A 53494-nucleotide genomic window follows, 5' to 3' on the forward strand; every position below is an offset into this window, starting at 1 on the left:
ACCGAGGTCTCCCGGTACGACGTCACGCCGGTTATCGACCGGATCACCACTCCGCTGCTGATCACGGACCCCGAGGGCGAGCACTTCTGGCCCGGGGGGGGGGGGGGGGGGGGGGGGGGGGGGGCGGGGGCGGGGGGGGGGGGGGGGGGGGTGGGGTGGGCGGGGGGGGGGGGGGGGGGGGGGGGGGGGGGGGGGGGGGGGGGGGGTCCCCCCCCCCCCCCCCCCCCCCCCCCCACCGCCCGCCCACCGCCGGTGCCGGGCGCCGGTGCCCCGGAGGCTAGATCCCCTGCCAGTCCGGCTTGTCGGCGTACGTGTGGCGGAAGTAGTCCGCCAGCTTGAGCTTGGACGCCGCCGCCTCGTCGGCGACCACCGTGGCATGCGGGTGGAGCTGGAGCGCGGAGGCCGGGCAGACCGCCGCGACCGGGCCCTCGACGGTCGCGGCGACCGCGTCCGCCTTGCCCTCGCCGGTGGCCAGCAGCACCAGGTGCCGGGCCTCCAGGATCGTGCCGATGCCCTGGGTGATGACGTGGTGGGGGACCTGCTCGATGTCGCCGTCGAAGAAACGGGCGTTGTCGATCCGCGTCTGCTCCGTCAGGGTCTTGATCCGGGTGCGCGAGGCGAGCGAGGAACACGGCTCGTTGAACCCGATGTGCCCGTCGGTCCCGATGCCGAGCAGCTGCAGGTCGACCCCGCCGGCCTCCGCGAGCGCGCGGTCGTACGCCTCGCACGCCGCCGGCACGTCCTCGGCCGTGCCGTCCGGTCCCATGAACGCGTCCATGCCTATGCCGAGCGGCTCGAGCACCTCCCGGCGCAGCACCGAGCGGTAGGACTCGGGGTGGTCGGCCGGCAGCCCCACGTATTCGTCGAGCTGTGCGATCCGCGCCCGCGCGGCGTCCACGGCACCGGCGCGCACCTTGGCGGTCAGCGCCTGGTAGACGGGCAGCGGGGTGGAGCCGGTGGCCACGCCGAGCAGGGCGTCGGGCTTGCGCCGGAGCAGCTGGGCCATGGCCTCCGCGATCAGCTCGCCGCCCGCCGCGGCATCCGGAACGATGACAACTTCCACGCTGGGCCTGCCGTTCTGAAGAGGGCCGGGATCTGGGGGAGGTCGGGGAGAAAACGCTATGTGGTTTAGACCAATCTAACAGAATCCGGCCCCGCCGGCGCACCCCTGAAGCCCCTTCCCGGCCCGCCCTTCCCGGCCTGCCCTTCCTAGGCGAGCGAGCCCCCCGTCGCGTCCAGCCAGTGCCCGGTCACCCATCGCCCGTCGGCCGAGACGAGGAAGGCCACCGCGTCGGCGACATCGGCCGGAGTGCCCACCCGGCCCAGCGCCGAGTACCCGGCCGCGCCCTGCCATGCCTCGTCGCTCGCGCGCAGCCAGTCGGCGTTGACGTCGGTGTCCACGATGCCGGGGGCGACGGAGTTCACCGTGATCCCGCGGGAGCCCAGCACCTTGGACAGGTCACGGGTGAGGACGTCCAGTGCCCCCTTCGTCATCGCGTAGGCCATGAGCTGGGGCATCAACGCGGTCCGGGCGAGCCCGGACGATATGTTGACCACCCGCCCGCCGTCCCGCAGCCGCCGCGCCCCGAGCTGGGTGATGAAGAACGGCGCCTTCGCGTTCACCGCGAACAACCGGTCGTACTCCTGCTCGTCCAGCTCCTCGAAGGCGCGGCTCGTGCCGATCCCCGCGTTGTTCACCAGGATGTCCAGCCCGTCCGCGTGCCGGTCGAACTCCTCCCACAGCCGCTGGGCGTCCCCGGGCACGCCCAGCTCCACCCCGAGGGCGAAGGCCGAGCCGCCGGCCGCCTCGATCGCCGCGACCGTCTCCTTGGCGGCCGCCTCGTTGGTCGCGTAGTGCACCGCGACCCGTGCCCCGTCGCGCCCCAGCCGCTCGGCGATGCCCCGCCCGATCCCCCTGCTGGCCCCCGTGACCAGCGCCGTCCTGCCGCTGAGCGTGCCCATGCCGGTACCCCTTCGCAATTGTCTAGCGGTCGATACAAAAAGACCGTACCCCACGCCGGGGCGCTTTTTCTAGGGCCCGCTATAAAATGCCCTCCATGGTGCGAACCGAGGACACGACATCGCAGGTCAGGTCGACGGCCGAGCCCGCGGCCAAGCCGTCCAGGACCCGTGGCCGCCCCCGCTCCTTCGACCGCGAGACGGCCCTGGAGAAGGCCGTCCGCGCCTTCTGGGAGCACGGCTACGAGGCGACCTCGGTCTCCGACCTCACCCGGATCATGGGCATCGGCGCCCCGAGCCTGTACGCGGCCTTCGGCGACAAGCGCTCCCTCTTCGACGAGGTCGTCCGCGTCTACGGCGGCAGCCACGGCGCCTTCGCCGCGCGCGCCCTCGAGCAGGAGCCGACCGCCCGCGCCGCCGTCGGCCGGCTGCTGCGCGAGGCCGCCGCCGAGTTCACCGACCCCGACCATCCCTACGGGTGCCTGGTGATCCACGCGGCCACCAACTGCACGACCCCCGAGGTGGAGGCCGCGCTCCGCGAGCAGCGCAACACCAACATCGCCGCCATCGAGAGCCGCATCGCCGCGGACATCGCCACCGGTGAGCTGCCCCCCGGCACCGACGCCGCGGCGCTCGCCCGGCACGCGGGCGCCGTCTTCCAGGGAATGTCCCAGCAGGCGCGGGACGGCGCGAGCCGGGAGGAACTGGAAGCAGTCGCGGAAATTGCCATGGCCATCTGGCCCCACGACTGACCGGGGCGGGCTAGGCTGCGTGGCATCGCGTGCCATTCCTCGGTGCGTGCTGTCGCACCATGGACACGCCTTCGTGGTCTAGTCCACAATCCAAGTGAACAAGCCTCCGTCTTCCCCGCACAGGAAGGCGGATCGAGGAACCGGTGCTGATCTGCCCTGACTGCCCCGGCTCCTCGACCTTCGGCCGACCGGGACCGCACACCCCGCGGCCGATGATGCTCCGGGCTGCGGTGCCGGGAGGGTTGAGGGTCCCTTCCAGGCGCCGCGGCCCGCGGGTGTTTTCCGGCCACCCGCAAGGCCCCGGTACGCTCGCACACGTGCCCTCCATGAACGAACTCGTACGCCAGCACACGGCCCTCGACGACTCCGACCTCGAGTGGCTCCACCTGCTGGTCTCGGAGTGGCAGCTGCTCTCCGACCTCTCCTTCGCCGACCTGGTCCTGTGGGTCCCCACCCGCGACGGCACCCGGTACGTCTCGGTCGCCCAGATGCGCCCCAACACCGGCCCGACCTCCTACCAGGACGACATGGTCGGCCACCTCGTCCCGCGCGGCCGCCGGCCCATGCTGGACGCGGCGCTGGACGAGGGCCGGATCGTGCGCGAGGGCGACCCGGAGTGGCGCGAAGAGGTCCCCGTGCGGGTCGAGTCCATCCCCGTACGGCGTGAGGGCCGCGTCCTCGGTGTGATCGCCCGCAACACCAACCTGCTCACCGTCCGCACCCCGAGCCGACTGGAGCTGACGTACCTCCAGAGCGCCTCGGACCTGGCGCAGATGATCGCGGCCGGTTCCTTCCCGTTCCCCGACCAGCAGGTCGACATGGACGCCTCACCTCGCGTCGGCGACGGCCTGATCCGGCTGGACGCGGACGGCATGGTCCAGTACGCCTCACCGAACGCCCTGTCCGCCTTCCACCGCCTCGGCCTCGCCGCCGACCTGGTCGGCCAGCACCTGGGGCAGACCACCGCCGAACTCGCACCGACCCGGGGCCCGGTGGACGAGGCGCTCGCCAAGGTGGCCAGCGGCTGGGCGCCGCGCGAGTTCGAGATCGAGGCCAACGACGGGGTGATCCAGTTCCGGGCCATCCCGCTCAAGCCCAAGGGCACCCGCATCGGTTCCCTGGTGCTGTGCCGGGACGTCACCGAACTCCGGCGCCGTGAACGCGAGTTGATAACCAAGGACGCGACCATCCGGGAGATCCACCACCGGGTGAAGAACAACCTCCAGACGGTCGCCGCCCTGCTCCGCCTCCAGGCCCGGCGCATCGACTCCGAGCGCGGCCGGGAGGCCCTGGAGGAGGCCGTACGGCGCGTCGGCTCCATCGCCATCGTGCATGAGACGCTGTCTCAGAACCTGGATGAGCGGGTGGAGTTCGACGACATCGCCGACCGGGTGCTGGCGATGGTCGCCGAGATCTCGCCGGGCAAGGTGACCGGCAGGCGCAGCGGACGGTTCGGGATACTCGACGCCGAGGTCGCCACCCCGCTCTCGATGGTTCTCACCGAGGTCCTGCAGAACGCCCTGGAACACGGCTTCCGTCAGGGCGACACCGGCACGGTCGAGGTCTCCGCCGTCCGCGGCGGCACGACGAAGGAGGCTCGCCTCCTGGTCACCGTCCAGGACGACGGCGTCGGCCTGCCCGAGGGCTTCGACCCGCACCGCTCGGGCAACCTCGGCCTGCAGATCGTACGGACGCTGGTGGAGGGCGAGTTGGGTGGCACCTTCGACATGGTCCCGGCTCCGGAACGGGGCACGCGGGTCATCCTGGACATTCCGGTGCGGGCGCAGAAGTAGTCGGGGGAGATGCGGGGGCGCGCCCCGCACACCCCGGAGCCCGGACCGTATGGAGCCCGGACAGCATTGAGCCCCGGACCACGTGGTGATCCGGGGCTTAAGCTCGAAGCTATGCGCATCGGGGGTACTGCGCGCTGCGGCTCGGGGGCGGGAGATGCGTACTCGCTGTACGCGCCGCCAAGCTCAGGCTGTCAGCAGGGGTGGGAGTGTCAGGCGGAGGCCTGACGAGCCCGGTTGCGGGCGGCACGGCGCTTCATCGCGCGACGCTCGTCCTCGCTGAGACCACCCCAGACGCCGGAGTCCTGACCGGACTCGAGCGCCCACTGCAGACACTGCTCGATCACCGGGCAGCGACGGCAGACGGCCTTGGCTTCCTCGATCTGCAGCAGCGCAGGACCGGTGTTGCCGATGGGGAAGAAGAGCTCGGGGTCTTCCTCGCGGCAAACGGCGTTGTGACGCCAGTCCATGGCTGCTACCTCTCCTTGGTATTACGTGCAAGTTGCTTGTGAATGTGAACGCTTTCACGAATCCCTCAACAAGTGAAGGGCCGACCGCCGAGTCTTCCCCGGCGTGGTCCTGTGGTTTGAAGAGGGGTTCCGGTGATCAGTGGAGGCTGGTGTTGCGGGCCGTCCCGATCGCCACGTAGAGACTCGCAAACCTCAGCGGCGGATACAACCCCTTCCGGAAAGTTTTTTTTGATTCCTCGGTGTCGACTAGGTCACAGCCGTACTTCCATGGGGTGGATCCTGGCCTAAACGTTCGAGTGAAAGGACTTTCGCCCGTTCCGCTCACACAATCACACGCAGTGCACGGCGTACGCCTGTGAACGTCACGCTCGTACGCAGCCCCAGGTGGTCACCGTCCATCTGCAGGGGCAGAGGCACCTTCGAATGCAAGGTGAACCGGTCCAGATCGTGCAGCGAGACGGCGTGCTTGCCATGAGGTCCCCGCTCGGGGGACGAAGTGAGCAACTGGGTGCCATACCGGGCAACCGCGGCCGTCGACAGACGGCTGAGACCGAGTACGTCGATGCCGGTATCGAACGAGGCCTTAGGCGACGTGTACATGGGGCGATTGCCGAGATACGTCCACGGGGACGTGTTCGAGACTATGGCGACGACCAGATCCTCGACCGGGTCCTCGCCGGACCGCTCGAGGGTGATCGTGCCGTGCCGGCGGTTCGGCTCGCCGAGGAACTGCCGGATCACCTGACGTACATACAAGGCGTGCGTCGACTTCTTGCCGCGCTCGCGCTGCTGCTCCACCCGGCCGACCACCCCCCCGTCGAAGCCGAGGCCGGCATTGAAGGTGAACCAGCGGTCCGGGACCGCCTCGTCCTCGGTGCCGGGGGTGCCGGAGGTCAGCCCGAGGCCGACGACCCGCTCCCGGCCCTCGCGCAGGGCGTCCAGCAGGGCGCCGGTGGCCTCGACGGGGTCGTTGGGCAGACCCAGGGCCCGGGCGAAGACGTTCGTGGAGCCGCCGGGGACGACGGCCAGGCCGGGCAGCCGCTCCGGGGCGGGGCCGTCGTGCAGGAGGCCGTTGACCACCTCGTTGACGGTGCCGTCGCCGCCGAGGGCCACCACCATGTCGATGTCGTCGCTCTCCGCCGCCTGCCGGCCGAGGTCGCGCGCGTGGCCGCGGTACTCGGTGGTGACCGCCTCCAGCTTCATCTCGCTCGCCAGCGCGTGGATCAGGACATCACGCCTGCGTGCGCTTGTGGTGGTTGCCGCCGGATTGACCACGAGAAGTGCACGCATGCATGGCAGCGTACCTACTGGGTGGTACCCGGCCCAGACCGAGGGTAGGGATCGGGTAAGAGAGACGCGCGTGAGCCTGGACACTCGCGGGGCGCGGGGCACGGGAGGGCGCCGCGGAGGGCGGGCTACCCTGCTGGGGTGAGCAGTGAGCAGAAGCACGCCCCGGACACCGCCGAAGCCGTCACCGACGAGCCGCGCCCGCGGCGGCTGACGTACGCGGCCGTGCTGGCCGCCCTCGAGGGGATCGCCCTGGTGGCCGGCGGCCTGTGGGTGCTCGTCCTCGGGCTCACCGGCGACCCGGACGACCGGCAGCAGGCCGTGACCCTGGGAGTCACGCTGGTCGTGCTCGCACTGCTGCCGCTGCTCGCCGCGCGCGGGCTGCTGCTCCGCCGCGGCTGGAGCCGTGGTCCCGCGGTGATCACACAGGTCATGGCCCTTCCGGTGGCCTACAACATGCTTCAGGCCGACAGCATGGCCATCCCGGCCGGAATCGCCCTGGCGGCGGTCGCCGTGGCGGCGCTGGTGCTCCTGGTCAACGGCGAGACGACCCGGGCCCTCGGCATCAAGGGACCGGGCCGCGCCGAGTAGGCAGGCGTTCTACTCCTCCACCAGCAGCTTCTCCCGCAGCTGGGCCAGCGTGCGGGCCAGCAGCCGGGAGACGTGCATCTGGGAGATGCCGACCTCCTGCGCGATCTGCGACTGGGTCATGTTCCCGAAGAAGCGCAGCAGCAGGATCCGCTTCTCGCGCGGCGGCAGGTCCTCCAGCAGCGGCTTGAGGGACTCGCGGTACTCCACACCCTCCAGCGCCTCGTCCTCCGCGCCGAGGGTGTCGGCGACCGCCGGGGACTCGTCGTCGGTGTCGGGGACGTCCAGGGACAGGGTGGAGTACGCGTTCGCGGACTCCAGGCCCTCCAGGACCTCCTCCTCGGAGATGGCCAGCTTCTCGGCCAGCTCGTGGACCGTGGGGGAGCGGCCGTGCAGCTGGGACAGCTCGGCCGTCGCCGTGGTCAGCGCCAGCCGCAGCTCCTGCAGCCGGCGCGGCACGCGGACCGCCCAGCCCTTGTCCCGGAAGTGCCGCTTGATCTCGCCGACGACGGTCGGGGTGGCGTACGTGGAGAACTCCACGCCGCGCTCCGGGTCGAACCGGTCGACGGACTTGATCAGGCCGATCGTGGCGACCTGGGTGAGGTCGTCCAGCGGCTCGCCGCGGTTGCGGAACCGGCGCGCCAGGTGCTCCACGAGCGGCAGGTGCATACGGACCAGCTGATTGCGCAGCTCCGCGTACTCCGCGCTGCCCGCGTTCAGCTTGCGCAGCTCGACGAACCGCGCCCGCGCCCCGCTGCGGTCGTGCGGGTCGTGCGCCGTGACCTGCGCGGCCTCCGTGCCCGGCGCGTCGTCCTCGGCGTACCGTTCGTGCTCGCTCATCGTCCCGCCCGTAGCCCTTCCCCGAGCCCCCGCCTTCGCGCGGCCGGCGGGTGTGACCCCGCCGTGTCCCTGCGAAGGGGCACCCTGCACGGCACCGTCGCCGCCGCCTTGCGCGGAGTCGTCCTCCGGGTGCGGTCTGGCCTGCTCGGGGATGCCGTCGATGCCGTCCGCCATGCGCCGGGAACCGTCCACGGGGCCCTCCCCGGACGTCTCGGCTCCGGCCGTCCAGGGGGCTCCCCCGTCCCCGGTCGGCAGCTCGCGTGTGCCGCGCTCTTCGTCCCGCACCGGACCGTCCCCGTTCCTCACGCCGGCCCGGGGCCCGCGCCGCGCTGTTTGTAGAGGCTGATCGACACGGTCTTGTCCTCGTCGACGGCGGACGAGACCTTGCCCGCCAGGGCCGAAAGCACGGTCCAGGCGAAGGTGTCCCGCGAGGGGGCGTGGCCGTCCGTGGTCGGCGCCGAGACCGTGACTTCCAGCGAGTCGTCGACGAGCCGGAAGACGCAGCTGAGCACGGAGCCGGGCACGGCCTGCTGGAGCAGGATCGCGCAGGCCTCGTCCACGGCGATGCGCAGGTCCTCGATCTCGTCCAGGGTGAAGTCCAAGCGGGCCGCCAGACCGGCCGTGGCCGTCCGCAGCACCGACAGGTAGGCACCCGCAGCCGGAAGCCGGACTTCCACGAAGTCCTGGTTCGCCGCGGGCTCGCCTGCGATCTGGGACACCCTCACCTCCATGGTGGTACAAGCTCTACGGGGCCGAGGGTCGCCCCTCGGGCTAACGCGTACGTGGTTCCGCGGTGACGCTATCGCGCTCCGAACGTTCCTGTCCCTGGGACCCCGACCCCTTGGCGTCACTCACAGTAAAGCTGTGGATACGCTCCGTGTCTAGAGGGTCTGCGGGCCCAAATGGGAAGAGCGCGCGCCGGGTTGACGTACCCAGACGTCAGACGCTCGAACCGTCGTGCGGCCGCGGTCGCAAGCAGTGTCACACGAAAACCCGGCCGGGCGGGAACGCGGGGCGCCGACGTGCTCGAACGCGGGACGCGAGGGCGCTCAGACGAGGACGTGGTCGACGAAGCACCACCGCCAGTCCTCGCCCGGCTCGAAGGTCCGCATCACCGGATGACCGGACGTCTCATGGTGCTCCGTCGCGTGCCGCCCCGGCGAGGAGTCGCAGCAGCCGACGTGGCCACAGGTCAGACAGAGCCGCAGCTGCACCGGATGCGTGCCGTCGCGCAGACACTCCGGGCACGTCTCGTTCAACGCCTCCGGTTCCGGGTGCGGCAGCGCGTCGGCGTGCGTGCACTGTTTCATGATTGCCAGATTACGACGGGTGTGCGGGTGACCGCGCGGAAAGAGGGTGGGGCGAGACCATGGACGTGATGCCGCTGCTGTTGCTGGTGGCGGGAAGTGCGGCGGTGGCGGGAGCCGCGCGGCGCACGCCGGTGCCCGCGCCCCTGTTGCTGGTGGCCGTCGGCCTGGCGGTCTCGTACCTTCCCGGAGTCCCCCACTACGAGCTGGACCCCGAGATCGTGCTGCCCCTGGTGCTGCCCCCGCTGCTGTACAAGGAGGGCACCGAGAGTTCGTACCTCGACCTGCGGGCGCAGAAGCGGCCCGTGGGGCTGCTGTCGATCGGGTACGTGCTCTTCGCGACCTTCGTCGTCGGCTGGGTCGCCTATCTCGTCGTCCCGGGGCTGCCGCTGCCCGCGGCTCTGGTGCTCGGCGCGGTGGTGGCGCCGACGGACGCGGTCGCCGCCGCCGCGATCGCGCGCCGGGTGGGGCTGCCGTCCCGGATCACCACCATCCTCCAGGGCGAGTCCCTGCTCAACGACGCCACCGCGATCACCGCCTACAAGGTGGCCCTCGCCGCCGCCGTCGGGGAGGGCGCCACCTGGGCCGGCGGGATCGGCGAGTTCCTGCGGGCCGCGATCGGCGGTGTCGTCGTCGGACTGGTGCTCATGGTGCCGATCCACTGGCTGCGCACGCATCTCAAGGAGGCGCTGCTGCAGAACACCCTCTCCTTGCTGATCCCGTTCTTCGCCTATGCCGTGGCCGAGCAGTTCCACGGCTCCGGCGTCCTCGCGGTCGTGGTGGTCGCGGTCTACCTCGGGCACCGCGCGTGGGAGGTCGACTTCGCCACCCGGCTCCAGGAGGAGGCGGTGTGGCGCATGGTGGCCTTCCTGCTGGAGTCGGCGGTCTTCGCGCTGATCGGCCTGCAACTGCCGGTGGTGCTGCGGGGCATCCGGGAGTACCAGGGCATCGACGCCCTCTGGTACGCGTTCGCGGTCTTCGCCGTGGTCGTCGTGTCCCGGTTCGTCTGGGTGTATCCGGCGACCTTCCTCCCGCGCCTGCTGTCCCGCCGCGTCCGGGAGCGCGAGGACAATCCCACCTGGCGGGCACCGATCGTGACCTCGTGGGCCGCGATGCGGGGTGTGGTGTCGCTGGCCATCGCCTTCTCCATCCCGCTCACGCTGGACGACGGCAGCCCCTTCCCGCAGCGGAACCTGATCCTCTTCCTGACCTTCGCCACCGTCATCGGCACGCTGGTCGTGCAGGGCCTGACGCTCACGCCGCTGATCCGCCTGCTGAAGTTCCCCGGCCGTGACCGGCAGGCCGAGACGCTCGCCGAGGCCAACGCGCAGGCACAGGCCTCCCGGGCCGCCGAAACCCGCCTGGACGACCTCCTCGCCGACGAGCGCAACGCCCTGCCCCCACCGCTCGCCGACCGGCTGCGCCAGGTCCTGGAGCGCCGCCGCAACTCCGTCTGGGAGCGCCTCGGCCAGACCAACCCGGTCACCGGCGAGTCCGTGGACGACACCTACCGCCGGCTGTCCCGCGAGATGATCAGCGCCGAACGCGAGGTCTTCGTCAAGCTCCGCGACCTGCGCTACATCGACGACGAGATGCTGCGGGCGCTGCTGCGCCGGCTGGACCTGGAGGAGGCGGCGGCGTTCCGGGAGGCGGCGTGAGGCGGCCAGGAAGAGCCGAAGTGTCGCTCAAGCGGTCATCACGGCCGCCACCGTCGTCCCGTCGGCGAAGGCCCCTTCCCCCACAAGGCTGACGAGCGCATAGAGCAACTTGGCGACATACAGCCGTTCCACCACCAGCCCGTGCCGTTCCCCGAAGTCCGCGGCGAAAGCCTCGAGTTCGGGGGACGTGCGCGCGTACCCGCCGAAGTGGAACCGCTCATCGAGCGACCACTCACCCCGCCGGCCGCCGAAGGCGTCCTCCTGCAGCCCCCGTATCCCGGCCTCCAGGAAACCCCCCTTGAGTACGGGCACCCCCAGCGCCCGCTGCCCGGCCCCCAGGCCCGCCGCCAGCCCGGCCAGCGTGCCTCCCGTGCCGCAGGCGACCGCCACCACGTCGGCCCGGTCCCGCAGCTCCTCGCCGAGGGCACGGCAGCCTCGTACGGCCGCCGTGTTGCTGCCGCCCTCCGGCACGACGTACGCGTCCCCGGCGTCGGCCGCCCGCAGGATGCCGGCCAGCGTCCGAGGCTCGGTCTTGCGCCGGTACGTCGCCCGGTCCACGAAGTGCAACCGCATGCCGTCGGCCACGCACCGGGTCAGGGAGGCGTTGAGGGGGCGGTCGGCCAGTTCCTCGCCGCGGACCACGCCGACCGTGGGGAAGCCGAGGAGGCGGCCGGCGGCGGCGGAGGCCCGCAGGTGGTTGGAGTACGCCCCGCCGAAGGTGAGCAGCGCCCGGCCCCCGGCCGCCTCGAGGTTCGGCACCAGCTTGCGCCACTTGTTGCCGATCAGTTCCGGGTGGATCAGGTCGTCCCGTTTGAGGAGCAGGCGCAGACCGCGCCGCTCGAAGCGGTCGTCACGCACCTCCTGGAGGGGCGAGGGGATGCGGGGGTGAAGCGGGGCGGTGCTGGTCACCCCGCCATTGTCGCCCGGAGGCGCCCCCGGGTGAGCGGGGGACGGCGCGGCCGGCCGCGCCGTGAACGCCGCAGGCCCGCGCCCGGCGGCGGCCCGCATCCCCCGTGGCACTACCCCTTCAGGCGCTCGGCGATCCGCTCCCGCATCGACGCCATCGTGAACCCCCGCGGGTCCACCTTCCCCGGCTGCCACTCCCGGTGACCGATGACCGACCGTTCCGTCCAGCCGTGCCGCCGGCACACCGCGGCCGCCGCCCGCTCGATCGCCTCCAGCTGTGCCTCGGGCCAGGGGTCCTCGCCGTCGCCCAGGTTCTCGCACTCGAAGCCGTAGAAGTGCCGGTTGCCGTCGGTGTTCGCCTCGTTGTCCGGCGGCAGCCTCTTCTCGGCGATGACCGCGCGCAGGACCTCGTCGTCGCCGAGGCCGGCGTGGTTGGCGCGGCCGTAGCCGACCAGGTGGACCGTGCCGTCCTTGGTGATCACGCCGTGGCAGAGCGGCCCGGGCAGTGACGGGTGGCCGTCCCGGCAGATCTCCACCGTGCGCGCGCTGCCGCGGGTCACCGTGTGGTGGATCATCACGCCGTGGACGGGGCCCCAGGGGCCCTTGTGGTTGCGGTTGTGGTGCCGCCAGTCGCCGACCTCGACGATCGTGACGCCCTCCGTCTGGAGCGCGTCGAGGAATTCGCTCGCGGACATGGGTGGGGCCATGGCCGACTCCTTCGTGCCGTGCCCGACGGCCGCCGGTCGCGGCCCTCTCGTACCGCTGCTTGTACCGAAACCGGATCTGCCGGACCACCTCGTTCGCACACTGTGCGAGCCGATCCGGACAGGTCGGGCATCGAGGGCAAGGTCCCTCTTTCTGCCCAGTAGTGCGATGATCCATTCCCGCTCTTTCGGGTAATGGTGCGTGCACGTTCCGTGATGAAAGCCTGTGCTGTGAGACCGGTGTGCGATTCGGCACCGGGCATACATGAGAGGGCATTTCCTTATGTCGGTAGGCGAAGAGGTCCGCACGGATCAGGGCAAGCCGCAGCAGTCCCTCGGGACGGCGGCCGCGCGGAACCTGGCCACCACCACCAAGTCCGTCCCGCAGATGCAGGAGATCAGCTCCCGCTGGCTGCTGCGCACGCTCCCCTGGGTGGACGTCCAGGGCGGCACGTACCGGGTGAACCGGCGCCTGACCTACGCCGTCGGCGACGGCCGCATCACCTTCGTGAAGACCGGGGACCAGGTGGAGGTCATCCCGGCCGAACTCTGCGAGCTGCCGGCCCTGCGGTCGTACGAGGACGAGGAGGTGCTGGCGGAGCTGGCCCGGCGCTGCCGCCAGCGCGACTTCGCGCCCGGCGAAGTGATCGCGGACTTCGGCAACCAGACCAACGAGGTGTACCTGCTCGCCCACGGAAGGGTGGAGAAGGTCGGCACGGGTCCGTACGGCGACGACGCCGTCCTCGGAGTCCTCGCCGACGGCGCCTACTTCGGCGACCAGTCGCTGCTCGACCCGGACGCCATCTGGGAGTACACCGTCCGGGCGGACACCGCCACCACGGTGCTGATCCTCAGCCGCCAGGACTTCGAGCAGGTGGCGGAGCGCTCCGACTCGCTGCGGGAGCACCTCGAGCAGGTGCGCGCGATCCCCGCGCAGCGGACCAACAAGTACGGCGAGAAGGAGGTCGAGCTGGCGGCCGGCCACTCCGGCGAGCCCGACATCCCGCACACCTTCGTGGACTACGAGTCCCGGCCCCGCGAGTACGAGCTGAGCATCGCCCAGACCGTGCTGCGCATCCACTCGCGCGTGGCCGACCTCTACAACCAGCCGATGAACCAGACCGAGCAGCAGCTGCGGCTCACGGTCGAGGCGCTCAAGGAGCGCCAGGAGCACGAGCTGGTCAACAACCGGGAGTTCGGTCTCCTCAACAACTGCGAGTACGACCAGCGGATCCAGCCCCACGACGGCGCGCCCGGCCCGGACGACCTGGACGAGCTGCTCAGCCGCCGCCGGGGCACCAAGCTGCTCCTGGCCCACCCGCGCGCCATCGCCGCGATCGGGCGCGAGCTGAACAAGCGGGGTCTGGTCCCGGAGACGGTCGACATCTCCGGCAACCGCATCCCCACCTGGCGCGGTGTGCCGATCTACCCGTGCAACAAGATCCCGATCAGTGAGGCCCGTACGACCTCCATCATCGCCATGCGTACCGGCGAGTCGGAGCAGGGTGTCGTCGGCCTCAGGCAGTCCGGCATCCCGGACGAGATCGAGCCGAGCCTGTCCGTCCGGTTCATGGGCATCAACGAGCAGGCCATCATCAAGTACCTGGTGACGGCGTACTACTCGGCCGCCGTCCTGGTGCCCGACGCGCTCGGTGTGCTGGAGAACGTCGAGATCGGCCGGTGGAGGTGACGTTTCCGCACGTCGCGGCAGTGTCCCCGCCCGCCGCGGTGGGTACACCCTCGGGGTACGCGTCCGGCCGGGCCGGTGGCGCCGGCCCCCGCGGACCTGGCGAGGGGGAGGCATGGCCGAGTCCATGACGGAGACAGAACAGCGCGCCCCCGGCGTACCGCGCCCCGGCACGACGGGAGCGCGGCGGGGGACGGCCGGCGACGGGGCCGCCGGTCCGCTCGCCGGGCACGAGGCGGTGGTGCTGCTGGAGCGCACCCGTGCCCTGGTCGACCCGGAGCTGCGTGCGGCCGTCGAGTCGCTGCCCGGCTCGATGCGCCGGATCGGGCTCTACCACTTCGGCTGGCAGCACGCGGACGGCACCCCGGCGGCGGGCAACGCCGGCAAGGCGATACGGCCCGCGCTCGTCCTCGCCGCGGCCGCCGCGCTCGGCGGCTCCGCGGCCCGGGCGGCGGCCGTCCGGGCCGCAGCGGCGGTCGAACTCGTCCACAACTTCACGCTGTTGCACGACGACGTGATGGACCGGGACACCTCCCGGCGGCACCGGCCCACGGCCTGGACCGTGTTCGGCGACGCCGACGCGATCCTCGCCGGGGACGCCATGCAGGCGCTCGCCCTCCGGCTGCTCGCCGAGGACCCGCACCCGGCCTCCGTCCCGGCCGCGTCCCGGCTCGCGGCGTGTGTCGTGGAGCTGTGCGCCGGCCAGCACACCGACACCCATCTGGAGCGCCGCGACCCGGACGAGGTCACCCTCGACGAAGTACTCGTCATGGCCGAGGCCAAGACCGGCGCGCTGCTGGGCTGCGCCTGCGCCCTCGGCGCGCTGTACGCGGGCGCCGGTCAGGAGGTGGCGGACGCGCTGGACGGCTTCGGCCGGCAGGCGGGGCTCGCCTTCCAGCTGATCGATGACGTCATCGGCATATGGGGGGACTCCCGGCACACCGGCAAGCCGGTCGGCGCGGATCTCGCCGCCCGCAAGAAGTCCCTGCCGGTGGTGGCGGCGCTCACCTCCGGCACCCCGGCGGCCGCCGAACTCGCCGCGCTGTACCGGAAGCCGTACGTCAGGGAGGAGTCGGAGGCGGCCGGGGAGATCGCCCGCACGGCACAGTGCGTGGAGCGGGCCGGTGGCCGGGACTGGGTGCAGGCCGAGGCCGCCGACCGGATGGCCCGCGCCGTGCAGGAGCTGGCCCGCGCGGTCCCCGAGCCCGAGGCGGCGGGCAGCCTGCTCGCGCTCGCGGAGTTCGTGACCCGGCGCAGTGGTTGAGCGCTGCCGGTACCGGCAGCCCGGAAGAACCCCGGAGTCCCCGGGCCCGTGCGGCTCCTGACCCCGCACGGCCACCGGGGACTCCGGCCAGGAGGGCCCCGCGCATCCCCACGGTGCGCGGGGCCCTTTGCCGTGTGCCTCGAAAACCCCTTGCGCTCACCGCCGTTGAAGCACTACAAATGAAGCACTACAGGCGGAGTGGTCAACCGGCCGCTCCGCACCTCTACACCTAGGGATCAGCTTGCGAAAGCTCACGTACTTCATCGCCTGCTCGCTCGACGGCTTCATCGGCGACGAGCACGGCGACGCCTCGGCGATGTTCCGCTTCCTGGACGCGGAGTACCTCGACTTCCTCAAGACGGAGTACCCCGAGACCCTGCCCACCCCCGGCCGCGCACAGTTCGGCATCGACGGTGCGGAGAACAAGCGGTTCGACACGATCATCCAGGGCCGGGCCAGCTACGACCTGGCCCTCAAGGACGGCGTCACCAGCCCCTTCGGCCACCTGCGTGAATACGTCGCCTCCCGCACGCTGGGCGCGTCCCCCGACCCGAACGTCGAGATCATCGCCGACGACCTGGCCGGCCGGGTCCGGGCGCTGAAGGCCGAGGAGGGCGGGCTGGGCATCTACCTGTGCGGCGGTGCACGCGTCGCCGGAGAACTGCTCGACGAGATCGACGAACTCGTCATCAAGTCCTACCCGATCGTCTACGGCACGGGCATGCCGATGTTCGCCGCGGGACTCGACATCAAGGAGTTCACCCTCGACGGGGTGCGCACCTTCACGAACGGCGTCACCGTGCGGACGTACGCGAGGAAGCGCTGAGCGTGCCGGCGGGCGCCGGGAAGCACGGAGTCCCCGGCCGCTCTACCCTGGGGGCATGGCCAGGGACGAATCCGTCTGTCCCGTCTGCGGACAGCCCGTAGAAACCATTGTCGGGCGGCACAAGACGCTGGGCGCCTGGGTGCCGGTCTGGGGCCCCGGCCCGTGCCGCAACCCCGACTGCTCCGCGCACGCCGCCCCCGCCGTCCCCGCCGCGCCGCCCGTCCCGCCCGCCGAAAGCGCCGCCCCTGCCGGACCGCGGCAGCCCGAGGAGCCCTCCGGGCGGTGAGGCCGGCCGTGTCGAGAAAGCGCCGCCCGCGGACGCGCCTCGTCCGGCCGACGCCTTAGCGTGGGCGCATGCCGAAACTGCCCCGCATCTTCCATGTCACCGAGCGCTCCTTGTGGGAGGCGGCGCGCGACCACGGCGCCTACGAGGTGTCGACGCGTGGCCGCACCCTTCAGGAGGAGGGCTTCATCCACTTCTCCACCCGCGAGCAGCTCCCGCGCATCGCGGACCTCCTCTACGGCGACTACGACGGCCCGGACGAGCTGGTCGTGCTGGTCGTCGACCCGGCCCGGGTCGGGGTCCCGGTGAAGTACGAGGCCGTGCGGCCGGGCGGGGAGGAGTTCCCGCACGTGTACGGGCCGGTGCCGGCCGACGCCGTGGTGGACGTGGAGCCCTGGGGGTGAGCCGGCCGGGGGGCACGCGCCGCCGGTGGTGGCGGTGGGTGGTGACGGCGTGGGCGGTGGCCGTGGCCGGCGGCGGAGCACTCACGCTCGAACTCCAGGAGGAGACCCCGCCGAAGGGCCCGTACGGCTGGGAGAGCGGGGACGGCTCGTCGCCCGCGCCGCACGGGAGCGGCGGGTGGCAGCCGCTGGACGACGGCGGCTGCTCGCCGGAGACCTCGGCCGGCCCTCGGGGCGCAGCCGACGCCCCGGTCCCGTGCGTCTATGTGTCGGCGCTGCCCTGACCGGCGCCCGGCAGCCCGCCCGTCCACGGGTCCCGGCCGGTCAGGCAGTACGTGCCGCCGGCCGGATCCCGCAGCACCGTCCAGTGGGCGCCCTGGCGTACGAGGGCGGCCCCCAGCTCCTCGTGCCGCGCGCGGACCGCGGCGACGTCCGCGCAGGCCAGGTCGAGATGGGCGGAGGCCGGCCGCTCCGCGTCGAGCCGCTGGAGCAGCAGCCGCACGGGAAGGCCGGCCGGCGGCCTCAGCACCGTGAACTCCGGCCGCGAGCCCGCCTGGCGCTCCCAGCCGGTGAGCCCGGCCCAGAAGGCGGTCTCGGTGTCGTACGCGGACGGCGGGATGTCGAGGCACACCTGGTCCAGGCGGCTGCCCGCCACCACCGGCGGCCGTACCGTCTCCCCGTGCCAGGGCACGGCGCAGAACAACTGGCCCGCGGGAGAGCGCAGTACGGCCCAGTCGTCATGGTCCGCCACAAGGTCCGCGCCGAGTTCGCGGGCGGCCCCGATCAACTCCCGGACGTCCTCGGCGCAGAGATCGACATGGGCGCCGCCGTCTCCCTCGGCGACACCCTGGAGCTTCACGCACGCGTCCGCCCCGTCCGCCCCCTCGGCCTCGGCGGGCAGCAGCGTCAGGAACTCGCCCCGGTCGCCCCGGGGTTCGGACAGCCGGGTGCCGGTGACGGCCGTCCAGAAGGCACGCGCCTGATCCAGGCGGGCGGCGGGCCGGTCGACGAAGGCGCACGTCCAGCGAATGATCATGCGGGGGAGTGTAGGCGCGAAGTCCCCTGGCCCCGGAGTGAATTCACCGCGCGGGCCGCTGGAGGAAGCGCAGCTGGTTCCCGGCGGGGTCCCGGAAGGCGCAGTCGCGCACTCCGTACGGCTGGTCCGTCGGCTCCTGCAGCACGTCCGCCCCGGACTCCCGCACCCGCTCGAACAGCGCGTCGCAGTCCTCGGTGGTGAAGATGACCCCGCGCAGCATGCCCTTGGCGAGCAGTTCGGCCATCGCCTGCCGGTCGGCGGGGGAGGCGTCCGGGTTCGCACCGGGCGGTTCCAGCACGATCTCCACGTCCGGCTGCAGCGGCGAGCCCAGGGTCACCCACCGCATGTTCTCGAAGCCCACGTCGTTGCGGACCTCCAGTCCGAGCACATCACGGTAGAAGGCCAGTGCCTTGTCGTGGTCGTCCACCGCGATGAAGCACTGCTTGAGTTTCACGTCCATGGGGTCACGCTAGGCCTCTTCGGGCCGAGGCGCGCGGGACCTCAGAAGGGCCGGCGGCGGGGGCGGGTGAACGTACGGGCCACGCAGGACGGGATCACCGCGCTCGCCTCGTGGTCGCGGGCCCGGTAGGCGCTCGGCGTCTCGCCGACCAGCTCGGTGAAGCGGGAGCTGAAGGAGCCGAGCGAGGAACAGCCGACGGCGAGGCACACCTCGGTCACGGTGAGATCGCCCCGGCGCAGCAGTGCCTTGGCCCGCTCGATCCGGCGGGTCATCAGGTAGTTGTACGGCGTCTCACCGAAGGCCTTGCGGAAAGTGCGCTGGAAGTGACCGGGGGACATCAGCGCGTCACGGGCCAGCTCCGTCATGTCGAGCGGCTCGGCGTACTCGCGGTCCATGCGATCACGCACGCGGCGCAGCCGTCTGAGGTCCTCCAGGGCGGTCACCCCCTCAGCTTCGCACAGGAGCACATGACGGAGTCCCGGCGGCGATCGGGAGCGGGTGTCCTGCGGACTGTGTGCGGACCGCCGTCCCGCGCGGGGGCGGAGGCGGCATGTTCACGGGGTGCACCGACCGCCGGTGATCTCCAGAGCCTGCCGCGCTGGCGATCGGGACGAAGCGGGATGATCGAGGCGCGAGAGACTAGCCTCGGGTCATGGTGACGCGCACCCGGCTGTATCACGACGGCACTCTCGCCCTGGAGGACTTTCCCGTCAGTGACGTCGCCGCGCATCTCGCCGATCCGGCGTCGGTCCTGTGGCTGGACCTGTACCGACCCGGGACCGCCGAGTTCACCATGCTCGGCCAGGAGTTCGGCATCCACGAACTGGCTCTGGAGGATGCCGCACAGCGTGGGCAGCGGCCGAAACTCGACCGCTATCGCACCCACGAGTTCCTCAGTGCCTATGCCGTGACCGTCAGCCCGGACGGTGCGGAACTGACGTACAGCGAGATCGCCGTATTCCTCACCGGCCAGGCCATGATCACCGTCCGCAAGGACGACGGTCTCGACATCGAGGACGTCGTCGCCCGCTGGGACGAGAGCCCGGACCTGACCGGCCATGGCGTCGGATTCCTGCTGCACGGCCTGCTCGACCATCTCGTGGACGGTCACTTCGCCGCGGTCCAGCAGCTCGACGACGGCATCGAGGAGCTGGAGGGTCTGCTCTTCGCGGCCGGGCGCCGTGAGATCGAAGCCGTGCAACGCCGGGCTTTCGCGCTGCGTAAATCGCTCGTCCAGTTGCGCCGCGTCGTGCTCCCGATGCGGGAGGTGGTCAACACCCTCATGCGCCCCGGCCTGCACGTGATCACCGACCCTCTCGTCCCGTATTACCAGGACGTCTACGACCACGTGCTGCGTGCTACCGAATGGACGGAATCACTGCGGGACCTGGTGGCCTCGGTCATGGAGACCAACCTCTCGGTCCAGGCCAACAGCATGAACCTGATCATGAAGAAGGTGACGAGCTGGGCCGCGATCATCGCCGTACCCACCGCGATCACCGGCTACTACGGCCAGAATCTCCCCTACCCCGGTTTCGGCCGTCAGTCCGGATTCATCACCTCGGCAGCCGTCATCGTGTTCCTGTCCGCACTGCTGTATGCGACGTTCAAGCGCAAGGACTGGCTCTGACCGGCCCGGTGCCGGGCACCGGCGACCTGGTTCCGAAGGCGGGAAAATACCTGGTCACGCCCGGCTTCTCGGGCCGGTGAGCGGAGTAGTGTGAAGACACCGGGAGTTCTTCGCGTACCGGCTCCGCTGCGGGTGCCGTTTCCGGTGATCGACAACGCCGGGCCGTACCCACGAGCCCGGGGACAGGTCCGCGCCATGCCCGTGACCATCGCCCGTACGACATCGAGCAGGCGCGCGCCGCCGCCGTTGGCCAGGCTGTCCCTGACGCCCGCGCCGGGCGGGCTGGACGGCATGTGGTGGCCGCGCTCCCGCGCCCTCACCCGTGAGCTGCCCACCCTGACGGCCGCACTGGTCGGACACTGGGGCCGCATCACAGGTGTCACCGTGCACCCGGCCTACTGGCCCGTCATCCCGCAGTGGGTGTCCGTCGCCGGGCGCACGGTGCATGTGGGCTGGTCCACCGAGGAGCAGGATCCGCACAGACTGACCCTTTTCTCCACCGATGGCCGCCGGGACGTGCTGGTGATTCCGCCGGAAACCGGTGCGGATGCCGCCGCGCAGCTGATGGCGGGCGACGGCGTCGATGCCCCGGCCCGGAAGGAAGCAGCAGACAGGATCGATGCCCGGACCAGGGAAGAAGCGGGGGAGACCGACGGCGGAGCGGGCCGGCCGTCGTCCCTGCCCCGGCCCATCGGCCCGAACAGGGCCTTTGCCCGCCGGACGGCGGAGGTGAGAGAACCATGACCGTCATCGCCGTGGCCGTGCTGCTCCTTCTGATCGCTGTCGGAGTCGTTCTGATCCACCAGCTCAACGCTCAGCACGACGAACGGATCGCTGCCTTCCACTACAGCGATGTTCTGCCGGGGATCGGGCGTCGGCCCCGGAGGCACCGTCGGTCGGCGGTGGGCGCGACGGTTCCGACGCGCCCCACCGCGACGGCGACCGCGGATGACATCGACTTCGCCCCGACCGTGGGCAGTAGGGAAAGGCGTGTCATGGCGATATTGCGAGACCGGAAGGCGTACCGCGAGAGGATCATGCAGGCTCTGTACCAAGCCGCCGAAGGCAATCGCCTCTTGGGCGTCGAGGGGGCGAAGCTCCGCACCGACCTCGGTATCCCCGAGCAGGACATGGCCGCTGCCTGTATGTACCTGGCAGGTGAAGGCTGGGTCGTCGTGGACTGGGGGAGGGGCAACACGCCCGCGATGATCACACTGACGCACCAGGGGATCCGGCAGATGGAGACAGCAGAGGAAGGGCGTGGCTGAGCCGCCGCGTCGGGTTCTCGGACCGAAGTAAACCTTCGCAAGGATTGGTAATGCCGGATTGATCCCGTCGGCGTAATGTGGAAAGCGGGTCGGCGCACGCTCACGTGCAATGACCCGGAAGGGCGGCTCCGGCGGGTATACGCCGGAGCCGTTGCCGCACCACGCTCTGCGGTCGCACTGCTCTCTGCGGACGGGCGGACACCATGGCCGACTCAGACACCCCCGACCTCCCCAGGCTTCTGCCGGACGCCGTCCACCGGTCGGTGAAACCCGGGACGGCCCTGCTGAGGCTGGAGACCACACACGCACGCGAGGGAATCCTGGACGGCGCGTGGTGGCCGCGGTCCCGGGACATCGGAGTCGAGCTGCCCTCGCTGATCTACGCGTTGACCGAGCACCTCGGACCTGTCACCCGGGTCGGTCTGGACGGCAGTGCCTGGGGCGAACTGCCGACCCGGGTGTTGGTCGACGGCCGAGTCGTCCACATCGATTCCTTCCCGGTCGGTGACGACACCGTCCTCATCACCCGGGGCGACCGGGACCATTTCTCCCTGATGCTGGTCCCTCCGGACACGTCGCCCGACGCGGCACGCGCCGCGATGGCCAGGGCCGTACGGGCCGACAACGTCACCGAGGCCAAACAGATCCTCATCGATACGGGCAGCGGCACGCCGCCTGCGCCGGCCTGAAACCTCCGTCGCGGATCCACTCCCGTCGGCCTGGACGCTAGATGCGGGCGAACTTCTCCGTCTGCTGGGCGAATTCCCGGGCTATGGCGGCGCTGACCGTGGGCTTGGTGTCGCTGATCGTGTCCAGATAGTCGTCCGTGGTGGGGGCGGCCCGGTTTCCGGTGTCGAAGGTGCGCTCGAACTGGGCCTGGGAGACGGCGCGCGCCGCGTGGGCGATGTCGGCGGGGGTGAACCCCTCGCTGGCGGACGCGAGTGCCGCGCTGTCGGCCCGCGCGCCCGCTCGGGCCAGGTAGCTCTCCCACAGCGCGGTCCTGGCGGTGTGGTCGGGAGGGCCGATCGGCAGCACGTAGTCGAAGCGGCCGTGTCGCAGGAACGCGGAGTCGAGCGTGGTCACGTTGTTCGTGGCGCAGACGAGCAGCCGTCCGTCCTGGCTTCGGAACCGGACGATCGCCTTGAGCAGTTCGTTGACGACGCCGACAGCGGTCGCGTCCGCGCCGCCGCGTTCGCCGGCGATCTCCTCGACCTCGTCGATGAAGACGAGGACGTGGTCGAGCCGGGCGATCTCGTCGAAGCGCCGGTTCAGCCCGGTCGCCAGGCCGTACTCGGCGGCCAGACGGGCGGGGAACAGTTCGAGGAAGGGCCATCCCAGGCGGCTGGCGATCGCGTGCGCGAACGTGCTCTTGCCGGTCCCGGGCGGGCCGAACAGCATCACCGCCCGTGGTAGTTCCACTCCGTGCTGGGCGGCCAGTTCGGGATGGGCCAGCGGCAGGACCAGGCGCCGCTCGATGAGCTGCTTCTCCCGTTGCATGCCCGCGACCTTCTGCCACAGTCCCCCCGGCGGCAGCTCCGCTCCGAGCGAGGACAGCGTGCCGGCCGACTGCGGGGTCACCGGCCCGCGCTTTTCGAAGAAGACCAGCCCGGGGCGGGCGCCGAAGTCGCAGTTGCGCAGGGCGGTGGCACCGGTCTCGCCCTCCGGCAGGACGGCGTGCACCGCTCGGACGCCGGCGGCGAAGAGCCGTTGCTCAAGGGCGTTGATCAGGGCACTGCCCAACCCGCGCTGCCGCCAGCCGGGCGCCATGCAGATGCGCAGGATCCATGCCCGTTCGCCCTCCACCCTGCTCACCGCGGCGCCGATCAGCACGTCGTCGGCCGTGGCCACCACGGCCGGGTGGCGGGTCTGGAGGGCCGTCACGGCGTCCGAGAGCGGGAAGAGCGGCGGCTCCTCGGTCGTGCCGCTCTCCATGTCGACACGGATCAGCGCTTCGAGATCGTCCTGGGTGTAGTCCCTGACCCGCCAACCCGTCATGATCAGCTCCGCGTGTTCGGCCGTACTCCCATCATCGGCCGATGTCCGGGGGGTGCGCGCGACAGACGTCGGCCACGAGTCCGCCCTGGTGGCAACGGATCGCTCGCCCGCACCATCACCGCGGTACACGGTGCTGGTGCGGGCCGTAGTCGGGTCATGCTGCGGTGCCCGGCGCGTTGCCGGCCGGGCTGAGGCCGCGCGACGTGCCGTCGGTCTTCAGCGCGAGGCGCGGCCGGGTGGGGAGACGACGCCGCATTCGGTGAAGCGGCTGTCCCTACCGGCGGGAGCGGGCGGAGGGCGCCGGGGCACGTCGTGTCGCCGCTGCCGCGATGGCTCGCGTGCCCTGGACCAGCACTCCTTGACTGTGGGACGTGTTCCTCGTGTTCCGTTCAGCCCGTCGCTCCCCATCAGTCCGCCGGGCGTCGGCGAGGAGTATCCTGGTGATTACCGAGAGCATCTCGTACACCGGTTTCCATGCCGGGTCGTTCTCGGCGATTCATGACAACCGGGCCGGCCGTGACCGGCCCGGGGTTGGGTCCGCATCATGATCGCGACCATTCCGTTGACGCCCGCGGTCGAGGACCGGACCCCTTCTTCGTCGCCGCCCCGACTCGTGCTGGCACCCGCCGACACCGCTCCGGCCCTGATCGACGGTGCATGGTGGCCCCGCTCCCGCGACCTGAAGGCGGAGCTTCCGGCGCTCATCGAGGTCCTCGACCCGCTGTGGGGGCGGATCACCCGGGTAACGGTGAACCCCACGTTCTGGCCGGTCGTCCCGCGAAAGGTGCCAGTTCGCGGGCACGTGGTGCACGTCGGCTGGTTCGATGCCGAGCAAGACCCGCACAAACTGCTGTTGCTCTCCTACACCGTCGGCCGCTGGGACCTGCTGGTGATCCCACCGGAGACGGAGCCGGCCACCGCGGCCCGGCTCATGGCCACGGCCACCGACCCGTCGCGGAGCCTCACGGCGACCGGCCTGATCCATGAGGCCGGACGTTTCCGGGCCGCGGCAGAGGCGGCGGCCGACTCGGACTCGCTCCGGGAGGCGGTCTGGGACTCCGAAGGCGGACATGACGCCCGCCACCCGGCCTCGCGTACTCCTGACGGATCGGTCATCGGCCGCGTGCCCACCCCGGCGGCAGGAGTGTGAGAGAAGTGAACCCGACCCAAGGAGGATCGCGGAGCCGGCTCCGCCGGTAGGGAGTTGGCGGGCAGCGGCGGGAGTGGAACGGTCAGCGTGCCGTGGGCCATGTCCATGGTGGTGTGCGGCTGTCGGCTCACTCCAGGAGGGCGAGGTGGTCGGCGGCGCCCCCGCGCCACTCGATCAGGAAGAGGGTCGCGTCGTCGCTGGTGCGGCCGCCCCGTTGCTGCTTCAGAGCGTGGGAGAGTGCGCGCACCACCGCGCGTACCCCCTTTTCCGTGTGTTCGATGCGGTTGACCCAGTGGATGAGTTGCTCCTCGCCGAACTGCTCTTCACCGGCTTTGTGTTCCTCGATCAGGCCGTCGGTGAAGCACAGCACCCGGTCGCCGTGTCGGAGCACCTGCTCGCTGATCTGGGGCTCTTCACCGCCGAAGCCGACCGGCAAGGTGGTCGGGCCTGTCAGTTGCCGCACGACCTGGTGGTTGCGGATCAGCAGCGGTGCGGGATGGCCCGCGTTGACCCACTGCAGATGGCCCGTTGCGATGTTCAGACGCATCATCTGCGCGGTGACGAAGTGGTCGGGCCCGAACTGGTCGGCGATGGCCCGGTCCATGAACGCATAGATCTCGGACAGGCCGATGTCGGCACGTCTGGCGTGCCGGTAGGCCCCGACGGCCACGGTAGCCATCGTGGCGGCGTCCAGGCCGTGGCCCATCGCATCGACGATGGCCAGGTGCAGGATGTCCTCGTTGAGGGCGTAGTCGAAGCTGTCGCCTGCGACGCTGTAGGCGGGCTCCAGGATTCCGGCTACTGCTGCCTGCGGGACGGACATCGCCAGCGGCGGCAGCAGGGACCACTGGATCTCGGCGGCCACGCTCATCGGTTCGCGGCGCCGGGCGAGGAAGAACTGGTCGGTGTAGCTGTGCTTGGTGACCAGCATGTCGGCCACCAGACCGGCGAGCCTGCGCAGTAGCCGCCGGTCGTCGTCGTCGACGGCGTCCAGGGTGAGGCCCATCACTCCCACCTGGTCGCTGCCGTCCAGCAGCGGTAGGTACATCCGGACGCCGTCGGGCTGCGGCACCTCGACAGTGGTCGCCTGCAGGAAGGCGGTGCCGGCGGGAGAGTCGCCGATCGGCTCGGGCTCGCCGACCGTCAGCCGCCGACCCGGCAGCGGCACCAGCACCAGCTGGCCGTAGTCCTGCAGCAGGATCGAGACGTCGCGGCCACCGACCCTGGCCACCTCTTCCGCGATCAGCGGGGCGATCAGCTGCGGCGGCATCTCGTGTGCCCGGTCCAGCAGCACCCCCAGCAGCCGCTCACCGAACCCTTCCGAACGGTCCGTCATGCCGTTGCCCGGTCGCCGCTCACCTTGTGCCATGGCCGCGCTCTCGCACCGGTGCCCTCGAAGTCTCGGTCACCATGGTCCCGCTGACCTCGGGCCGCGGATGCGGCCCCCGACCCGACGCGCTCGGGGCCCCTCGGCGGTCACGGCCGATCCGCTCGACCCTCTCAACTGATCCGTACACACGGGCTCCCGACACGACCGTGATCGACCCTTCCAGAGTGACGCGGCCGACCAACCCGAAGTGCCCATTACGCCAAGACGTGGCATGTCACACGTGATCAGGACGGATGGCTTTCAACCCCGTTGTCGCCGTGAGACCGGTCGGCCTGAGCCGCGCCACTCGATCAGCAGCAGGAGCGTCGCGTCGTCCGTCGTGATCCCGCCTCCGCCGTCATCCGCCGCTCGAACGTCTTGTGGGGTCCGTGGCGGCTGCCGGCCTGCCCGCGCCCCGGGTCACTGCCCTGCGGGGCCCGACCCGATCACCAGTAGTGGCGTCGACCGGCGACGGCGTGTCCCATCGCGCCGAGGATCCACAGGATGGCTCCGATGACCGCCAGGATGATCCCGATGGTCCACAGGATGGATATGCCGGTGAGGAAGCCGACGACGAGCAGAATGATGCCCAGGATGATCATGATCTCTCCTTCGGGGAGTGGTTCCGGTTCCCCTTCGAACTGCGATTCGCGGGGGCCTTGGGACGGGAACGGCCGGTTTGCTCCTCACTCCACGCGGTGTGCTCTGTGGCGGGTGACCTGCAGGTGGACCTCGGTGGGCATGTCAGGGAGGCCGGTGGACCGACGGGCGGTGCTGAGCGGGCCTCCGCAGAGGGCACCGAGGGTGGCGCCGGGCGCGCCCTCAGGGGTGAGGGCGAGCCGGACGCGGGTGCGGGCGTGGGCTGGTCGGCCGGTGATGTCTACGGCCGCGTGGTCGACACCTGGCAGGGCACCGGCCTCGGCCGCGATCGCGTCGCTGAGTGCGCGGTCGCGCAGTTCGACGCCCTCCTGCGGTGGGGTGCCGCCGACGGGCAGGGAGCCGGGGCGGCGTCGGCTCAGCTGGGCGAGCAGCCACCACAGGGCGAGCAGGGCGGTGAGGGCGAGGGCGGCGATGACCGCGGGCCACCACCACCAGCCCTGGCCGCTCCAGCGTGCCCGGTCGGCGGAGCCGAGCAGGACGTCGTCCGGGGCGGTCAGGGGCCAGCCGGCGGGCGGGACCAGATCGTGCCGCCGGTAGAGGTCGAGCCCGGCGAAGAGGATCAGCAGTCCGCCGCCGAGCAGAACCAGTCCTGCGAGGGCCAGCAGACTGCGGTTGAGTGCGGATCGCGGCGTCATGGTGCGGGCTCCCGGTGGTGCGGTTGTCGGTCAGTCGGTGCGTTGCCGCACCCGTACGACGATGCGGGGGTCACGAGCGAGGGCCAGCTGGTCGCGTTCCTCGTCGAGAACGGCGGTGAGGTCGTCCTTCACCTGCTGGAGGTCGCGGAAGCGGACGTCCGCGCGGGCTCTGATGCGGTGGCGGCGCACCCGGACGCGCGCCGAGGCGACTCCGGGGACACGCATCGCGGCGTCACGCAGCAGACCGGCGGCGCCGTCACGGTCCAGGAAGGCCCGCAGTCGGGGGTAGCCGGCGGGGGAGCGCAGGGGCAGCCGGCGGCGCTGACCGGGCGTGAGGGCCAGGACGATCAGCCAGACGCCGACGGCGGCGGCCACGGCGGCTCCCGTCAGCATCCACACGTCGTCCACCGGGCGGGTGGCCAGTTCGTCGGCGAGATGCCGTCGCCAGGCCGCCGCCGGACGTCCCGCCCGTACGGCGATGACGTCGACCAGCGCCGCGACCGCGGCCACGAGGATCACCGCGGCGACCAGCGCCGCCGGGATGCGACGCGCGGACCACTTGCGGTGGGTTCGGTGCCCTCTGTCGCCCTCACCGGGTGGGAGGTCCGAGGTGGACACGCCGCGCTCGGGCGGGTCGGGCTCCTTCGTCAGCGGCACGGCGCCACGGTGCGCGGACGATGCGGAGTCGCGGCCCGGAGGACCGGGATCGGGTGTCATCGCGATCGCCCTTCCTCCACGGCGTGCCCGGCGACCCGGGCCGCGTGGCCGCTCACTGGACCCGCCCCCGGCTCGCGTCGGCGACGGTCACCAGCCGCCGGACGGTGAGGAGGACCTGTCCCACCCGCAGGCCGGTCAGCTGGGCGACCCGTTCGGCGACGTCCTGCTGGATCCGCTGGCAGACACGGGGGATGTCGGTGGGGTAGGGCAGGTCCATGGTCAGATGCAGGCGTACCGATCCGGTACGGACGGCGGCGGAGGCACTCGGCGCCGGCGGTCCGCCGCGGTCGGGCGGTACGGCGGCGTGCCGGGACTGGGACGTGCGTGCGGCCTGGGTGGCGATACGGGCGACGACCCGGTCCGGGATGACGGTGGCGCCCCGCTCGGCCGGGGGTGGCAGCCCGGCGGCCGGCGCGGGCGGGCTCGAGCCCTCGCCCGGGGGAGCGGGCCGGGTCTTCACCGCTGCCTCCGTGTACGGAGGTCGAGGTCGCCCTGTACGACGAGGCCGACGATCAGCCCCGCCGCGCCCAGGACCAGCACCAGCAGAAATGCCCAGAAGCCGCCGAAGTAGCCGGCGAAGCCGAGGGCCATGCCGGCCGCGAGGCCCGTCATTGCTGCGTTCATCTCGCACTCACCCGTCTCGCGCAGGTGCGTCACCGTGCGCGCGATCATCCGCGCCCGCTCAGGGCGCGGCGGCGGATCACCTCACGCGGCCCTCGTCCGGTTCGGCCTCTTCCTCCTCGTCGGGCAGGTGGACGTCGTCGACGGCGATGTTCACCTCGACGACCTCCAGGCCCGTCATCCGCTCCACGGCGCTGATCACATTGGTGCGCACGCCGCCGGCGACGTCGACGATGGAGACGCCGTACTCGACGACGACGTCCAGGTCCACGGCGGCCTGACGCTCGCCGACCTCGACCTTCACTCCCCGCGTGACGGCCCCGCCTCCGCCTCCGGGGACGCGTTCCCGCATGGCGCCGAAGGCGCGGGCCATCCCCGCTCCCAGGCTGTAGATGCCCGGTACCTCGCGGGCGGCCATGCCCGCGATCTTGGCCACCACACCGTCCGCGATGGTGGTCTTCCCCCGTGTCTCGGCCGGAGCCCCGGCCCCGGTGCGGCCCTTGAGCGCGCTCACGCCCGCCTCGGGCCGGTTGCCCCCGCCGACGCTGGTGATGTTGTCCGTCATGGCGGTCGCCTCGATCGGTCGCTCGGACACCGGTGCGGTGCCCTTCGAAAGGTTGGACACATCGGGCGCCGCATTCCTCACATGCATGGAATGTGATGTGCGTCACATGCGGCCCGTCGGGTACACGGACGGTCCCAGCCTTGTGGGGTGCCATGATCGAAAGCGCTGTCTCACCATCGCCGGACCGCGACCTGAGGGGACGTGACCTGCCGGACGGCTTGCTGGCTGTACGGGCGGCCGAGGGGGACGAGGACTCCTTCGCCGTTCTCGTCCAGCGGCACGGCCGACCCCTCCTCGCCCTGGCCCGCTGCATGCTCGGCAACCCCCAGGACGCCGAGGAGGCGGTTCAGGACGCCTTCGTCAGCGCCTGGCGGCGACTGCCGGAATACCGCCACAGCGCGGAGTTCCGTACCTGGATGTACCGGATCACCGTCAACCGCTGTCTGACCATGCGCCGTCGCCGGCCGCCGCCCCTCTCGCTGGACGCCGTCGCCGAGCCCGCGGCGAAAGACGCCTGGAGCCAGCCCGCCCGGTCCGCCGAGCAGGAGGCGGCGACCGCCGCCCTGTCCCGCGCACTCGGCGATCTGGACGCCGGGCAGCGACTCTGCTGGATCCTGCGGGAGGTGCAGGGCCTGTCCTACAAGGAGATCTCCCATGTGACGCGGGCCAGCGAACAGACGGTGCGCGGCAGACTGTTCAGGGCACGCCGATCCTTGCAGGAGGCGATGGGCCCATGGCGCTAGACGACCCGCACGCGCGGCCTTCCGAACCTCTCGGGTCCGACGGGACCGGTTCCGAGCGGGACGCCACCGACGTCCCCCCGTTCGCAGGTGACGAGGTGCTGCCCTGCGGCCGGCTGCTCAGCCGGGTCTGGGAACAGGCCCGGGACACGGCGCCGGACGCGGACCCGCACACCCTCTCCTGCCCTCACTGCCGCGAGGCCGCCGAGGGACTGGCCGCGGTGAACGCGGCCACCCGAGCGCTGCGCGCCGAGGACACGCCCGGCCTCCATGCACTCGCCGGCCGTGTCATGAACATCGTCAGGGCAGAGGTACGGCTCGGGCGGCTGCTGCCCCTGGCCGACCCGGACCGGGAGTTGCGGATCGCCGAGAGCGCCGCGGCGAAGATACTCCGGCAGGCCGCGGACACGGTTCCCGGTGCCAGGGCCGCGACCTGCCGGCTCGTACGCGTGGGTGAAGGCACCGACGTCCGGGTGGCCATGACCCTGGCCGCCGCCCTTGACCGCCCGCTGCCCGACCGGGTCCACCAGGTGCGCCGATCGATCCTCCACTCGGCCGGACAGGACCTGGGCCTCGCCGTGACGGCCGTCGACATCACCGTGGTCGACGTCCTGGAGCCGGAACCGCCCCTCCGTTTCGGCCTCACGCCCGCCGGCGGTGCGTGATGACCGTCATCCGCACGACCACGCTTCTCGGCGCCGCGGTCGAGGCGGCCCTCGCGGTTCCCGGGGTGGCGGGCCTGCAACCCCGTTTCTCCCATCGCCTGGCGGCAGCCGCCGCGAGCACCCGGACGGACGCCACGCCGCACCGCGCGCCCGAGGCGGGCATCCGCGCCGGCCGGTCGCCGGACGGTTCGGGATGGCACATCGAGGTGCGCTGCGTCCTGTCCGAGGGTTGGCGGGCGCTGGACGTGGCCCAGAACGTCCACGACCGGGTGGGGGCCGCCGTCACCTCCGGCCTCGCCGCCCTCGATGCCGTGGAGCGGGTCACCGTCGAGGTCACCGTGACCAGTATCGCCACCCGGCACGACGTGGCGTGAGTCCGGTCGCGCGCTTCGGGCGGCTCGGCCAGGAAGCCGTGGAGGCGTACGACGAGACGGTGATGCCGCCGGACACCCCATCTGCGGCCGGGCGAAGAAGACCGCACCCGGACCGCCATGGACGCCGTGCTCGGCGGCCTGCGGACCGGGTGCGGAAAGGGAGACACTGCAACTAAAGAAATCGCAGGTCAGAGGGCGTAAAAGGGGATCACGCCTTCTTGGTCTCCCAGAAGATCTTGTCGATCTGGGCGATGTAGTCCAGTGCCTTCTGGCCCGTCGCCGGGTCGGTGGACGCCTTGGCGGCCGAGAGGGCCTTCAGGGTGTCGTTGACCAGCTGGTGCAGCTCCGGGTACTTCTCGAAGTGCGGGGGCTTGAAGTAGTCGCTCCAGAGCACGGAGACGTGGTGCTTCGCCAGCTCCGCGCGCTGCTCCTTGATGACGGTGGCGCGCGCCTGGAAGTGGGGGTCGTCGTTGCCGGCCATCTTTTCCTGGACGGCCTTCACCGACTCCGCCTCGATGCGGGCCTGGGCCGGGTCGTACACGCCGCAGGGCAGGTCGCAGTGGGCGCTGACCTTGACCTTGGGGGCAAACAGGCGGGAAAGCATGGAGCATTCCTTCCTCGTGATCGTCTTCTCAGGTGCGACATTACTCCCTGAGGAAGGCGATTTCTCGGGTGCCCCCTAGGGCTTAGGACAAAAGTCCAGGGTGAGACTGAGACTGGTGGAGGAACGGACCGGGGAGGTGCCGGTGATGCCGGAGCTGTCGCAGGAGACCGAACGGGGGAGGGCCGTGGCGCCCTTGGGGGTGGCCGAGGTGACCGGCCCGTCCATGGTGCCCACGCTCCGGCACGGTGACCGGCTGCTGCTGCAGTACGGGGCGGTGATCCGAGCGGGGGACGTCGTGGTCCTGCGTCATCCGTTCCAGCAGGACCTGCTGGTCGTCAAGCGTGCCGTGGAGCGGCGCGAGGGCGGCTGGTGGGTGCTCGGGGACAATCCGTACGCGGGCGGGGACAGCACCGACTACGGGGTCGTGCCGGACGAACTGATCCTGGGCAAGGCGCGGTTCAGGTACCGGCCCCTGCCGGCCGGTCAGCGCTCGCCGCTGACGCTGGTGCGCTGGGTGCTCTCGGCCGCGCGGCCGCTCTTCTCCGACCGGTCGGCCTCCAGGCGCTTGCGGGCCCGGTAGGCGGCCACGTTGGCGCGGGTCGCGCAGCGGTCGGAGCAGTAGCGCCGGGAGCGGTTGGTGGAGGTGTCGAGGTAGGCGTTGCGGCAGGGGGACGCCTCGCACAGGCCGAGGCGGTCCACGCCGTACTCGGTCAGGTGGAACGCCAGGCCCATCGCCGCGATCGCCGCGTAGCCGGCGGTGGCGTTGGAGGGATGGTCGGCCAGGTGCATGTGCCACAGCGGGCGGCCGTCCTCGTCGCGATGGTCGTGCCCGGAGATCTGCGGGCTGACCGGGAACTCCAGCAGCAGTGAGTTGAGGAGGTCCACCGCGAGGGTCTCGTCGCCCTTGTCGGCCGCTTCGAAGACCGCGCGCAGCCGGGCCCGCACCGAGCGGAAGCGGGTGACGTCGGCGTCGGTGGCGCGGCGGGCCGCCGACGAGTTGGCGCCGAAGAGGTCGCGGACGGCCTCGACCGCGGTCAGGGAGTCCTTGCCCCGGGCCGGTTCCTCGCTGTTGACCAGACGTACGGCGTAATCCGAGTAATAGGCCAGTTCCACTTGTAGTCCTTACGGTGGCGCTCTATGGTCATGTCTGCGGTCGGGTAACAGCCGGTCGTGCATCCAGGGTATTACGCGCAACGAGGGGAGACGGCGTTCCATGACCACGAGTACGGGAACCGACTGGGCGGCCTGGCAGGAGAGCTGGGACCGGCAGCAGGAGTGGTACATGCCGGACCGCGAGGAACGCTTCCGGATCATGCTCGACATGGTCGAGGCGCTCGTCGGCACGGCCCCGCGCGTACTCGACCTGGCGTGCGGCACCGGCAGCATCACCGCCCGGCTGCTCGCCCGCTTCCCCGAGGCCACCAGCACCGGGGTCGACCTCGACCCGGCCCTGCTCGCCATCGCGCGCGGCACCTTCGAGGGCGACGACCGCGTCTCCTTCGTCACGGCCGACCTCAAGGATCCCGACTGGCCGGCGAAGCTGCCGTACGACTCCTACGACGCCGTCCTGACCGCCACCGCCCTGCACTGGCTGCACAGCGAACCCCTCGCGGCCCTCTACGGTCAGGTCGCGGAACTCGTCCGCGACGGCGGTGTCTTCATGAACGCGGACCACATGATCGACGAGACGACGCCCCGGATCAACGCGGCCGAGCGCGCCCGGCGCCACGCGCGCATGGATCAGGCCAAGCACGACGGGGCCCTGGACTGGGCCGAGTGGTGGCAGGTCGCGGGCCGGGACCCCGTTCTCGCCGAACCGACCGCCCGGCGCTTCGAGATCTACGGCGAGCACGCCGACGGGGACACGCCCTCGGCGGCCTGGCACGCGCGGGTGCTGCGCGAGAAGGGCTTCGGCGAGGCCCGGCCGGTGTGGTGCTCGCCGTCGGACACCTTGCTGCTGGCGCTGAAGTAGGCCGGCCGCCGCCCCACCGAGGGGGCGGCACGGGAGGGCCGCGCAGGCGGTACGGGACAGCTGCGGAGGCGGTACGAGAAATTCGTACCGCCTCTTCCGCGTCCCCGGCGCCCGCCCACCGCACTGGTACCGGTGAGACGGTCCGTATCCGGTGGACCGGCGGAAAGGGGGAGGGATGACGCGGGGCGCGGAAGCGGCTCTGCACGCCTTCGTCGAGGGCAGACGCACGGCGCTGTTCCGCAGCGCCTACCTGCTGTGCGGCAACCGCGACGAGGCGGAGGACCTCGTCCAGACGACCCTCGTCAAGGTCGTCCTCGGCGCGCGCAGGCACGGGCGGCTGGAGAACCTCGAGGCCTATGCGCGCAGAACGCTGGTCAACACCTTCATCTCGGCCCGCCGCCGGTTCTGGCGGCGCGAGCAGGCGTACGGCGACGTACCCGACGTGCCGGGAAGGCCGGAGGACAACGACACCGGACTGATGGTGCGGGCCGCTCTCGCGGGGCTCGCGCCCAAGCAGCGGGCGGTGCTGGTACTGCGCTACTGGGAGGACCTCAGCGTGGCCGCCACCGCCGAACTGCTCGGGATGCGGGAGAGCACGGTCAAGAGCCACACGGCGAGGGGACTGGCGGCACTGAAGGCCGCGGTGCGGGAGGAGCACGTATGAGGGACGACGACATGGCGGTACGGGAGCTGCTCGGGAGGGCCGTCGACGACGTGCCGGTGCCGGCCGGGCGGGGCGGCGAGGCCGTCTTCGCAGGGGCAGCCCGGGTGCGCAGGCGCCGCCGGGCGGCGGTGACGGCCGCGGTCGCGGCCGTGGTCGCGGCGGGGGGCGCCATCGGGACCGGGGGGCTGCCCGGGCGGGGGGAGCAGAGCGTGGCCGCCTCGCCGACCGCGGAGGAGGCCGGGTTCGGCAAGCTGCTGCCGCCGAACGCCGGAAAGGTGCGGGAGGTGTCGCTGGGACAGCTCATCAAGGGGACGAAGAAACCGCTCGGCGGGAAGAGGACCGGGCCCTACGACGGGGACTACGCGCTCGAGCGCGACGGGGGCACCGGCTATCTCACGGTCCGGGTGACCGAGAAGGCCGAGGACGTCGACCCCGATCCGTGCGCCTTCCCGCACGAGATCCCCAGAAAGGAGGACTGCACCGGCGAGAAGGTGGCCGGCGGCGCCCTGCTGACCATCTGGCGGTGGCCCGCGCAGAAGGCGGTCCAGCCCGCCTACAGCGGTCCCGAGCTGAACGCCCGCCTGCTCCTGAGGAACGGCACGGTGCTGGAGATCCGTGACTGGACCGGCTTCGCGGGCCGGGGCTCGCAGGGCCCGGTGCTCAAGACGTTCCCGCTCACCCGGGCCCAGCTGCGGCAACTGGCACTGAAGCCGGACCTGTTGCCGTAGCGGCATGGGGAAGGGCGGTACGGGCGTCCCGTACCGCCCTTCCCCGGCGAAGCGTCAGAGCACCTTCGACAGGAACGACTGCGTCCGCTCGTGCTGCGGGTTGGTCAGGACCTCCCGCGGGTGGCCGGACTCGACCACCACACCGCCGTCCATGAACACCAGGCTGTCGCCCACCTCGCGGGCGAAGCCCATCTCGTGGGTGACGACGACCATGGTCATACCGGACTCGGCGAGGTCACGCATGACGTCCAGGACGTCACCGACCAGCTCCGGGTCCAGGGCCGAGGTCGGCTCGTCGAACAGCATCAGCTTCGGGTCCATCGCGAGGGCCCGGGCGATCGCCACGCGCTGCTGCTGGCCGCCGGAGAGCTGCGAGGGGTAGTGCCCGGCCCGGTCGGCCAGTCCCACGCGCTCCAGCAACTGCATCGCCCGCTCGCGGGCCTGCGCCCTGCTCACGCCCCGCACCTGGACCGGCGCCTCCATGACGTTGTCCAGGGCGGTCATGTGCGGGAACAGGTTGAAGCGCTGGAAGACCATGCCGATGTCCCGGCGCTTCGTCGCGACCTCGCGGTCACGCAGCTCGTACAGCTTGTCGCCCTGCTGGCGGTAGCCGACCAGCTCGCCGTCGACGTACAGCCGCCCGGCGTTGATCTTCTCCAGGTGGTTGATGCACCGCAGGAAGGTCGACTTGCCGGAGCCGGAGGGGCCGATGAGGCAGAAGACCTCGCCCGGCTTCACCTCCAGGTCGATGCCCTTGAGTACCTCGACGTGACCGAAGGACTTGTGGACGCCCTGCGCCTTGACCATCGGGACGGTCCCCGTCGGCGGGGTGTCCTGCGTCTTGCTCAGCTTGTCGGTCATGCCGTGACCTTCCTGCTCGACAGGGTCGTCAGGTGGGCCCTGATCTTCTGCCACGGGGTCGGCGGGAGGCTGCGGCTGGAGCCGCGGGCGTAGTAGCGCTCGACGTAGTACTGGCCCACGCTCAGGACCGAGGTCATGATCAGGTACCAGGCCGCGGCGAGGAAGTACATCTCGACCGGGGCGCCGGAGTTCTGGCCGATGTCCTGGGCGTAGCGGAACAGCTCGGGATACTGGACGGCCGCCACGAGCGAGGTCGTCTTCAGCATGTTGATCACTTCGTTGCCCGTGGGCGGCACGATCACGCGCATCGCCTGCGGGATGACCACCCGGCGCAGGGTCTTGCTGTGGCTCATGCCCAGGGCGTGGGCCGCCTCGGTCTGGCCCTCGTCCACCGCGAGCAGGCCGGCCCGGCAGATCTCGGCCATGTACGCCGCCTCGTTCAGGCCCAGGCCGAGCAGCGCCGTCAGCAGCGGCGTCATGAAGTTCGACCAGTGGTCCTTGTAGAGCGGCATCAGGTTGATGTACTCGAAGACCAGGCCCAGGTTGAACCAGAGGAACAGCTGGACCAGGACCGGGGTGCCGCGGAAGAACCAGATGTAGAACCAGGCGATCGAGGAGGTCACCGGGTTCTTCGACAGGCGCATCACCGCCAGGACGATGCCGCCGACGATGCCGATCACCATCGACAGGACCGTCAGCAGGAGGGTCTTGCCGACACCGGTCATGATCCGGTCGTCGAAGAAGTAGTCCGGCACCGCGTGCCAGTTGATCCTGCCCTGGCCGAACGCGTAGACGATCGCGACGAGGATCGCGATCGCGATGACGGCGGAAACGTATCGTCCGTAGTGCCGGACCGGGATGGCCTTGATGGCCTCCGGGCCGGCCGGGGGAGTGCCCGGCTCCCCGGCCGTCTTCTTGATGTCAGTCACGGGTGTTGCCTCTCAGTGGCCGCTCGGATGACCGCGGGTCACTTGCCGCCGTTGACCACGGACTCCTTGACGGCGCCGTCCTGGGCGCCCCACTTCTCGAGAATCTTGCCGTACTCGCCGTTCTTGATGATCGCGTCCATCGCGGCCTTCAGGGCGTCCCGCAGCTGGGTGTCGGTCTTGGAGACCGCGATGCCGTACGGGGCCGCCTCGACCTGCTCGCCGACTATCTCGAAGTCCTTGCCGCCGCCGGACGTCTTCACGGCGTACGCGGCGACCGGGAAGTCGGCGGACACGGCGTCCGCGCCGCCCGAGCGCAGACGGGTCTGGGCCTGCTGGTTGTCGTCGAAGGCCTCGATGGCGAGCTTCTTGCCGCTCGGACACTTCTTGGCCTGCGCCTTGGCCAGGTCCTCCGAGGTGGTGCCGCGCTGGACGGCGAGCTTCTTGCCGCAGAGGTCCGACCAGTTCGTGATGCCCTGGGTGTCGCCCTTGCGCGTGTAGATCGAGACGCCGGCGGTCAGGTAGTCGACGAAGTCGACGCCCTCACCGACCTTCTTGCCGGTGTCCGGGTCGACACCCTCCTGGCGGTTCTTGTTGTCGGTCATCGCCGACATCGCGATGTTGTAGCGGTCCGAGCGCAGACCGGTGAGCAGGCCGTCGAAGGTGCCGTTCTCGAACTGGAACTTCACTCCGAGCTGCTTGCCCATGGCCGCCGCCAGGTCGGGGTCCAGGCCGACGACGTTGCCGGAGGAGTCCTTGTACTCCACCGGCGCGTACGCGATGTCCGATCCGACCTTGATGACACCCGCGCTGCGGATGTCCTGCGGGAGCTTGTCGGCGAGCGGGGCGCTGCCGGCGGACGCGCTGCCGGAGTCGTTGTTCTTGTCCTTGGTCTGGTCACCGCAGCCGGTGAGCAGCAGGGCGCCTGCGACCGCGATCGCACCGACCGCGGCCAGACGGGAGTGCGCGGCGGTGGTACGACGGGTGGAGCTTGCGGTCATCGTGGTTCCTCCGGCGGATGGGAAGAGTTGCCGATGGGTCGACGGAAACACACACCTTCGGGTGTCGCGACCTCGTGGGTTTACCGCATCTTGCCATTCGGACTACGCCATTCAGGGGAGTCGCAATGTCAAAATCGGATAACGGGTGACCCCCGAACCGCATCAGGTCGGTACATCCCTGGTCCATCACCGCCGAACCATCTGCGGGAATCAAGCCTTCCAGCCGGAAAATCTTCAGCGTGTCTCACGATGTGATCACTCGGGCCTCCGCCCCTTTCGCGCCGTTCGGGCCCTTCGTCGCCGCGCCGCGCAGCCCTTGGCATGCCCTGGGCGGCCGGGCCGCCGATCCGTCAGCCGCGCGTCACCTCCGCGTGGCTTCCCGCTTCCGGGATGTGACCTTGCACCTAATGGACTCGTCGCGGGTACCGTCCGTCCGGTAAGAAGGTTCTTTACACCCCTCATCCGGGGCTCAGGGCGCGTGTGCGGCGCGCCCGTCGCGTATGTGCTCGTACGTATCCGCAATCGAGCCGTACGCGGTGCCCGCCCACCCCTCACCAGGAGTGGTCGACCCTCAAACCATGCATAGCTAAGGGGTAAAACAAAGTGGCAGCGGAGATCGTCAATCCTCGCAGCGACGACACCACGGATCAGGACGGCGGGGCCGAGCCCCTCGATTCCTTCGATCCGGCGTTCGCGCTGCACCGCGGAGGCAAGATGGCCGTGCAGGCCACCGTGCCGATCCGTGACAAGGACGACCTTTCCCTCGCGTACACGCCCGGCGTCGCTCGCGTGTGCACCGCGATCGCGGAACAGCCGGAGCTGGTCAACGACTACACGTGGAAGTCCTCGGTGGTCGCCGTCGTGACCGACGGCACCGCCGTGCTCGGACTCGGGGACATCGGTCCCCAGGCCTCCCTCCCCGTCATGGAGGGCAAGGCGATCCTGTTCAAGCAGTTCGGCGGCGTCGACGCCGTGCCGATCGCGCTCGACTGCACCGACGTGGACGACATCGTCGAGACCGTCGTCCGGCTCGCCCCGTCCTTCGGCGGAGTGAACCTGGAGGACATCTCGGCGCCCCGGTGCTTCGAGATCGAGCGCCGCCTGCAGGAACGCCTCGACATCCCGGTCTTCCACGACGACCAGCACGGTACGGCCGTCGTGACGCTCGCGGCGCTGCGCAACGCGGCGCGGCTGAGCGGACGCGAGATCGGGCAGCTGCGGGCCGTCATCTCGGGCGCCGGCGCGGCCGGTGTCGCCATCGCCAAGATGCTGGTCGAGGCCGGCATCGGGGACGTGGCCGTGGCGGACCGCAAGGGCGTCGTGTCGGCGGACCGGGAGGACCTGACGCCGGTCAAGCGGGAGGTGGCCTCCTTCACCAACAAGGCCGGCCTCACCGGCCCGCTGGAGGACGCCCTCGCGGGCGCGGACGTCTTCATCGGCGTCTCCGGCGGTACGGTCGCGGAGGCGGCCGTCGCCTCCATGGCCGAGGGTGCCTTCGTCTTCGCGATGGCCAACCCGAACCCGGAGGTGCACCCGGAGGTGGCGCACAAGTACGCGGCGGTCGTCGCGACCGGGCGCTCGGACTTCCCGAACCAGATCAACAACGTGCTGGCCTTCCCCGGGATCTTCGCGGGCGCGCTGCAGGTGCGGGCCACGCGGATCACGGAGGGGATGAAGATCGCCGCGGCGGAGGCACTGGCCTCGGTCGTCGGTGACGACCTCGCCGCCGACTACGTGATCCCGTCGCCGTTCGACGAGCGGGTCGCTCCCGCCGTGACGGCGGCGGTGGCCGCGGCTGCTCGTGCCGAGGGCGTCGCTCGTCGCTGACGTCGCACCGAATGGCCCCGTCCGCCTGGACGGGGCCATTTCCTTTGCCCGTCCGCCCGACCGTTCGAGTGACGGCGGGGGCGCCCTCGAGACCGGCTGGAGGCCGGGTGGGCTGTACGGGTGCTGGTGCGCAAGAGGGCATGTGTCACAGGGGCCCCTGGTTCCGTCGGCCGGGCGGCGGCACCTATCGTCGAGCCCATGTTCGCTGTCTACGCCGCCCGAATCGACCGCGACCAGCCGCTCACCGGCCTCGAGTTGGGGGAGCGCCCGGCTCCCGAGGCCCGTCCCGGCTGGAGCACCGTCACGGTGCGGGCCGCTTCCCTCAACCACCACGACCTCTGGTCCCTGCGCGGTGTCGGCCTCCCGGAGGACCGGCTGCCGATGATCCTCGGCTGCGACGCCGCCGGCATCGACGAGGACGGCAACGAGGTCGTCCTGCACTCCGTCATCGGCCAGACCGGCCACGGCGTCGGCCCGAACGAGCCGCGCTCCATCCTCACCGAGCGCTACCAGGGCACCTTCGCCGAACAGGTCGCCGTGCCGACCTGGAACGTCCTGCCCAAGCCCAAGGAGCTGTCCTTCGCCGAGGCCGCCTGTCTGCCGACCGCATGGCTGACGGCGTACCGGATGCTCTTCACCAACGCCGGGGTGCGGCCCGGCGACTCGGTCCTCGTGCAGGGCGCGGGCGGCGGTGTCGCCACGGCCGCGATCGTCCTCGGCAAGGCGGCGGGCCTCAGGGTCTTCGCCACCAGCCGGGACGAGGCGAAGCGGAAGCGGGCCCTGGAACTCGGGGCCGTGGAGGCGGTGGAGCCGGGTGCACGGCTGCCGCAGCGGGTGGACGCCGTCATCGAGACGGTGGGCGCCGCCACCTGGTCCCACTCGGTGAAGTCGCTGCGGCCGGGCGGCACGATCGTCATCTCCGGCGCCACCAGCGGCGACCGGCCCTCGCACGCCGAGCTGACCCGGATCTTCTTCCTGGAGCTGAAGGTGGTCGGCTCCACCATGGGCACCAAGGAGGAGCTGGAGGACCTGCTCTCCTTCTGTGCGGCCACGGGTGTACGGCCCGTCATCGACGAGGAGCTGCCGCTGGACCGGGCCCGTGAGGGCTTCGAACGGCTCGCCTCCGGGGAGCAGTTCGGAAAGATCGTGCTCACCAACTCCTGAATTCCGCTGTCCTTCTGAGGTTCCTTCGGCCCGGCAGGGCCGTCACGCGGGTCCGGTGTGCTCCGGGCCCGCTTTTCTCATGGCACGAGTGTCAACCACGGTTGACGCACGCGGTGTGTCAACGTACGTTGACATCATGACGAAGGCAACCGATCTGGCCGAGCGGGCCGGCGACCATGACCCGCGGGTCGGGCTGCGGGCCGTGGCCGCGCTGCGCAGGCTGCTGGAGCAGCTGGAGGCGGTGCAGGTGCGCAGTGCGCGCAATCAGGGCTGGTCGTGGCAGGAGATCGCCGCGGAGCTGGGAGTCAGCAGGCAGGCCGTGCACAAGAAGTACGGGAGGCGTTGATGTTCGAGCGGTTCACGAAGGACGCCCGGGCCGTGGTCGAGGGGGCGGTCGTGCAGGCGGAGGCGGAGGGGGTGCGGTCCGTCGGTGCCGAGCATCTGCTGCTCGCCCTCCTCGATCGCGAGGGCGGCCGGGCGTCCTTCGCGCTGTCCGCCCTGGGTCTCGTCGAGCACCGGGAGCCGGTCCGGCAGGCCCTGGGGGAGGCGCGGCGGCGTGCCGGGCTGACCCGGGCCGACGCGGATGCGCTGGCGGGGCTGGGGATCGACGTGTCGGAGATCGTGGCCCGGGTGGAGGAGGTGCACGGCGTCGGGGCGATGTCCGGGCACCGGGACGCCGGAGGCGGGGCCGAACACCGTCGGGCCGGGCGACGGCCGGGCTTCGGTCGCGGGGCGAAGGACGTCCTGGAGAAGTCCCTGCGGGTGGCTCTCGGCCGGCGGGACCGGCACATCGGGGACGAACACCTGCTGCTGGCGCTGACGATCCTGCCGGGGGTGCCGGGGGAGGTGCTGGCCGACGCGGGGGTGTCGTACGAGGGGGTCACGCGGGTGCTGTACGGGGAGACCGGGGTGGGCTGAGGGGAACGCCGGACGAGGCCACCGGGGTGGCCCGACGCCGGGTGGCGCGGCCGGCGGACGGACAGGGTCCGCCGGGCCGTTCGGTGCTCCGGGCCGTTCGGTGTTCCGTCCGGCCCGGGGCGGCAGCTCGCGCCGGTGGAAGAGGGTCAGGGGGTCGGTGGGCGGAGCAGGGAGGTGATGTGGGCTGCCGCTGTCGACAGATGGCGGCGGGCGTCTCGGAGCTGGTCCGGGGTGATGCCGTGGTCGCGGGCCGTGTCACGGATGTCGTCGCGGAAGCGGTCCAGGAGGCGGTCCAGGTCCCGGGCCGGGTCGCCGGTGAAGTCCTCGTGCGCCCAGGAGGGTTCGTATGCGGCAGGGAAGTCCTCCGGGGCGGCGGAGTAGTGCGGTTCGGCCGAGGGCGCGGACCTGGCGGTGCCGGCGGAGGAGCGGCCGAAGGCCCGGTCCTTGCCGAACTCCTTGCCGAACTCGCCGAACTCCTTCGCCAGCTCGGTCAGGCCCTCGCGGACGCCGGTCGGCCAGTCGCCGCGCGCGAAGTGGTCCTGGACGCGGTCCTGGACCCGACGGGCGATCCGCTGCACCTCCTCCTGCGCCTGCGCCCGAGCCCGCGCCTGGGCCTCCTGGGCCTGACGGCGGGCCTGCTGGGCCTCTTCGCGGGCCCGGCGGCTCTCGTCCTTGGCCCGGCGGGCCTGTTCCTTCCACTCCTGCTTGACCCGGCGCATCTCCTCCTTGGCGGCGCGCCAGGCCTCCTTGTCGCCCAGATCGCCGTACTCCCCGAAGGGGCCCGCCGCACCCCCCGCGGCCGTGCCGCCCCGGCGCGCCTCGGAGGCCGCCGCCCGCATCTCACGGCGCAGATCGCCCGCCGCCCCGCGTACATCGGCCTTTATCTCGGCGGCCAGTTCCGCGACCGACTCGCGGATCTCCAGCTCCAGGTCGGCCAGCTCACCGCTGCGGTCGGCCAGTTCGGCGCGGCCGGCGTCCGTGATGGAGTACACCTTGCGGCCGCCCTCGGTGGTGTGCCGGACCAGCCCCTCGGCCTCCAGCTTGGCCAGGCGGGGGTAGACCGTGCCCGCCGAGGGGGCGTACAGCCCCTGGAAGCGCTCCTCCAGGAGCCTGATCACCTCGTAGCCGTGGCGCGGGGCCTCGTCGAGCAGCTTGAGCAGATACAGGCGCAGGCGGCCGTGGGCGAAGACGGGAGGCATGTCAGAGCACCTTCTTGTCGGTCGTGCCGTCGGCCGGGGCGTCGGTGGCGTCGGCGCCCGTGCCGGAGACGGAATTCTCCCCCGCGGCGGCAGGCGCCTCGCCGACCGGGTCGGGTGTCGGTCCGGCGCCGGGGCTCCGTGGCGGCTCGGCCTCCCAGAGGGCGTCCTCCTCGTCGTCGTGGGGCGGGCGGCGCAGCAGGGCGATCGAACCGGAGACCGTGGTCGCCCGGAGCCTGCCGATGCCCGCGCCGAGCCGGCCGGTGATCTTGTGGGCACCCCACTGGCCGTGCACCCGCAGTCCGTCGAAGGCGTTGGAGATCGTGCCGCTCGCCGTGTTCGCCTCCACCTCGGCGTCGGCCGGATGCGGCAGGCGGATGGCGATCTCGCCGGAGACACTGGTCAGGCTGACCTCGGTGGGGCCGTCCGGGTCCAGGTCGACGATCATGGAGCCGCTGACCGAGTCGGCGCGGACGGAGCGGCCGGAGCCGTCGACCACCGTCAGGTCCCCCGAGACCGAGTGGAAGCGCAGGTCGCCGGTGACCGCCTGGGCCTCCAGGTTCCCCGAGACGGTGTCCGCGCGCACCGGGCCCGCGACGCCGACCAGGGTGGTGTCGCCGTTCACGCCCTTGATCACCGCCGGTCCGCGGATGCCGGAGACGACCGCGCCGGCGCCGACCACACCCACCTCCACGCGCGTGCCCGCCGGGACCGCCAGGGAGACGACGGCGCTGCGGCGCCAGCCCTTGCGGTCCAGCCACTTCAGGAAGCCCTTCCAGGGCAGGTCGTCGTAGGCCACCGTGAGGGTGCCGTGCTCGTGGGTGACCACCAGGGGTGGGCCCTCGATGTCCGAGACCTCCAGCCGGGCGGAACCCTCGTCCGTGCCCACCACGTTCACCGTTCCGTTGACGATGCGGACCCTCAGGTCGCTCACGGCGGTGTCGAAGGTCAGCTTCTGTGGCTCGGCGACGGACCACTCGGACATGGAGCCTCCTCGGCGGGACCGGGCCGCGACACGTCATATCGCGTCCGCTGTCAATCACGATATATCGTGGCCAGGGGAAGTCAAGGCACTCTTTCGGGGCATGCAAAAGCGGGGCGCCGTACCGGCGCCCCGCGCATGCATCGTGGAGGGACGACCTACTCGTCGTCCTCGTCGTCCAACCGGGCGAGCCAGGTCGCCAGACGCTCCACCGGTACCTCGAAGTCCGGGTTCAGGTCGACGAACGTCCGCAGTTGCTCGGCGAGCCACTCGAAGGTGATCTCCTCCTCACCGCGCCGCTTCTCCAGTTCTTCGATGCCTCGGTCGGTGAAGTACACAGATGCTCTCCTGTGGGTCGGCCCTGGGGCCAGGGGTTCTACCGCTCCAGCGTATGCGCAGGAAGGGCGAGGCCCCGAGTCCGTGGGATCTCGGGGCCTCGCCCTTCCGCGTGCGTGCCTGAGGCCTATGCCTCGAACACCTCACGCACCAGCTGCTCCTGCTCGGCCTGGTGGCGCTTGGCCGAACCCACCGCCGGCGACGAGGAGTGCGGGCGCGAGATGCGCCGCAGCCGCTCGCCCGCGGGGATGTCCGCGCCGACCGCCAGGTCCAGGTGGTCGATCAGGTTGAGCGCGATGAACGGCCAGGCACCCTGGTTCGCCGGCTCCTCCTGCGCCCACAGGTACTTCTCGGCGTTGGGGTACTTGTTGACCTCCGCCTGCAGCTCCGCACCCGGCAGCGGGTACAGGCGCTCGATGCGGATGATCGCCGTGTCCGTGGCACCGCGCTTGACCCGCTCGGCCTCGAGGTCGTAGTAGACCTTGCCGGCGCAGAAGACGACCTTGCGGACCGCGGCCGGGTCGACGGTGCTGTCGCCGATGACCGGGCGGAACTCTCCGCTGGTGAACTCCTCCGCCTTCGAGGCCGCGGCCTTCAGGCGCAGCATCGACTTCGGGGTGAAGACGATCAGCGGCTTGTGGTGCGGGTTGTGCACCTGCCACCGCAGGAGGTGGAAGTAGTTCGACGGGAGCGTGGGCATGGCCACCGTCATGTTGTTCTGGGCGCACAGCTGCAGGAACCGCTCGGGGCGCGCGGACGAGTGGTCCGGGCCCTGGCCCTCGTAGCCGTGCGGCAGCAGCAGCGTGACGCCGGAGGTCTGGCTCCACTTCTGCTCGGCCGAGGAGATGAACTCGTCCATGACCGTCTGGGCGCCGTTGACGAAGTCGCCGAACTGGGCCTCCCACATCACGAGCGCGTCGGGGCGGGCCAGCGAGTAGCCGTACTCGAAGCCCATCGCCGCGTACTCGGAGAGCAGGGAGTTGTAGACGTTCAGGCGGGCCTGCTCGTCGGAGAGGTACTGCAGCGGGGTGTACTCCTCGCCGGTCTCCCGGTCGATGAGCACCGCGTGGCGCTGGCCGAAGGTGCCGCGCTGGGAGTCCTGGCCCGCCAGGCGGACCGGGGTGCCCTCCAGCAGCAGGGAGCCGACGGCGAGGGTCTCGCCCATGCCCCAGTCGATGGTGCCGTCCTCGACCATCGCCGCACGGCGCTGCAGCTGCGGCAGCAGACGCGGGTGGACGGTGATGTGGTCGGGGATGTTGACCTGGGACTCGGCGATCCGCTTCACGACCTCCGCGGAGATCGCGGTCGGGACCGTGACCGGGAAGCCGTCCTGCGGCGCCCGGGCGTCTCCGGAGACCGGCTGCGAGGTGGCCTCGCGGACCTCCGTGAAGACCTTCTCCAGCTGGCCCTGGTAGTCCTGCAGGGCCTGCTCGGCCTCTTCCAGGGTGATGTCGCCGCGACCGATCAGGGACTCGGTGTACAGCTTGCGCACCGAGCGCTTCTTGTCGATCAGGTCGTACATCAGCGGCTGCGTGAAGGCCGGGTTGTCCGACTCGTTGTGACCGCGGCGGCGGTAGCAGATGAGGTCGATCACCACGTCCTTGTTGAACGCCTGGCGGAACTCGAACGCCAGACGCGCGACGCGCACCACGGCCTCGGGGTCGTCGCCGTTCACGTGGAAGATCGGGGCCTCGATCATGCGGGCCACGTCCGTCGCGTACATGGACGAACGCGAGGACTCGGGAGCCGCGGTGAAGCCGACCTGGTTGTTGATGACGATGTGGACCGTGCCGCCGGTGCGGTAACCCCGCAGCTGCGACATGTTCAGCGTCTCGGCCACCACGCCCTGGCCCGCGAAGGCCGCGTCGCCGTGCAGCGCCACCGGCAGGACCGTGAAGTCCGTGCCGCCCTTGTTGATGATGTCCTGCTTGGCGCGGGAGACACCCTCCAGGACCGGGTCGACCGCCTCCAGGTGCGAGGGGTTCGCGACCAGCGAGACCTTGATCTGCTCGCCGTCCAGGCCCGTGAAGGTGCCGTCGGCACCCAGGTGGTACTTCACGTCGCCGGAGCCGTGCATCGACTTCGGGTCGAGGTTGCCCTCGAACTCACGGAAGATCTGCGCGTACGACTTGCCGACGATGTTCGCCAGCACGTTCAGCCGGCCGCGGTGCGCCATACCGATGACGACCTCGTCCAGGCGCGACTCGGCGGCGCTGTCGATGACCGCGTCCAGCAGCGGGATGACGGACTCGCCGCCCTCCAGCGAGAAGCGCTTCTGGCCGACGTACTTCGTCTGCAGGAAGGTCTCGAAGGCCTCCGCGGCGTTCAGCCGGCGCAGGATGCGCAGCTGCTCCTCGCGCTCCGGCTTGGTGTGCGGGCGCTCGACGCGGTCCTGGATCCACTTGCGCTGCTTGGGGTCCTGGATGTGCATGAACTCGATGCCGATGGTGCGGCAGTACGAGTCGCGCAGCACGCCGAGGATGTCGCGCAGCTTCATCAGGGACTTGCCGGCGAAGCCGCCGACGGCGAACTCGCGCTCCAGGTCCCACAGGGTGAGGCCGTGCTCGGTGATGTCCAGGTCGGGGTGCTTGCGCTGGCGGTACTCCAGCGGGTCGGTGTCGGCCATGACGTGGCCGCGGACCCGGTAGGAGTGGATCAGCTCGAAGACCCGGGCGGCCTTGGTGACGTCGTCGTCGTGGCTGGCGTCGATGTCCTTGAGCCAGCGGACCGGCTCGTAGGGGATGCGCAGGGCCTCGAAGATGTCGTCGTAGAAGCCGCTCTCGCCGAGCAGCAGGTTCGCGACCTGGCGCAGGAACTCGCCGGAGGCGGCGCCCTGGATCACCCGGTGGTCGTAGGTCGACGTGAGCGTCATGACCTTCGAGATGCCGAGCTTGTTCAGGGTGTCCTGGCTGGTGCCCTGGAACTCCGCCGGGTAGTCCATGGAGCCGACGCCCATGATCACCGACTGGCCGGGCATCAGGCGCGGCACGGAGTGGACGGTGCCGAGGCCGCCGGGGTTGGTCAGGGAGACCGTGACACCGGTGAAGTCGTCCATCGTCAGCTTGTTGTCGCGGGCGCGACGGACGATGTCCTCGTAGGCCTGCCAGAACTCGAAGAAGTTCAGCGTCTCGGCCTTCTTGATGGCGGCCACGACGAGCTGGCGGTCGCCGTTGGGCTTCACCAGGTCGATGGCCAGGCCGAGGTTGACGTGCGGCGGCTTGACGAGGGTCGGCTTGCCGTCCTTCTCGCCGAACGACCAGTTCATCGACGGCATGGCCTTGATGGCCTGCACCATCGCGTACCCGATGACGTGCGTGAAGGAGATCTTCCCGCCGCGGGCGCGCTTGAGGTGGTTGTTGATGACGATGCGGTTGTCGAACAGCAGCTTCACCGGGACCGCGCGGACCGAGGTGGCGGTCGGCAGCTCCAGCGAGGCGTTCATGTTCTTCGCGACCGCGGCGGCCGGGCCGCGCAGCGTGATCAGCTCGGGGCCCGCCGGGGCCGCCGTGGCAGGGGCGGCCTTGGCCGTCGGCTGAGCGGGCGCCTGTGCGGGCTGCGCCGGCTTGGCCGGGGCGGGGGCCGCGGCCTTCGCCGCGGGGGCAGGGGCAGGGGCAGGAGCCGCTGCGGGCCGCGTGGGCGCCGGGGCGGCGGCCTGGGGGGCCGGAGCCGCGGGCTGGGCCTGCGGGGCCGTGGTGGTGGTCTCTGCGGCCCCCGCGGCCGCAGTACCCGCCGGAGCCGGGGTGGCAGGAGCCCCCGGCTTGTAATCGGCGAAGAAGTCCCACCAGGCGCGGTCTACCGAATTCGGGTCCTGGAGGTACTGCTGATAGATCTCGTCGACGAGCCACTCGTTCGGACCGAACGCGGCAGCGGGGTTCTTCCCGGTGGCTTGGTCCTCGGTCGAGACGCTCGGGTTACTGGGGGACTGTGGCGACACGGCGGCAACCGCCCTCTTCCGCTTCACAAGGTGATGGACAGCGGGAATAAAGGCTACGCCTCCAAGACCGCGAAGGTCAGGTCGAGCCCGTTCATCGTCGCGTAAGTCACACCGGAAATCTTGTTTCAGGGCTTGATATGGCGGGAAACAAGCGTGGTTCCGCATGGGGGGAGGGTGCACCGGCCCGGGCCCGGCGCGTCTTCGTTCGACGGGTGGCGCGGGCCTGCTCCTGATCACACGTGTCCAGCTGCGCGTAACGGCAGCGGCCGTCGTGGATCTTGTGCTTCCGGTTCGGACCCTACGTCAACTCGGGACGGAAGTCAGTCCCGGGAGAGTGACGATGATCCGGCAGCCCCGCTCGGATTCGGCCACACCGATCCGGCCGCCGTGCAGATCCACCGCCCACCGGGCGATCGCGAGCCCGAGCCCCGTACCGCCGTCGCTGCCCGGTCCGTGCGGCCGGGTCACCGCCCCGCGGTTGAACCGCTCGAACACCCGGTGCCACTCCGACCTGGGGATTCCGGGGCCTTCGTCCAGGACCTCCAGCTCCAGGGACTCCGACTCCGACTGCGGCCCGCGCCGCGCCTTCACCGTCACGCGGCCGTGCGGCGGGCTGTGCTTGACCGCGTTGTCGATCAGGTTCGCGACGACCTGGTGGATCCGCTCGGGGTCCGCGTGCGCGGTCAGCTCCGGCGGGGAGACGTCGAGATGCAGATGGACGTCCGTACGCGTGTGGCTGCCCGAGCCGGAGGCGATGCCCGCGCGCGCGGAGGCGACCATGTTGGCCTCCTTCAGCACGCCCGACAGGTACGGCCACACCTCGAAGCGCCGCATCTTCAGCGGTACGACCCCGTTGTCGAGGCGGGAGAGGTCCAGCAGCGTCTCCACCAGCCGGCCGAGCCGCTCGGTCTGCTTCAGGGCCGTGCGCATGGTCTCCGGGTCGGCCTCGGTGACCCCGTCGACGATGTTCTCCAGCACCGCGCGCAGTCCGGCGATCGGGGTGCGCAGCTCGTGCGAGACGTTCGCCACCAGCTCCTTGCGCTGCCGGTCCTGGGCCTCTAGCTCGTCGGCCATGACGTTGATCGTCCCGGCCAGATCGCCGAGTTCGTCCCGGCGGTTCTCCTTCACGCGGCGCGTGTAGTCGCCCTGGGAGATCGAACGGGCGACCGTGTTCATCTCGTCCAGCGGCATGGTGAGCGAGTGCGCCACGAACTGCGTGATCAGCAGGGTGGCGATCATCGAGAAGACCGTGATGAAGCGCAGCTCCGTCTTGGTGTGCACCGCGATCATCGACAGGCCTGTGGTGATCAGCACCGAGATGACGACCAGTGCACCCAGCTTGGTCTTGATCGAGAACGGGCGTACGCCGCCCCAGGGATCCTCCCCGGGGCTCCTCCGTGCGGCCTGGCGCCCGCCACCGCTCATGGGGTCGGCGTCTCCAGCGCGTAGCCCACGCCGTGCACCGTGCGAATGCGCTCGGCGCCGATCTTCCGCCGCAGCGCCTTGATGTGGCTGTCGACCGTGCGGGTGCCGGAGGCGTCCGCCCAGTCCCACACCTCGGCCAGCAGCTGCTCACGGGAGAGCACCGCGCGCGGGGTGTTCGCCAGGCAGACCAGCAGGTCGAACTCGGTGGGCGTCAGATGGACGTCCTCCGACTTCACCCGCACCCGGCGCTGCGCGTGGTCGATCTCCAGCTCGCCGAGCCGCAGGATCCCGGAGCGGGGCGTGGAGGCGGCGATGGCCGCCCGCTCCACGCGCCGCAGCAGCACGTGCACACGTGCCGCCAGCTCCCGCATCGAGAACGGCTTGGTCATGTAGTCGTCGGCGCCGACCCCGAGCCCGACCAGCATGTCGGTCTCGTCGTCCCGCGCGGTGAGCATCAGCACCGGCACGGGCCGCTGTGCCTGCACCCGACGGCAGACCTCGAGCCCGTCGAAGCCGGGCAGCATGATGTCCAGGATCAGCGCATCGGGCTGCCAGGCCTCGGCCGTGTCGACGGCGGCCGGGCCGTCGGCCGCCGTTTGCACGAGAAATCCCTCGGCGCGCAGCCGGGCCGCGATGGCGTCGACGATCGTCGGGTCGTCCTCGACGACCAGCACCCGGCGCTGTGCGCCCGGGGTGGTCGTCGCCGCGCCGCTCTGGGAGGTGTGTGTCTGCTCCATCGCCCGCCCCTGCTTGTTGCTTTCCGGAACCCGTGGGGTGATCCCATGTCTGCGATTGACGCTTGAATGATCCGCGTCAGGGCAGCACATTACGGGGACTCACCGTGCTGTCGCTATCCAGGTCGGACGCCGAGGTGCACGACGTCCGGAACGCCCCGGGCAACGGGCACCTCTTCGGTACGCACCTGCCGGAACCCGGCATTCCACAAGGTTCCTTCAAATTCCGGAGAGGGTTTCGCCGACCAGACCGCGAGCACCCCGCCAGGTCTCAACGCCCTTGCGCAGGTGGCGAGTCCGGTGCTCGCGTAGAGACTGCCGTTGTCCTCGGTGACGGTCCAGCCCGGCCCGTTGTCGATGTCGAGGCACAACGCGTCGAACGTGTCCGATGTCTCATTGACGTGCGCCACCAGATCGGCTTCCACGATCTCGGTGCGCGGATCGGCGAGCGCGCCGGCGGACAGCTCGGCCAAGGGTCCGTGGTGATGCCAGTCGATGACGGCGGGCTCCCGCTCCACCACCACGATCCGCCCCCAGCGCGGGTCGGCGGCCGCGTGTGCGAGCGAGAACCCCACGCCCAGCCCGCCGATCAGCACGTCCGGCGCCGGGCGTCCGTCCAGCGCGGCGTACGCGGCGTCGATCAGCAGCCGCTCCGAGCGGCCGTCGGAGGTGTCCATCAGGAAACAGCCGTTGGCGATGATCTGCAGCAGAGCACCGTGCCTGCGCAGCACCACTTCGCCGTACGGGCCGTCGCGCCGGTCCAGGACCACGGGTGAGTCGTACGCGGCAGTCATGCACCCATCCTGCTGGAACGAGGCTCGGCCTTCACGGCAATTACGGAGAACGCGCGGCCGGGCCGGCCAGGCGCGGACGCGGCCGGAACGTGAGAGGTTGCTGTGAATCCGCTCTCGCGTGGCGTCGGTCATAGACAGCGGCCCGGTGAACGCGAAGGGTGGGGCGCGACGGAAGGAGCGCCTCACCGTGGAACGGATCGCGCCGGGCCCTGGGACAGCCGCGTCACCGCCCCCGCCGGGCGCACCCCCTTCCGACGGCACCGCCGCTCTCCCGCCCCCCGCGATCGCCGGCCTGCTGAACGGCGTGCCGCGCCAGCGCACCGCGACGGCGCCCGCCCCGGCCCCGGCCGAGACGCGTCCGGCCGCCCCGGCCCCGCGCTGGTGGCACCTGCTCCCCACTCCGGCCGGCACTCCGTTCACCTTCGCCTACGCGGCCGTTCTGGCCGTCACCTCCGTGGTCGCGGCCCTGGCCGACCCCGCACTCGTGCACACCCTCCACGAGAACTCCAGTACGGACGTGGCCCATCTGCTGCGCACACCCGTACTGGTGCTGCTGGCGAGCGCGGTGTGGATCGCGGGCGGGATCGTCTCGCCGTACGCGCTGGCCTTCGTGCTCGTGCTCACCGCGCTGGAGCGGCGGACAGGCGGGGCCCGCGCGGCCTTCGTGTTCCTCGCCGGACACGTCGTGGCCACGCTCGCCACCGAGGTCCCGGTGGGCCTGGCGGTCCTGGTCGGGCACCTTCCGCAGACCTCGTTGCACCGCCTCGACTACGGCATCAGCTTCGGCGTCGCCACCAGCATCGGCGCCCTGGCCGGCCTGCTGCGCCCGTGGCTGCGCGGGCCCCTGCTCCTGCTGGTGGCCGGCGCGCTCCTGAACGACCTGATCGCCTTCCAGGACCCGATGACCAACTGGGGCCACCTCATCGCCCTTTCGCTCGGTGTCGCCGGCTGGCCGCTGGTCCGGCGCTGGCAGCGGACGCCCACGGCGGCGCCGGGCCGCGGCACTTCCTGAGTCGGGGCAGGGGCGGCCGGCCGGGTCACGCGGAACGCTGCGCGCCCGGCTGCGAGCGCCCCGCGCCCGCGCACCGTCGCGCCCGCCACCCCTGCGGGCTCCACGCCCCCATGACCTGCGGGAACCGACGCGTCACCTGGTGATCGCTGACAGCGAACAGCCCCTCGGGAACAACACGGGAGCGCCATGCATTGAGTCGGCATAGCTCAAGTTGACTGCCTAAGGGGAGATCATGGCTGCTGAGTCCACGGCGTTCACGCTCGTGTTGCCCGTGCTGCCGCTCGACGACGAGGTCGTGCTGCCCGGGATGGTGGTTCCGCTGGACCTGAGCGACGCCGAGGTGCGCGCCGCGGTGGAGGCCGCACAGGCCGCCGCCCGGTCGGAGCCCGGGAAGCCCAAGGTGCTGCTGGTGCCGCGCATCGACGGGACGTACGCGAAGACGGGTGTGCTGGGCACGGTCGAGCAGGTCGGCCGGCTGGCCGACGGTGACCCCGGGGCTCTGATCCGCGGCCGGAGCCGGGTGCGCATCGGCGCGGGCACCACCGGCCCCGGCGCCGCGCTCTGGGTCGAGGGCGCCCGCATCGACGAGAGCGTGCCCGAACCGCTGCCGGGTCAGGCCGCCGAACTCGTCAAGGAGTACAAGGCGCTCGCCACCGCCTGGCTGAAGAAGCGCGGCGCCTGGCAGGTCGTGGACCGCGTCCAGGCCATCGACGACGTCTCCGCGCTCGCCGACAACTCCGGTTACTCACCGTTCCTCACCACCGAGCAGAAGGTCGAACTGCTCGAGACCGCCGACCCGGTGACCCGCCTCAAGCTCGCCACGCAGCAGCTGCGCGACCACCTGGCCGAGCAGGACGTGGCCGAGACCATCGCCAAGGACGTCCAGGAGGGCGTCGACAAGCAGCAGCGGGAGTTCCTGCTGCGCCGTCAGCTCGAGGCCGTCCGCAAGGAACTGCGCGATCTGAACGGCGAGCAGGAGGGCGAGGAGTCCGACGACTACCGTGCCCGCGTGGAGGCCGCCGACCTGCCGGAGAAGGTCCGTGAGGCCGCCCTGAAGGAGGTCGACAAGCTGGAGCGGGCCTCCGACCAGTCGCCCGAGGGCTCGTGGATCCGCACCTGGCTGGACACCGTCCTGGAGATGCCCTGGAACGAGCGGACCGAGGACGCCTACGACATCCAGGGCGCCAAGGCCGTCCTCGACGCCGAACACGCCGGGCTCGAGGACGTCAAGGAGCGGATCACCGAGTACCTGGCGGTGCGCAAGCGGCGCGGCGACCGGGGCCTGGGCGTCATCGGCGGGCGGCGCGGCGGTGCCGTGCTGGCCCTCGTCGGCCCGCCCGGTGTCGGCAAGACCAGCCTCGGCGAGTCCGTCGCGCACGCGATGGGACGCAAGTTCGTCCGGGTCGCCCTCGGCGGCGTCCGGGACGAGGCCGAGGTCCGCGGCCACCGCCGTACGTACGTCGGCGCGCTGCCCGGCCGGATCGTGCGCGCCGTCAAGGAGGCCGGGTCCATGAACCCGGTGGTCCTGCTCGACGAGATCGACAAGGTGGGCTCGGACTTCCGCGGCGACCCGGCCGCGGCCCTGCTGGAGGTCCTGGACCCGGCGCAGAACCACACCTTCCGGGACCACTACCTCGAGGTCGAACTCGACCTGTCGGACGTGGTCTTCCTCGCCACCGCCAACGTCCTGGAGGCCATCCCGGAGGCGCTCGCGGACCGTATGGAGATCGTCCGCCTGGACGGCTACACCGAGGACGAGAAGGTCGTCATCGCCCGTGACCACCTGCTCCCGCGCCAGCTGGAGCGGGC

60 protein-coding genes (1 of these 60 cut by a window edge) are annotated in these 53494 nt (G+C 71.1%); 28 read left to right on the plus strand and 32 right to left on the minus strand.

The features are described 5' to 3' along the window. Positions 1-277 precede the first annotated feature (277 nt). Positions 278-1063, minus strand: coding sequence for a glucosamine-6-phosphate deaminase (nagB, locus tag ACZ5CW_RS35455; protein WP_468608863.1), 786 nt, complete (start codon positions 1061-1063; stop codon positions 278-280). 146 nt (positions 1064-1209) lie between these two features. Next, positions 1210-1962 carry an SDR family oxidoreductase gene (locus ACZ5CW_RS35460; protein WP_468608865.1) on the minus strand — a complete coding sequence of 251 codons (753 nt, stop codon included), beginning with the start codon at positions 1960-1962 and terminating at the stop codon, positions 1210-1212. Between the two features lie 95 nt (positions 1963-2057). On the opposite strand from ACZ5CW_RS35460, the gene ACZ5CW_RS35465 reads away from it, so the two are divergent. Together ACZ5CW_RS35465 and ACZ5CW_RS35470 are read left to right on the plus strand one after the other, a co-directional pair. Then, a complete protein-coding gene (locus ACZ5CW_RS35465) occupies positions 2058-2711 on the plus strand; it encodes a TetR/AcrR family transcriptional regulator (protein ID WP_468608867.1) in 654 nt (217 codons plus the stop codon). Between the two features lie 326 nt (positions 2712-3037). Next, the gene (locus ACZ5CW_RS35470; RefSeq protein ID WP_468609047.1) at positions 3038-4504 is read left to right on the plus strand and encodes a sensor histidine kinase; all 1467 of its coding nucleotides are present in this window, start codon (positions 3038-3040) and stop codon (positions 4502-4504) included. Between the two features lie 209 nt (positions 4505-4713). On the opposite strand, the gene ACZ5CW_RS35475 is transcribed toward ACZ5CW_RS35470, so the two are convergent. Continuing rightward, a complete protein-coding gene (locus ACZ5CW_RS35475; protein WP_003992873.1) occupies positions 4714-4971 on the minus strand; it encodes a WhiB family transcriptional regulator in 258 nt (85 codons plus the stop codon). Between the two features lie 321 nt (positions 4972-5292). After that, entirely contained in the window at positions 5293-6261 is a 969-nt protein-coding gene (locus ACZ5CW_RS35480) for a diacylglycerol/lipid kinase family protein (RefSeq protein ID WP_468608869.1), read from the minus strand. Positions 6262-6399: 138 nt separating this feature from the next. Between ACZ5CW_RS35480 and ACZ5CW_RS35485 the strand changes: the two genes are divergently transcribed. After that, a complete protein-coding gene (locus tag ACZ5CW_RS35485; RefSeq protein WP_468608871.1) occupies positions 6400-6849 on the plus strand; it encodes a hypothetical protein in 450 nt (149 codons plus the stop codon). 9 nt (positions 6850-6858) lie between these two features. Here ACZ5CW_RS35485 and ACZ5CW_RS35490 read toward each other — a convergent pair whose 3' ends face one another. The 3 genes from ACZ5CW_RS35490 to ACZ5CW_RS35500 all read right to left on the minus strand — a co-directional run bounded on the left by ACZ5CW_RS35490 (position 6859) and on the right by ACZ5CW_RS35500 (position 8996). Further along, complete coding sequence (locus ACZ5CW_RS35490; protein WP_468608873.1) at positions 6859-7971, minus strand: RNA polymerase sigma factor SigF; 1113 nt, start codon at positions 7969-7971, stop codon at positions 6859-6861. 17 nt (positions 7972-7988) lie between these two features. Further along, entirely contained in the window at positions 7989-8405 is a 417-nt protein-coding gene (locus ACZ5CW_RS35495) for an ATP-binding protein (RefSeq protein WP_009190566.1), read from the minus strand. Between the two features lie 330 nt (positions 8406-8735). Next, positions 8736-8996 carry a UBP-type zinc finger domain-containing protein gene (locus tag ACZ5CW_RS35500; protein ID WP_468608875.1) on the minus strand — a complete coding sequence of 87 codons (261 nt, stop codon included), beginning with the start codon at positions 8994-8996 and terminating at the stop codon, positions 8736-8738. Positions 8997-9055: 59 nt separating this feature from the next. On the opposite strand from ACZ5CW_RS35500, the gene ACZ5CW_RS35505 reads away from it, so the two are divergent. Next, complete coding sequence (locus ACZ5CW_RS35505) at positions 9056-10651, plus strand: Na+/H+ antiporter (RefSeq protein WP_468608877.1); 1596 nt, start codon at positions 9056-9058, stop codon at positions 10649-10651. 27 nt (positions 10652-10678) lie between these two features. Here ACZ5CW_RS35505 and ACZ5CW_RS35510 read toward each other — a convergent pair whose 3' ends face one another. Both ACZ5CW_RS35510 and ACZ5CW_RS35515 read right to left on the minus strand, forming a co-directional pair. After that, on the minus strand, positions 10679-11560 hold the full coding sequence (locus ACZ5CW_RS35510) for a 1-aminocyclopropane-1-carboxylate deaminase/D-cysteine desulfhydrase (RefSeq protein WP_468608879.1): 882 nt from the start codon (positions 11558-11560) through the stop codon (positions 10679-10681). Between the two features lie 110 nt (positions 11561-11670). After that, a complete protein-coding gene (locus ACZ5CW_RS35515) occupies positions 11671-12264 on the minus strand; it encodes an N-acetylmuramoyl-L-alanine amidase (protein ID WP_468608881.1) in 594 nt (197 codons plus the stop codon). 280 nt (positions 12265-12544) lie between these two features. Here ACZ5CW_RS35515 and ACZ5CW_RS35520 point away from each other — a divergent pair, with 280 nt between their 5' ends. The 6 genes from ACZ5CW_RS35520 to ACZ5CW_RS35545 all read left to right on the plus strand — a co-directional run bounded on the left by ACZ5CW_RS35520 (position 12545) and on the right by ACZ5CW_RS35545 (position 17006). Next, complete coding sequence (locus ACZ5CW_RS35520) at positions 12545-13951, plus strand: family 2B encapsulin nanocompartment shell protein (protein ID WP_468608883.1); 1407 nt, start codon at positions 12545-12547, stop codon at positions 13949-13951. A 112-nt stretch (positions 13952-14063) separates the two neighbouring features. Then, positions 14064-15212, plus strand: coding sequence for a family 2 encapsulin nanocompartment cargo protein polyprenyl transferase (locus ACZ5CW_RS35525; RefSeq protein ID WP_468608886.1), 1149 nt, complete (start codon positions 14064-14066; stop codon positions 15210-15212). Positions 15213-15453: 241 nt separating this feature from the next. After that, positions 15454-16038: a dihydrofolate reductase family protein gene (locus ACZ5CW_RS35530; protein ID WP_468608888.1), complete on the plus strand. Its 585-nt coding sequence runs from the start codon at positions 15454-15456 to the stop codon at positions 16036-16038. Positions 16039-16093: 55 nt separating this feature from the next. Then, positions 16094-16324: a hypothetical protein gene (locus tag ACZ5CW_RS35535; RefSeq protein WP_468608890.1), complete on the plus strand. Its 231-nt coding sequence runs from the start codon at positions 16094-16096 to the stop codon at positions 16322-16324. Between the two features lie 68 nt (positions 16325-16392). Continuing rightward, entirely contained in the window at positions 16393-16725 is a 333-nt protein-coding gene (locus tag ACZ5CW_RS35540) for a DUF952 domain-containing protein (RefSeq protein WP_468608892.1), read from the plus strand. After that, positions 16722-17006: a hypothetical protein gene (locus tag ACZ5CW_RS35545; RefSeq protein WP_468608894.1), complete on the plus strand. Its 285-nt coding sequence runs from the start codon at positions 16722-16724 to the stop codon at positions 17004-17006. Before ACZ5CW_RS35540 ends, ACZ5CW_RS35545 begins: the two co-directional genes overlap by 4 nt. Here ACZ5CW_RS35545 and ACZ5CW_RS35550 read toward each other — a convergent pair. From ACZ5CW_RS35550 to ACZ5CW_RS35560, 3 genes are read right to left on the minus strand one after another with little or no spacing between them, the layout of a single operon-like run. Next, positions 16985-17758, minus strand: a complete 774-nt coding sequence (locus ACZ5CW_RS35550; protein WP_468608896.1) for a VOC family protein — start codon at positions 17756-17758, stop codon at positions 16985-16987. The genes ACZ5CW_RS35545 and ACZ5CW_RS35550 overlap by 22 nt on opposite strands. 43 nt (positions 17759-17801) lie before the next feature. Continuing rightward, a complete protein-coding gene (locus ACZ5CW_RS35555) occupies positions 17802-18218 on the minus strand; it encodes a VOC family protein (protein WP_468608898.1) in 417 nt (138 codons plus the stop codon). 41 nt (positions 18219-18259) lie between these two features. Continuing rightward, positions 18260-18613 carry a helix-turn-helix transcriptional regulator gene (locus tag ACZ5CW_RS35560; RefSeq protein ID WP_468609049.1) on the minus strand — a complete coding sequence of 118 codons (354 nt, stop codon included), beginning with the start codon at positions 18611-18613 and terminating at the stop codon, positions 18260-18262. Between the two features lie 257 nt (positions 18614-18870). Between ACZ5CW_RS35560 and ACZ5CW_RS35565 the strand changes: the two genes are divergently transcribed. The 4 genes from ACZ5CW_RS35565 to ACZ5CW_RS35580 all read left to right on the plus strand — a co-directional run bounded on the left by ACZ5CW_RS35565 (position 18871) and on the right by ACZ5CW_RS35580 (position 21805). Further along, positions 18871-19848, plus strand: coding sequence for a magnesium transporter CorA family protein (locus tag ACZ5CW_RS35565; RefSeq protein ID WP_468608900.1), 978 nt, complete (start codon positions 18871-18873; stop codon positions 19846-19848). 195 nt (positions 19849-20043) lie between these two features. Further along, complete coding sequence (locus ACZ5CW_RS35570) at positions 20044-20592, plus strand: DUF5994 family protein (RefSeq protein WP_468608902.1); 549 nt, start codon at positions 20044-20046, stop codon at positions 20590-20592. Then, positions 20589-21116, plus strand: coding sequence for a hypothetical protein (locus ACZ5CW_RS35575; protein ID WP_468608904.1), 528 nt, complete (start codon positions 20589-20591; stop codon positions 21114-21116). The genes ACZ5CW_RS35570 and ACZ5CW_RS35575 overlap by 4 nt, the downstream gene beginning before the upstream one ends. Positions 21117-21319: 203 nt before the next feature. Further along, positions 21320-21805 carry a DUF5994 family protein gene (locus ACZ5CW_RS35580; RefSeq protein WP_468608906.1) on the plus strand — a complete coding sequence of 162 codons (486 nt, stop codon included), beginning with the start codon at positions 21320-21322 and terminating at the stop codon, positions 21803-21805. 37 nt (positions 21806-21842) lie between these two features. Here the strand turns inward: ACZ5CW_RS35580 and ACZ5CW_RS35585 are convergent, their stop codons facing one another. Beyond that, on the minus strand, positions 21843-23111 hold the full coding sequence (locus tag ACZ5CW_RS35585) for an ATP-binding protein (protein WP_468608908.1): 1269 nt from the start codon (positions 23109-23111) through the stop codon (positions 21843-21845). 544 nt (positions 23112-23655) lie between these two features. On the opposite strand from ACZ5CW_RS35585, the gene ACZ5CW_RS35590 reads away from it, so the two are divergent. Continuing rightward, positions 23656-24261 carry a DUF5994 family protein gene (locus ACZ5CW_RS35590; protein WP_468608910.1) on the plus strand — a complete coding sequence of 202 codons (606 nt, stop codon included), beginning with the start codon at positions 23656-23658 and terminating at the stop codon, positions 24259-24261. Positions 24262-24388: 127 nt separating this feature from the next. Here the strand turns inward: ACZ5CW_RS35590 and ACZ5CW_RS35595 are convergent, their stop codons facing one another. The 7 genes from ACZ5CW_RS35595 to ACZ5CW_RS35625 form a co-directional block, all read right to left on the minus strand. Continuing rightward, entirely contained in the window at positions 24389-25630 is a 1242-nt protein-coding gene (locus ACZ5CW_RS35595; protein WP_468608912.1) for a PP2C family protein-serine/threonine phosphatase, read from the minus strand. 446 nt (positions 25631-26076) lie between these two features. Beyond that, positions 26077-26232 (minus strand): DUF6131 family protein, encoded by a 156-nt coding sequence (locus tag ACZ5CW_RS35600; RefSeq protein WP_468608915.1) that lies wholly within the window; start codon positions 26230-26232, stop codon positions 26077-26079. A gap of 84 nt (positions 26233-26316) precedes the next feature. Then, the gene (locus tag ACZ5CW_RS35605; protein ID WP_468608917.1) at positions 26317-26925 is read right to left on the minus strand and encodes an alkaline shock response membrane anchor protein AmaP; all 609 of its coding nucleotides are present in this window, start codon (positions 26923-26925) and stop codon (positions 26317-26319) included. 30 nt (positions 26926-26955) lie between these two features. After that, positions 26956-27642: a DUF6286 domain-containing protein gene (locus ACZ5CW_RS35610; RefSeq protein WP_468608919.1), complete on the minus strand. Its 687-nt coding sequence runs from the start codon at positions 27640-27642 to the stop codon at positions 26956-26958. Positions 27643-27694: 52 nt separating this feature from the next. Beyond that, entirely contained in the window at positions 27695-28102 is a 408-nt protein-coding gene (locus ACZ5CW_RS35615) for an Asp23/Gls24 family envelope stress response protein (RefSeq protein WP_468608921.1), read from the minus strand. Next, positions 28099-28266, minus strand: a complete 168-nt coding sequence (locus tag ACZ5CW_RS35620) for a hypothetical protein (RefSeq protein WP_365723434.1) — start codon at positions 28264-28266, stop codon at positions 28099-28101. Before ACZ5CW_RS35620 ends, ACZ5CW_RS35615 begins: the two co-directional genes overlap by 4 nt. Before the next feature lie 76 nt (positions 28267-28342). Next, positions 28343-28828, minus strand: a complete 486-nt coding sequence (locus ACZ5CW_RS35625; RefSeq protein WP_468609051.1) for an Asp23/Gls24 family envelope stress response protein — start codon at positions 28826-28828, stop codon at positions 28343-28345. A 152-nt stretch (positions 28829-28980) separates the two neighbouring features. Between ACZ5CW_RS35625 and ACZ5CW_RS35630 the strand changes: the two genes are divergently transcribed. Genes ACZ5CW_RS35630 through ACZ5CW_RS35640 form a run of 3 tightly spaced genes read left to right on the plus strand, consistent with a single transcriptional unit; the run spans position 28981 to position 30607 of the window. After that, a complete protein-coding gene (locus ACZ5CW_RS35630) occupies positions 28981-29571 on the plus strand; it encodes an RNA polymerase sigma factor (RefSeq protein WP_468608924.1) in 591 nt (196 codons plus the stop codon). After that, positions 29562-30233, plus strand: a complete 672-nt coding sequence (locus ACZ5CW_RS35635) for an Asp23/Gls24 family envelope stress response protein (protein ID WP_468608926.1) — start codon at positions 29562-29564, stop codon at positions 30231-30233. The genes ACZ5CW_RS35630 and ACZ5CW_RS35635 overlap by 10 nt, the downstream gene beginning before the upstream one ends. After that, the gene (locus tag ACZ5CW_RS35640) at positions 30233-30607 is read left to right on the plus strand and encodes an Asp23/Gls24 family envelope stress response protein (RefSeq protein WP_468608928.1); all 375 of its coding nucleotides are present in this window, start codon (positions 30233-30235) and stop codon (positions 30605-30607) included. The genes ACZ5CW_RS35635 and ACZ5CW_RS35640 overlap by 1 nt, the downstream gene beginning before the upstream one ends. 208 nt (positions 30608-30815) lie before the next feature. Here ACZ5CW_RS35640 and sodN read toward each other — a convergent pair whose 3' ends face one another. Continuing rightward, a complete protein-coding gene (gene sodN / locus ACZ5CW_RS35645) occupies positions 30816-31211 on the minus strand; it encodes a superoxide dismutase, Ni (RefSeq protein WP_004983535.1) in 396 nt (131 codons plus the stop codon). Between the two features lie 145 nt (positions 31212-31356). Here sodN and sodX point away from each other — a divergent pair, with 145 nt between their 5' ends. Beyond that, the gene (gene sodX / locus ACZ5CW_RS35650; RefSeq protein ID WP_468609053.1) at positions 31357-31791 is read left to right on the plus strand and encodes a nickel-type superoxide dismutase maturation protease; all 435 of its coding nucleotides are present in this window, start codon (positions 31357-31359) and stop codon (positions 31789-31791) included. Here the strand turns inward: sodX and ACZ5CW_RS35655 are convergent. Continuing rightward, positions 31695-32324: a CGNR zinc finger domain-containing protein gene (locus ACZ5CW_RS35655; RefSeq protein WP_468608931.1), complete on the minus strand. Its 630-nt coding sequence runs from the start codon at positions 32322-32324 to the stop codon at positions 31695-31697. The genes sodX and ACZ5CW_RS35655 overlap by 97 nt on opposite strands. Before the next feature lie 100 nt (positions 32325-32424). Between ACZ5CW_RS35655 and ACZ5CW_RS35660 the strand changes: the two genes are divergently transcribed. The 3 genes from ACZ5CW_RS35660 to ACZ5CW_RS35670 all read left to right on the plus strand — a co-directional run bounded on the left by ACZ5CW_RS35660 (position 32425) and on the right by ACZ5CW_RS35670 (position 34575). After that, positions 32425-33183 (plus strand): class I SAM-dependent methyltransferase, encoded by a 759-nt coding sequence (locus ACZ5CW_RS35660; protein ID WP_468608933.1) that lies wholly within the window; start codon positions 32425-32427, stop codon positions 33181-33183. A gap of 175 nt (positions 33184-33358) precedes the next feature. Continuing rightward, entirely contained in the window at positions 33359-33847 is a 489-nt protein-coding gene (locus ACZ5CW_RS35665) for a SigE family RNA polymerase sigma factor (RefSeq protein WP_468608935.1), read from the plus strand. Beyond that, positions 33844-34575 (plus strand): hypothetical protein, encoded by a 732-nt coding sequence (locus ACZ5CW_RS35670; protein ID WP_468608937.1) that lies wholly within the window; start codon positions 33844-33846, stop codon positions 34573-34575. The genes ACZ5CW_RS35665 and ACZ5CW_RS35670 overlap by 4 nt, the downstream gene beginning before the upstream one ends. Before the next feature lie 54 nt (positions 34576-34629). Here ACZ5CW_RS35670 and ACZ5CW_RS35675 read toward each other — a convergent pair whose 3' ends face one another. From ACZ5CW_RS35675 to ACZ5CW_RS35685, 3 genes are read right to left on the minus strand one after another with little or no spacing between them, the layout of a single operon-like run. Then, entirely contained in the window at positions 34630-35382 is a 753-nt protein-coding gene (locus ACZ5CW_RS35675) for an amino acid ABC transporter ATP-binding protein (protein WP_468609055.1), read from the minus strand. A gap of 50 nt (positions 35383-35432) precedes the next feature. Then, entirely contained in the window at positions 35433-36365 is a 933-nt protein-coding gene (locus tag ACZ5CW_RS35680; protein ID WP_468608939.1) for an amino acid ABC transporter permease, read from the minus strand. A 38-nt stretch (positions 36366-36403) separates the two neighbouring features. Beyond that, on the minus strand, positions 36404-37363 hold the full coding sequence (locus ACZ5CW_RS35685) for an ABC transporter substrate-binding protein (RefSeq protein ID WP_468608941.1): 960 nt from the start codon (positions 37361-37363) through the stop codon (positions 36404-36406). Between the two features lie 603 nt (positions 37364-37966). Here ACZ5CW_RS35685 and ACZ5CW_RS35690 point away from each other — a divergent pair. The 4 genes from ACZ5CW_RS35690 to ACZ5CW_RS35705 all read left to right on the plus strand — a co-directional run bounded on the left by ACZ5CW_RS35690 (position 37967) and on the right by ACZ5CW_RS35705 (position 41272). After that, the gene (locus ACZ5CW_RS35690) at positions 37967-39190 is read left to right on the plus strand and encodes an NAD(P)-dependent malic enzyme (RefSeq protein ID WP_468608942.1); all 1224 of its coding nucleotides are present in this window, start codon (positions 37967-37969) and stop codon (positions 39188-39190) included. 198 nt (positions 39191-39388) lie between these two features. After that, positions 39389-40354 (plus strand): zinc-binding dehydrogenase, encoded by a 966-nt coding sequence (locus tag ACZ5CW_RS35695; protein WP_468608944.1) that lies wholly within the window; start codon positions 39389-39391, stop codon positions 40352-40354. Positions 40355-40490: 136 nt separating this feature from the next. Beyond that, positions 40491-40700: a helix-turn-helix domain-containing protein gene (locus ACZ5CW_RS35700; protein ID WP_468608946.1), complete on the plus strand. Its 210-nt coding sequence runs from the start codon at positions 40491-40493 to the stop codon at positions 40698-40700. Beyond that, on the plus strand, positions 40700-41272 hold the full coding sequence (locus ACZ5CW_RS35705; RefSeq protein WP_468608948.1) for a Clp protease N-terminal domain-containing protein: 573 nt from the start codon (positions 40700-40702) through the stop codon (positions 41270-41272). Before ACZ5CW_RS35700 ends, ACZ5CW_RS35705 begins: the two co-directional genes overlap by 1 nt. A gap of 146 nt (positions 41273-41418) precedes the next feature. Here ACZ5CW_RS35705 and ACZ5CW_RS35710 read toward each other — a convergent pair whose 3' ends face one another. The 7 genes from ACZ5CW_RS35710 to ACZ5CW_RS35740 all read right to left on the minus strand — a co-directional run bounded on the left by ACZ5CW_RS35710 (position 41419) and on the right by ACZ5CW_RS35740 (position 50673). After that, entirely contained in the window at positions 41419-42471 is a 1053-nt protein-coding gene (locus ACZ5CW_RS35710) for a PadR family transcriptional regulator (RefSeq protein WP_468608950.1), read from the minus strand. A gap of 1 nt (position 42472) precedes the next feature. Continuing rightward, entirely contained in the window at positions 42473-43453 is a 981-nt protein-coding gene (locus ACZ5CW_RS35715; RefSeq protein WP_468608952.1) for a DUF4097 family beta strand repeat-containing protein, read from the minus strand. 155 nt (positions 43454-43608) lie between these two features. Continuing rightward, positions 43609-43788: a DUF6104 family protein gene (locus ACZ5CW_RS35720; protein WP_028420339.1), complete on the minus strand. Its 180-nt coding sequence runs from the start codon at positions 43786-43788 to the stop codon at positions 43609-43611. 125 nt (positions 43789-43913) lie between these two features. Continuing rightward, the gene (locus tag ACZ5CW_RS35725) at positions 43914-47720 is read right to left on the minus strand and encodes a multifunctional oxoglutarate decarboxylase/oxoglutarate dehydrogenase thiamine pyrophosphate-binding subunit/dihydrolipoyllysine-residue succinyltransferase subunit (protein WP_468608955.1); all 3807 of its coding nucleotides are present in this window, start codon (positions 47718-47720) and stop codon (positions 43914-43916) included. A 303-nt stretch (positions 47721-48023) separates the two neighbouring features. Then, positions 48024-49145 (minus strand): HAMP domain-containing sensor histidine kinase, encoded by a 1122-nt coding sequence (locus ACZ5CW_RS35730; protein WP_468608957.1) that lies wholly within the window; start codon positions 49143-49145, stop codon positions 48024-48026. Then, complete coding sequence (locus tag ACZ5CW_RS35735) at positions 49142-49882, minus strand: response regulator transcription factor (RefSeq protein ID WP_468608959.1); 741 nt, start codon at positions 49880-49882, stop codon at positions 49142-49144. The genes ACZ5CW_RS35730 and ACZ5CW_RS35735 overlap by 4 nt, the downstream gene beginning before the upstream one ends. Positions 49883-49995: 113 nt before the next feature. After that, positions 49996-50673, minus strand: a complete 678-nt coding sequence (locus ACZ5CW_RS35740) for a spermine/spermidine synthase domain-containing protein (RefSeq protein WP_468608961.1) — start codon at positions 50671-50673, stop codon at positions 49996-49998. A 187-nt stretch (positions 50674-50860) separates the two neighbouring features. On the opposite strand from ACZ5CW_RS35740, the gene ACZ5CW_RS35745 reads away from it, so the two are divergent. Together ACZ5CW_RS35745 and lon are read left to right on the plus strand one after the other, a co-directional pair. Then, positions 50861-51685, plus strand: coding sequence for a rhomboid-like protein (locus ACZ5CW_RS35745; RefSeq protein ID WP_468608963.1), 825 nt, complete (start codon positions 50861-50863; stop codon positions 51683-51685). Between the two features lie 232 nt (positions 51686-51917). Beyond that, positions 51918-53494: the 5' portion of an endopeptidase La gene (gene lon / locus ACZ5CW_RS35750; RefSeq protein WP_468608965.1), read on the plus strand. Its footprint extends 844 nt past the window's final position; 1577 of the gene's 2421 nt are visible here — the first part of the coding sequence; its start codon is at positions 51918-51920; the stop codon falls past the right edge of the window.

The organism is Streptomyces sp. NPDC031379 (genome assembly GCF_055569615.1).

Excerpts from the sequence above, each read along its gene's own strand:
- ACZ5CW_RS35460 (WP_468608865.1), bottom strand. The coding sequence starts at position 1,962 with ATGGGCACGCTCAGCGGCAGGACGGCGCTGGTCACGGGGGCCAGCAGG.
- ACZ5CW_RS35465 (WP_468608867.1), top strand. The coding sequence starts at position 2,058 with ATGGTGCGAACCGAGGACACGACATCGCAGGTCAGGTCGACGGCCGAG.
- ACZ5CW_RS35470 (WP_468609047.1), top strand. The coding sequence starts at position 3,038 with ATGAACGAACTCGTACGCCAGCACACGGCCCTCGACGACTCCGACCTC.
- ACZ5CW_RS35475 (WP_003992873.1), bottom strand. The coding sequence starts at position 4,971 with ATGGACTGGCGTCACAACGCCGTTTGCCGCGAGGAAGACCCCGAGCTC.
- ACZ5CW_RS35480 (WP_468608869.1), bottom strand. The coding sequence starts at position 6,261 with ATGCGTGCACTTCTCGTGGTCAATCCGGCGGCAACCACCACAAGCGCA.
- ACZ5CW_RS35500 (WP_468608875.1), bottom strand. The coding sequence starts at position 8,996 with ATGAAACAGTGCACGCACGCCGACGCGCTGCCGCACCCGGAACCGGAG.
- ACZ5CW_RS35505 (WP_468608877.1), top strand. The coding sequence starts at position 9,056 with ATGGACGTGATGCCGCTGCTGTTGCTGGTGGCGGGAAGTGCGGCGGTG.
- ACZ5CW_RS35515 (WP_468608881.1), bottom strand. The coding sequence starts at position 12,264 with ATGGCCCCACCCATGTCCGCGAGCGAATTCCTCGACGCGCTCCAGACG.
- ACZ5CW_RS35520 (WP_468608883.1), top strand. The coding sequence starts at position 12,545 with ATGTCGGTAGGCGAAGAGGTCCGCACGGATCAGGGCAAGCCGCAGCAG.
- ACZ5CW_RS35525 (WP_468608886.1), top strand. The coding sequence starts at position 14,064 with ATGGCCGAGTCCATGACGGAGACAGAACAGCGCGCCCCCGGCGTACCG.
- ACZ5CW_RS35535 (WP_468608890.1), top strand. The coding sequence starts at position 16,094 with ATGGCCAGGGACGAATCCGTCTGTCCCGTCTGCGGACAGCCCGTAGAA.
- ACZ5CW_RS35540 (WP_468608892.1), top strand. The coding sequence starts at position 16,393 with ATGCCGAAACTGCCCCGCATCTTCCATGTCACCGAGCGCTCCTTGTGG.
- ACZ5CW_RS35550 (WP_468608896.1), bottom strand. The coding sequence starts at position 17,758 with ATGATCATTCGCTGGACGTGCGCCTTCGTCGACCGGCCCGCCGCCCGC.
- ACZ5CW_RS35555 (WP_468608898.1), bottom strand. The coding sequence starts at position 18,218 with ATGGACGTGAAACTCAAGCAGTGCTTCATCGCGGTGGACGACCACGAC.
- ACZ5CW_RS35560 (WP_468609049.1), bottom strand. The coding sequence starts at position 18,613 with ATGGACCGCGAGTACGCCGAGCCGCTCGACATGACGGAGCTGGCCCGT.
- ACZ5CW_RS35565 (WP_468608900.1), top strand. The coding sequence starts at position 18,871 with ATGGTGACGCGCACCCGGCTGTATCACGACGGCACTCTCGCCCTGGAG.
- ACZ5CW_RS35570 (WP_468608902.1), top strand. The coding sequence starts at position 20,044 with ATGCCCGTGACCATCGCCCGTACGACATCGAGCAGGCGCGCGCCGCCG.
- ACZ5CW_RS35575 (WP_468608904.1), top strand. The coding sequence starts at position 20,589 with ATGACCGTCATCGCCGTGGCCGTGCTGCTCCTTCTGATCGCTGTCGGA.
- ACZ5CW_RS35580 (WP_468608906.1), top strand. The coding sequence starts at position 21,320 with ATGGCCGACTCAGACACCCCCGACCTCCCCAGGCTTCTGCCGGACGCC.
- ACZ5CW_RS35585 (WP_468608908.1), bottom strand. The coding sequence starts at position 23,111 with ATGACGGGTTGGCGGGTCAGGGACTACACCCAGGACGATCTCGAAGCG.
- ACZ5CW_RS35590 (WP_468608910.1), top strand. The coding sequence starts at position 23,656 with ATGATCGCGACCATTCCGTTGACGCCCGCGGTCGAGGACCGGACCCCT.
- ACZ5CW_RS35595 (WP_468608912.1), bottom strand. The coding sequence starts at position 25,630 with ATGGCACAAGGTGAGCGGCGACCGGGCAACGGCATGACGGACCGTTCG.
- ACZ5CW_RS35600 (WP_468608915.1), bottom strand. The coding sequence starts at position 26,232 with ATGATCATCCTGGGCATCATTCTGCTCGTCGTCGGCTTCCTCACCGGC.
- ACZ5CW_RS35605 (WP_468608917.1), bottom strand. The coding sequence starts at position 26,925 with ATGACGCCGCGATCCGCACTCAACCGCAGTCTGCTGGCCCTCGCAGGA.
- ACZ5CW_RS35610 (WP_468608919.1), bottom strand. The coding sequence starts at position 27,642 with ATGACACCCGATCCCGGTCCTCCGGGCCGCGACTCCGCATCGTCCGCG.
- ACZ5CW_RS35620 (WP_365723434.1), bottom strand. The coding sequence starts at position 28,266 with ATGAACGCAGCAATGACGGGCCTCGCGGCCGGCATGGCCCTCGGCTTC.
- ACZ5CW_RS35625 (WP_468609051.1), bottom strand. The coding sequence starts at position 28,828 with ATGACGGACAACATCACCAGCGTCGGCGGGGGCAACCGGCCCGAGGCG.
- ACZ5CW_RS35630 (WP_468608924.1), top strand. The coding sequence starts at position 28,981 with ATGATCGAAAGCGCTGTCTCACCATCGCCGGACCGCGACCTGAGGGGA.
- ACZ5CW_RS35635 (WP_468608926.1), top strand. The coding sequence starts at position 29,562 with ATGGCGCTAGACGACCCGCACGCGCGGCCTTCCGAACCTCTCGGGTCC.
- ACZ5CW_RS35640 (WP_468608928.1), top strand. The coding sequence starts at position 30,233 with ATGACCGTCATCCGCACGACCACGCTTCTCGGCGCCGCGGTCGAGGCG.
- sodN (WP_004983535.1), bottom strand. The coding sequence starts at position 31,211 with ATGCTTTCCCGCCTGTTTGCCCCCAAGGTCAAGGTCAGCGCCCACTGC.
- sodX (WP_468609053.1), top strand. The coding sequence starts at position 31,357 with ATGCCGGAGCTGTCGCAGGAGACCGAACGGGGGAGGGCCGTGGCGCCC.
- ACZ5CW_RS35660 (WP_468608933.1), top strand. The coding sequence starts at position 32,425 with ATGACCACGAGTACGGGAACCGACTGGGCGGCCTGGCAGGAGAGCTGG.
- ACZ5CW_RS35665 (WP_468608935.1), top strand. The coding sequence starts at position 33,359 with ATGACGCGGGGCGCGGAAGCGGCTCTGCACGCCTTCGTCGAGGGCAGA.
- ACZ5CW_RS35670 (WP_468608937.1), top strand. The coding sequence starts at position 33,844 with ATGAGGGACGACGACATGGCGGTACGGGAGCTGCTCGGGAGGGCCGTC.
- ACZ5CW_RS35675 (WP_468609055.1), bottom strand. The coding sequence starts at position 35,382 with ATGGTCAAGGCGCAGGGCGTCCACAAGTCCTTCGGTCACGTCGAGGTA.
- ACZ5CW_RS35685 (WP_468608941.1), bottom strand. The coding sequence starts at position 37,363 with ATGACCGCAAGCTCCACCCGTCGTACCACCGCCGCGCACTCCCGTCTG.
- ACZ5CW_RS35695 (WP_468608944.1), top strand. The coding sequence starts at position 39,389 with ATGTTCGCTGTCTACGCCGCCCGAATCGACCGCGACCAGCCGCTCACC.
- ACZ5CW_RS35700 (WP_468608946.1), top strand. The coding sequence starts at position 40,491 with ATGACGAAGGCAACCGATCTGGCCGAGCGGGCCGGCGACCATGACCCG.
- ACZ5CW_RS35705 (WP_468608948.1), top strand. The coding sequence starts at position 40,700 with ATGTTCGAGCGGTTCACGAAGGACGCCCGGGCCGTGGTCGAGGGGGCG.
- ACZ5CW_RS35710 (WP_468608950.1), bottom strand. The coding sequence starts at position 42,471 with ATGCCTCCCGTCTTCGCCCACGGCCGCCTGCGCCTGTATCTGCTCAAG.
- ACZ5CW_RS35715 (WP_468608952.1), bottom strand. The coding sequence starts at position 43,453 with ATGTCCGAGTGGTCCGTCGCCGAGCCACAGAAGCTGACCTTCGACACC.
- ACZ5CW_RS35730 (WP_468608957.1), bottom strand. The coding sequence starts at position 49,145 with ATGAGCGGTGGCGGGCGCCAGGCCGCACGGAGGAGCCCCGGGGAGGAT.
- ACZ5CW_RS35735 (WP_468608959.1), bottom strand. The coding sequence starts at position 49,882 with ATGGAGCAGACACACACCTCCCAGAGCGGCGCGGCGACGACCACCCCG.
- ACZ5CW_RS35740 (WP_468608961.1), bottom strand. The coding sequence starts at position 50,673 with ATGACTGCCGCGTACGACTCACCCGTGGTCCTGGACCGGCGCGACGGC.